Origin of the sequence: Haloarcula sediminis, from assembly GCF_035656455.1 — an archaeon.
GTDB lineage: Archaea > Halobacteriota > Halobacteria > Halobacteriales > Haloarculaceae > Haloarcula > Haloarcula sediminis.
Genome location: NZ_JAYMGA010000001.1, coordinates 928,237 through 981,479, shown reverse-complemented (window position 1 = coordinate 981,479; position 53,243 = coordinate 928,237). Strand labels below are relative to the sequence as shown.

The following is a 53,243-nucleotide window of genomic DNA, read 5'->3' as shown; positions in this document are numbered from 1 at the left end:
TGAGGCGGTACAGGCGGGATAGCCCGGTCGGCGCGGGACCGACTGACCAGCCACACAGGGGACCTCACCGCGGTCCGGACCGTACTGGCACTGCTCGACTAGCCGAGAAACCGGTCGCTGACGTCGTCGTCTGGCAGCATACACCGGTCCTTCCGGCCGAACACGTCGTAGCGGTTGGCGGCGACAACGTCGTACAGCCCGTCCCGAACCGACTGGGGAACGACACGCCCCACCGTCGCGGCCCGGTAGGGCCACCCCAGCAGTTTGGCGACCCGGATGACCGCTTCTGACTTCCGGTACACTTCGCCGTCATCGACGAGGACGACGCTGTCGAGGTCGCTCGGCGGCAGCCCGTGCCCCGCCAGCAGCGCCTTGCCCGCCGCCGACTGCAGCGGGGCGAACCGAATCCTCCCCTCGGGGTCCCGCGGGATGATGAACTGGACGACGCCGTTACAGAGGTTACAGACCCCGTCGAACAGCAAGACCGGGTGGTCACCGCCGGGCGCTTTACTGTCGCTCACGCCTTCCCCTCCGGGGCGCGTCTGCTTGGCTCGGCGACCACGTCGAGCCCGGGGCTGTAGAAGTAGACGGGCTCGCCGTCGGGTCGGTCGAACCCGTCCGCCGAACAGAGGGTGTCGGTCTCGACCTCGGCCGCCGCGGGGTACAGCGTCCACGGGTCGTGGGACACGTCGGTGTACCGGAGGGTCCCGTCGGGGGCCTCCGTGTAGAAGCGGTACCGCTCGACGAGGAACTCCCCGAGCGGGTCGTCGGGCGCGCTGAAGGGCTCGCTGGTCGGCCAGTAGGTCGCCTCGTAACGGGCTGGACGGGCCCCGGGATGTCTGCGTCGGCTGCTGAACTGGACCCGGCCGTCCGCCCACGAAAGCGAGATGCGGGCGTAGTAGTACGGCAGGTGATGGAAGATTCGGGCGCCGACGACGCTGCTTACGCCCTGTGCGTCAAGGCTGAAGAAGTAGACGCTGGGCTCGCCGTCGCGGGTGACGTAGGTGCGGACGTTGAGTTCGGGCAGCGGGACGCTGGCCCACCGCGGCAGTCCCTTCGGCCGGACCTCGACGTTGGTAAAGGGTATCACCGACAGCCACGCCGAGCCGTCGAACGTATCGGGGCTGAGCGACGCCGGCAGATGGGCGTCCATCAGGGCCGGGTCGACGGGCCAGTTCTCGAAGAGGAGATGTCGCCACCCCATCTCCAGTGGGAGGACCATACGTCCGGTTGGGGGCCGAGCGGAAAAAGTACTCCCGTCGGCTCACAGCGAAACGCTGAAACGACTGAGCACCCACTCGGTCGTATGGCGAGCCCCGATATGGACGCGGACGCCTGCGAGAGTGTCGCCCTCGCGGTCCAGCAAGCCCTCGCTCAGCACGGCTACGAACGGCTGACGACGGCCAAGATCGCCGAGAAGTACGAGAACAGCGAGGCGGGGCTCTACTACTACTTCGACAGCAAAGACGAGATGATCGCGGCCTTTCTGGATCTCGCTGCTGACTACATCCGGGAAGACCTGCTGCGCGTCGAGACTGATGACCCCGAAACGGCGATGCGAAACGCCTGTACCTTTCTCTTTCGCACGCCCGACCACGAGTACGCCGGCATCGCCGTCGCTATCATGGAGCTGCTCTCGCACGCGCCGTACAACGAGACGCTCCGGGCGCCGCTGTTGGAACTGGAGACCGCCTGTCTCGACGCGCTGACCGACATCGTCGCCGCGGGCGTCGAGCAGGGCGTGTTCCGGGAGGTAGAGCCCCGGGCTACCGCGGCGTTCCTCCTTGCGGCGGCCGACGGGTCTACGGGTATTGCCGTCGCCTTGGAGATGGACGTGACCGACGACCTCCGCCGGGGGTGGACGGACTACGTCGACAGTCTGCTCGCCGAGTCCGGGTAGCTCGGCGCCCGTCGCCGGCCCTGCATGGAAAGCGATTTAGCCGGGCGGAGGCCAGGCACACCTAATGAGCCTGTCCGACGCTGACCACGAGCTAGTGGTCGAAGAAATCGGTCGGGAGCCAACGCGAGCAGAGGCCGCACTCTTCGAGAACCTCTGGAGCGAGCACTGTGCCTACCGCTCCTCGCGTCCGCTCCTGACCGCCTTCGACAGTGAGGGCGACCAGGTCGTCATCGGTCCCGGTGACGACGCCGCCGTGGTCTCCCTGCCGACCTACGACGGCGACGAGATGTACATCACGCTTGGGGTCGAGTCACACAACCACCCCTCCTACGTCGACCCCTTCGACGGGGCGGCGACCGGTGTCGGCGGTATCGTCAGGGACACCCTCTCGATGGGTGCCTACCCCATCGCGCTCGCGGACTGTCTGTACTTCGGCGACTTCGAGCGCGAACACTCCCAGTATCTCTTCGAGGGCGTCGTCGAGGGCATCTCCCACTACGGCAACTGCATCGGCGTCCCCACTGTCGCGGGGTCGGTCGCCTTCCACGAGGACTACGAGGGGAACCCGCTGGTCAACGTCTCCTGTATCGGCCTGCTGGAGCCCGAACGCACGATTACCGCCGAGGCCCAGGAGCCGGGCAACAAGCTCGTCCTCGTCGGCAACTCGACGGGTCGGGACGGGCTGGGCGGCGCCTCGTTCGCCAGCGAGGACCTCGCCGAGGACGCCGAGACCGAGGACCGGCCGGCGGTCCAGGTCGGCGACCCCTACGCCGAGAAGCTGCTCATCGAGTGCAACGAGGCGCTGCTCGACGAGGAACTCATCGAGTCGGCCCGGGACCTCGGGGCCGCCGGACTCGGCGGCGCGTCCTCCGAACTGGTCGCGAAGGGTGGTCTGGGCGCACGCATCGAGCTCGACCGCGTCCACGAGCGCGAACCGAACATGAACGCGATGGAGTACCTGCTGGCCGAGAGCCAGGAGCGGATGGTCTACGAGGTCGCACCCGAGAACGTAGAGCGCGTCGCCGAGCTGGCCGAGCGGTTCGACCTCGGCTGTTCGGTCATCGGCGAGCTCACCGAACCCGGGACGAACTACGTCTGTACGTTCGAGGGCGAGACGGTCGTCGACGTCGAGGCCGAGTTCCTCGGCGACGGCGCGCCGATGAACGACCTGCCCAGCGAGGCCCCGCCGGTCCAGGAGCGGGACCTGCCGACGATGGACCTCGCGGCGGCGTTCGACCGAATCGTCGCCAGCCCGAACACGGCCTCAAAGCGGTGGGTCTACCGCCAGTACGACCACGAGGTCCAGGTCCGGACGAGCGTCCTGCCGGGCGACGACGCCGCCCTGCTTGCGATTCGTGAATCGGGCACTGGCCTCGCGTTCTCGGCCGGCGCCGACCCCAACTGGACCGACGCGGCGCCCTACGACGGGGCCCGCGCGGTCGCGCTGGAAAACGCCACGAACGTCGCGGCCAAGGGGGCGGTCCCCCACGCCGCCGTCGACTGTCTGAACGGCGGCAACCCCGAGAAGCCCGACGTCTACGGCGGCTTCAAAGGTATCGTCGACGGGCTCGCGGACATGTGCAGCGAGCTCGACGTGCCCGTCGTCGGCGGGAACGTCTCGCTGTACAACGACTCGGCGACCGGCCCCATCCCGCCGACGCCGACGCTCGCTCTCGTCGGCGTCAAGGAGGGGTACGACGCCCCGCCGATGTCGCTGTCGGGCGAGGGGACCCTGGTCGTCGTCGGCGACACCTCGCTGGAGGGGGAGACCGACCCCCGGCTGGGCGGGTCCGAGTACACCGCCCTCTTCGGCGGGACCGACGCGTTCCCCGAGCTGCCGGCGGACCCCACGGGACTCGTCGAGACCATCGCCGAGGTGGCCGACGAGGACCACGTGCTGGCCTCCCACGACGTGAGCCACGGCGGGCTCGCCGTGACGCTCGCGGAGATGGTCCACGACGACGCCGGTGCCAGCGTCGACCTGGAGACGGTCGACCGCGGGACCAGAAAGCGGCTGCTGTTCAACGAACAGCCCGGCCGCGTCGTCTTCGAGACGACCGACCCCGCCGCGGTGCGGGAGGCCTTCGACGGCGTCGCCCCGGTGACCGAGCTGGGCGAGGCCGACGGCTCGAACCACCTGGAGATCACGGTCAACGACGACCGGCTCCACTACGACGCCGCGGAGATAGCCGAGCTACGCGACACTATCGAGGACGAACTGGCCTGATTACCCCGACTCCGGCCGGACCGCGGCGCCCTCGACCTCGTCGGGGACGAGCCGCCAGCCCTGGACGCCCTCGACGCGTTCGTCGTCCTCGAAGGCCGTCGAGAACCAGGGGTTGTCGTCCAGCGCGTCGACGAGTCGCGCCCAGTCGCTGTCGGTCACACTGACCGGTTCGAGCGGGCCGGTGACCGCCACCGACTGCCAGTCGAATCGTGCTTTGATGTCCGTCACGAGCAGTCTGGCCGTCTTCCCGTTCTCGGCGAACGCGAACTTCTCGCTGTCGGGCCCACTCCGGACGAACGCGAAGAAGATGTCGCCGTCGTCGTAGCCAAAGGACACCGGAATCGTGTACGGTTTCTCGCCCGCGGCCAGTCCGAGTACGCCGTGGTCGGCGACGGTGAGCAGCGCCTCGATCTCGTCTTCGGCCATCGGTTCGCCCGTCCACTGCGCGTAGGGGTCGGTAGCCATGATTAACTAGTCAGACCCTTGTAACTTCAAACGGTACCACCGCTCCCAATGCCTGAGAACATCTAGTGGGAACGGTACCCTGCCATACGGGGCTATCGGTTACCCGGGGGTCGCGAGCAGTGCCCGCCGCCGACAGTCACACGAGCGCGAGCGCGACGCCGAACGTCAGCGCCAGCCCGACGAGCGCGACCGCGGCGCCCTGTCCGACCTGTCCCATGGTGAAGTCGCTCTGGGGGGCCGTCGACCGGAGCGGCGGCGCCGCCGCGGGCAGTTCGACGTGTTCGGGGTCGTAGTCGGGCCGGTCCTCGTCGTGGTGGTCGTCTGCCATACCCCAAGGTGAGAGAGCGACCACCTGTAACTGTCGGATTCGCTCCATCGCTGGGTCCTCCGTCGAAACTACCGAACCGGTAAGGGGCGGGGAGATACGATGCGTGCAGTGGAGAGTTGCGCGAGTCGAAACGATGAAACCACTCTCCCGCGAACTCACAGGCATTAATGACGCTCACTAAGCGCATCATCCCCTGTATCGACGTCGACGTCGACGAGAACGGGGACGCCGCGGTCTACACCGGCGTGAACTTCGAGGATCTTGAGTACACCGGCGACCCGGTCGAGATGGCCAAAGCCTACAACGAGTCGGGAGCCGACGAGTTCGTCTTCCTTGATATCACCGCCTCCGCTGAGGGACGCGAGACGATGCTCGACACCGTCTCCGCCGTGGCCGACGAGGTGTTCATCCCGCTTACGGTCGGTGGCGGTATCCGCACCCGCGAGGACATCAAGGAGACCCTGCGGGCCGGCGCGGACAAGGTCTCGATAAATTCGGGGGCCATCGAGAATCCGGACCTCATCGAGGCGGGCGCGGCGGCCTTCGGGAGCCAGTGTATTGTCATCTCGCTGGACGCCCGGCGGCGGTTCGACGAGCAGGGCGAGCAGTACGTCGAGGTCGACGGCGAGTCCTGCTGGTTCGAGTGTACGGTCAAGGGCGGCCGCGAGGGCACAGGGTTAGACGCCGTCGAGTGGGCCAAGGAGGCCGAACGGCGTGGCGCCGGCGAGATATTCGTCAACTCCATCGACGCCGACGGCACCAAGGACGGCTACGACATCCCGCTGATGAAGGCGGTCTGTGACGCCGTCTCGACGCCGGTCATCGCCTCCTCGGGCTGTGGCGGCCCGGAGGACATGGAGGAAGTCTTCGTCGACGCCGGCGCCGACGCCGGGCTGGCGGCCTCTATCTTCCACTTCGGCGAGTACTCCATTGAGGAAACGAAACAGTATCTCGACGAGCAGGGGATTCCGGTTCGGCTGTAGTCGGGTCGGCGTCACTCGGTGAGGGTCACCGTCAGGTCGGCGTCGACGGTGACGGTGTAGCCGTAGTAGCGAAACGTCACTTCGAGGGGCGCACGGTCCGCCCCGTCGAGTAAGGCGTTCAGTTCGCCCGGGTCGATAGCGTCGTACAGCGGTGTGTCAAGCTCCAGAGGGTCGACTCCAACCTGCCTCGCCACCGTCTCTATCACGGCCTCGCTGGCTGTGTACTGTGTTGACGTTGGGCCCATCTACTGTCTTAACGACCAGTGACACGATAAACGCACGGGAACATCTCCACAGTCGCCGTTCGGAACAAACGTCTGACGCGAACGCCCCGAGACACTCCGGCGGGGGCTGCCCACGCCGCGACGCCTTTGTAGCTCGACTACCTAGCAGGCGTGATGGAATGGCGGTGTGAGTGGTGCGAGAAACCACACGAGGAGAACGACCCGCCCTGTGACAACTGTGGGCACGGTAGCTTCGAGAAGGCGGTCCAGCAGGTCAACCACGAAGTCGTCCCCGGCGGGACCGTCTGGGTCTGTCAGGACTGTGGGCGCTCCCACCAGCGCAACTCGCCGCCCTGCAAGCGCTGTGGCGGCGCGGACCTCCAGTTGCGCGAGGGGCCCCCGGAGACGGACCCCCTAGACGAGATCGGGACCGGCTGGCGGGACGTTCTCGAACCGAAGTACGTCGCCGGCTACGCCGTGGTTGCGGTCCTGCTCGGCGTGCTCCTGCTGTCGGCGGTCGGCGTCGTCTCGCTGCCGACGGTCGGCGGGCCATCTGGGCCGCCGCCGGTCCCCGACGCCCCCGGGAGCGCCGACAGTGCCGGGGGGCTCTCGCTTGCCGGAGTCGAGGACGCTTACGTCGCCGGGCTGAACGAGCGCCGGGAGAACGAGGACGCCGGCGCGCTGGTCCGGAACGCCACCAGCGACGAGGCCGCCGCCTACTACAACAAGGCGACCGTGGCCGCCCTCGCCGGGGAGGGGGAACGCCCCGATCAAGAGGCGATAACCCGCTTTGGGCTCCCGTGTGACTCGCCGACGCGCGTCAGCTATCGGGTGGCGCCCGAACGGACCGGCCAGCCGGTAAGCGACTTCGAGAACGAGAGCCAGCTGGCGACGGCGCTGGTCGACAGCTACGTCGAGCGGGGCAACGCCTTCGAGCGCGGCGACACCGTCGGCGTCGATATCCACGTCGCGCCCGACGACACCGTCTTCGTCACCTACGTGGTCTGCTGAGAATTCAGGCCGCCGACTCGAACGCTTCGGTGAGGTCGTCGGTCTTCTCGATGACGCGGTCCGTGCCATCTTCGAGGGCGTCGAGCGCGTCGACGTCCGTCTCGGTCTTGATGGTCAGGACGGGGTCGGTCTGCCCACCGGACTGTTCCGGGTTGACGTCGTAGGTCGCCGCGGTGACGCCTTCGGTCTCCAGCAGCGCCCCCTTGATGACGTTCATGAACGTGTGGTCCTCGCCCGCAACCTCGATAGAGAGCTCCGTATCCGACTTGTCGATGACGCGCAGATCCATACGGATAGCTACCGGCGCTTGTACCCATCAACGTGTCGCTTCTCCGCAGGCTCGCGGCGGGGACGCTGCCGGGAGTACGCTTTTGTTCCGCCACGGCGATTGAGAGCGCATGAACATCGTCTCGGGTTCCGGACTGGCGCTCTCAGCCGGTGGGGTAGTCGGCTATCTCGTCGGCGTCGCGGCCCCGTTTCCCGGGCGCGCCTTTTCGCTGACGGCGGTGATGGTCGGGGTGACGCTGCTCGCGGTCGGCCGCTCGGACGCGGCGGAGGCCACAGCGTGATATCGGCGCTGGTCTACGCCGGAGAGGAAGCCGTCGCCCACGACGACCTCGCGGAAGCGCGACGGGCCGCCGGCACGACCTGGGTCCACGTCGCGGACGCGACCGACGAGGAGGTCGCGGCGGTCCAGTCGGCTTTCGACCTCCACCCGCTCGCTATCGAGGACATGCGCGACGACGTGCGGGCCAAGACCGAGGAGTTCCGGGAGTACACCTTCGTTCTGCTGAAAGCTATCAGCCTCACGGCCGGCGAGACCACCTTCGAGAAAGAAGTCGAGACCAAGCCCGTCGGCATCTTCATCGGCCGCGACTGGGTGGTCACGCTGGGTACCGGCCCACCCGGACCGATACAGCGCGTGATGGACGCGGCCGAACGCGGCGACGAGCGGCTGCTCCAGCGGGGACCGGACTTCACTGCCTGCCGCGCCATCGAGGTCATCGTCGACGCCTACTTCGACGCGTTAGACGAGATAGAGACCGACATCGAGGAGATAGAGGAGGAGGTGACGGTCTCGACCGACAGCGAGACCATCGAGAAGATAAACGACGTCCGCCGGGACCTGCTCTCCTTTCGCAAGCAGGTGTGGCCGGCCCGCGAGGCCGTCGGCCTGCTCGCCCGGGGGGACCCAAAGCAGGTCCGGCCCCAGACCGAGAAGTACTTCCGGGACATCTACGACCACCTCGTTCAGATCGCCGACCTGACCGAGACCTATCGGGACCTCGTCAGCGGCGCCCGGGACATCTATCTCAACACCGTCTCCCAGTCGACCAACGAGGTGATGAAGGGACTCACCGTCGTCGCGACCATCTTCATCCCACTTACCTTCGTCGCCGGCATCTACGGGATGAACTTCGCCGGCGGGCCCTACAACATGCCGGAGCTGGGCTGGCGGTACGGCTACCCGGCCGCGATGCTCGGTATGCTGTTGATGGGCGCCATCATGCTCTTGCACTTCCGACGGCGCGACTACCTATAGGGCAAGCGGGACCAGCAATACCCCCATGAGCGTCGCCCGCCGACACCCCGTCGTCGGTGGCAGGTGGCCCACCAGCGTCGCGACAGCGAAGATACCGACGCCAAGCGGCCCCGCGAAGACGGCCGACAGCCCCAGCAGGCCCACGAGGACACCGACCGAGAGCCTGGCCGGGTCCAGCCGCCCGACTGTCCGGAGATAGCGATCGCCGAGGTGGGGCACCAGGAGCGCGCCGGCAACCGCCGAGATGGCCACTGCCGCAAGCAGCGACGGGAGCGCAAGCGGGACGCCGGCCCGGTCTAGCGCTACCAGTACGCCGGTCCGGGGGTCGCCAAACACCATCAGCGCGAACAGTGCGAAGACCGCGGTGGCCGTGTTGACGCCGCTGGTCGTCACGACGAACGCCCGCGGGCCGCGCTGGCTTGTCAGCCCGAGCGCCAGCGTCGCGGCGACGGCGCTGGAGACGCCCGGGAGATAGCCGACCGCCGCCCCACACAGCGTCCCGACTGTCGCCAGTGTGGCGACGGTCCGGGGCGGCGTCGTGACCGTCGCGCCCGACTGCGGTGGGACGCCCGCGCCCTCGATGGCCGCCAGCAACACCGGTGCGCCAAACAGCCCCGAAAACACCGGGACCAGCACGTCCGTGACGGGGAGCGCCCCCGCGACCGGCGCATCGAGGACGGCGAGGCCGAGCCCGCCGCTCGCGCCCAGCGAAAGTGTCGCACCGCTCCGCCGACGCCACCCCGGTTCCGAGAGGACAAGCAGAGCGGCGATACCGCCGAGCACGAGCGGAAGGTGTGTGGTGACGAGCGGATACACACGGACCATCAGCCACGTCACGGGGACGGCAAGCGGGACCGCCAGCACGACGGCCCCGCCGCTTCCCAGCGCCGAGAGCCGGAGTGCCTCCCGGCCCCGCCCCTCGATGACCAGCCGGTGGGAGGGCAACGCGCCGGCGGCCATCGCCGGGTCCGGCACGCCCAGGGCCAGCGCCGGCACCACGTCGAGAAAGGTGTGGGTCACCCCCGCGGCCAGCATCGCCGCGCCGACGTACACTCGCGGGCCCGGGACCGACCCGGCCGCCCCCGCCAGCAGGAGCGCGAGCGTGTTGGCGTGCAGGCCGGGGACCAGCCCACTTACCGTCCCGAGTCCGATGCCCCCGACGATGGCCGCGAGCAGGGCGACGACGCCGACGGGGTCGGCCGCGAACCTGACCGGGAGCATGGCGGGGGGTGGACGCCCGCAGGTATTTGAACTTCAGTGAGGACGGGGTCGCCGAGCGGTCCCACAGTGTGGGCGGCGCTGTCGCTGGGCGGTGGCGTCGAAAAAATCGCTGGTTGGAGTCGACCGGATTAGCCGAAGAGTTCGCCGAGGCCCTCGCCGTCTGCCTCGTCGTCGTCGTCATCGTCGTCTTCTTCCTCTGCTTCGGCGACCTCTTCCTCGGACGGCTCGTCGTGGTCGGCTTCGTCGTCGCCACCCTCGGCGGGTGCGGCGCCGCCACTGGCGGGCACCGGTGCGGCGGCGGCCTGCTCGACGGCCTCCTCGATGTCGACGTCCTCGAGGGCGGCCACGAGGGCCTTGACGCGGGACTCCTCGACGGAGACGCCGGCGGCCTCGAGCACGTTCGTGAGGTTCTCTTCGTTGATTTCGTCGCCCGATTCGTTCAGGATGAGTGCAGCGTAAACGTATTCCATTGTTCTGTGTTGGTGTGGTTAGAACATCTCTCCGAGCGCGTCGCCGGCGTCCTCGTCATCGTCGTCCTCGGCCTCGTCCGTCTCAGCCTCGGCGTCGTCGGCGTCGTCCTCGGAGTCGGTGTCCTCGGTCTGGTCGTCTGTCTGTTCGTCTGCTGCCGGCGCGGGCTCCACGTCCTGGAGCTCCTCGGGCAGCGCGTCAGGGTCGTCGATGGCACCAGCCAGCGCACGCAGCTGTGCGTCGGCCTTGCTGATGAGGTCGGGGACGACCTCGGGGTCCTCGATGGCGGCCGAGAGCGCGAGGCTCTTGGCGTCGCCGGTCGCGGTCTGGAGCATCGTCGGGAGCGTGGTCGCGGTCGGGTACTCGGCGTTGACCGAGAGGTTGAACGCCCGGCTCGCGGCCGCGGCGATGTCTTGCTCGTACTCCTCGACGTCGATCTCCAGCTCCTCGGGGGCAAAGAGTACGCCGTCGGAGAAGACCCCACGGAGGTCGAGGCCGACCTCCTTGGGTTCGATGCCGAGCTCGTTGAGGACGTTCGCGAGGTCCTGTGAGACCTCCTCGCCCGCTTCGAGCACGGTGGAGTCCGAGAGGACCTGAATCGACCCTTCCTGGATGCGAGCGTCCGCGCCGATGGACTGGAGCTCGCCGACGAAGGGCCCGGGGTCGACGCCGGTGTCGCCCTCGGGAACGACGATGTCGTTCGGGGCGATCTCGCCGGCACCGATGGGTGCGGGCGTCTTCGACGCTTCGAGTTCCTGGTACAGCGAGAAGGGGTTGCTGTCGGTACCGATGAGCCCGACCTGGCCGGCGATGTGTTCGGTCAGCCCTTCGAGGCCGTCGTTGACCGCTTCGAGGGCGCGGACCAGCAGCGTGTTCCGGGAGACGCGAAGCTCCGCGGTGCCGTGGAGGTCACGGCGCATGTCCTGGAGCTGTCGGGACGGAATCCCGGCGATGTTGACGACGCCGACCGAGTCGTAGGACTCGATCATCTCGACGATGTCGTCGACTTCCTCTTGCTTCCACTGTGGGATGGTCTCCGTCTTGCGCTCGCCTTCGGCGCTCATATCAGGCCACCTCCACAGCGGGGCCCATCGTCGTCTTCACGTAGATGGTGTCGACGTTGAGCGGCCCCTTCTCTAGGTCTGCGTGCAGGCGGCGGACGATGACGTCGATGTTGTCCGAGATGTCCTCGGCGGACATGTCCTCGGCACCCACGCGGGTGTGGAAGGTCCGACGCTCGCCGCTGCGAAGCTGCACGGTATTTTTCATTCGGTTGACGACCTCGACGACGTCGTCGTCGGGGTCGAGCGGTTCCGGCATCTTCCCGCGCGGACCGAGGACGGTCCCCAGATAGCGACCGATGTCCTGCATCATGCCTTTCTCCGCGATGAAGAAGTCAGTGTCATCGGCCAGATCCTTGGCGGCATCGTCGTCGTCGCCAAGCTCTGCGAGTTCGTCCTCGTCGAGTACGTCGTCTGCGGCTTCCTCGGCACGAAGGGCTGTCTCGCCCTCGGCGAAGACCACAATGGTGGTCTCCTGTCCGGTGCCAGCGGGAAGAACGACGGACTCGTCGACGCGGTTCGACGGGTCGTTAAGGTCTAAGTCGCGCAGGTTCACGGCGAGGTCGACCGTTTCGCGGAAGTTCCGCTCAGGTGCCTCTTCGAGTGCGCGAGAGACTGCGTTCTCAATTTCCTGGTCTGCCATTGTTCACCTCCGTAGTACGCCAAACGGCTTCTACGGGTCAGTGAAACAGGCGGATGCCTGTCTCGTCGGAGAAGAAGCCTATCGGAAACTTAAACCCGTCGAACCGCCCTCCGAAGGGAGTGGCGACCGGACAGCGGCGCCGCTCACGGGCGGCGAATCCGGAAAAGACCGCAGATATGGGCCGACTTACGCCGACGCCTGCGCGGCGAACTGATCGTCGTACTCGCCGCCGTCGATGCGCTCTTTGAACTCTCGGGGGTCGTTGCCCTCGATGGTGACGCCCAGGGAGGCACAGGTGCCGACGACCTCCTTGGCGGCGTTTTTGAGGTCGTAGGCGAGCAGGTCGGACTGCTTTTGCTCGGCTATCTGCATGACCTGGTCGACGGTGAGATTCGCCACGAACTCCTCGTGGGGCTCGCCGCTGCCGGTGTCGAAGCCGGCCTCGTCCTTGACGAGTTCGGCCGTCGGCGGGACACCGACCTCGATGGTGAAGCTCCCGTCGTCGTCGTAGTTGACGGTGACCGGGACTTCCGTCCCGTCGAACGCTTCCGTCTGGTCGTTGATATCCTGCACGACTGCCTGCACGTCCACGGGGGTCGGACCCAGCTCGGGACCGAGGGGCGGGCCAGGGTTGGCCTGCCCGCCGGGAACGAGCACTTCGATAGTTCCAGCCATGTACGAGCAATCCCGCTAGGCGGTTTAAAGGATTGCGTTTCGGGGGACGCCGCGTGAGGGCGACACACGGTTGAAGCAGTGTGGATGCGGTGCTGTCCCAGTAGCGTACCGCTCGCCTGTGGCGAGCGGTTTCCCCGGACGCTCGCTCCGCTCGCGTCCGGGCTTTTTCATGAACGTTTTTCAAGGAGCGGTCGCCGGAGGCGACCCGACGCCGAAAAAGGTTCAGGCGAAGGTAACGCCGTTCATCGCGAGGAAATCGCCGGCGTCTTTGATTTCGACGGGGGAGCCGATGATACGGACCTGTTCGTCCTCGGTGCGGACGGTGACGGTAAAGCGGGATTCCAGCTCCCCGCGAATCCCGTTGAGCGCACCCGCAGGTAACAGAATCTGCGTGCTGTCACGGAATCGGTCCGCGTTCATCATTACCGGATGCTGGTACCGGACTTCCTATAGGTGTGTCGAAATCTTTGCTCGCACCCGACTTTGGTCCGGCGCTGCCGGGGCCGGCGTCGGCGAGGGAAGAAAGCCTTATTCGGCGTGCGCGGCCGACGTACACACGATGGGGCTCGAAGAGGAGATTCAGGAACTCGAAGACGAAATCGCCAGTACGCCCTACAACAAGTCGACAGAGGCGCATATCGGTCGGTTGAAATCGAAGCTCGCGGAGAAAAAGGAGAAGCTAGAACAACAGTCCGGGTCGGGCGGAGGCGGCGGCTACGGCGTCGAGAAACACGGCGACGCCACGGTCGCCTTGGTTGGGTTCCCCAGCGTGGGGAAGTCGACGCTGTTGAACGCGCTGACAAACGCCGAGTCCGAGACCGGCGCCTACGAGTTCACGACGCTTGACGTCTATCCGGGGATGCTCAAACACAAGGGAGCGAACATCCAGATTCTCGACGTTCCCGGGCTCATCGAGGGGGCGGCAGGAGGTCGCGGCGGCGGGCAGGAGGTGCTGTCGGTCGTCCGGACCGCGGACCTCATCGTCTTCATGGTGTCGGTGTTCGACATCGACCAGTACGACCGCCTGAGCGAGGAGCTGTACCAGAACAAGATCCGCCTCGACGAAGAGCCCCCGCGGGTCAACATCCGGAAGAAGGGGAAAGACGGGCTCTCTATCAACAAGGCCGCCGATCTCGAACTGGAAGAGGAGACCATCAAGGGCGTCCTGCGCGAGCACGGCTACGTCAACGCCGACGTCACCATCGGCGAGTCCGTCGACATCGACCGGCTCGTCGACGGCGTGATGGACAACCGCGTCTACCTCCCCTCTATCGTCGCGGTCAACAAGGCAGACCTCATCGAGCCCGACTACGTGTCGACCGTGGAGGCCGAACTGGAGGAGCGCGATATCGACCCCGACGAGGCCATCTTCATCAGCGCAGAGAAGGAGAAAGGCCTGGACGGGCTTGTCGAGCGGATCTGGGACGAGCTCGGACTCATCCGGATCTACATGGACAAGCCGGGTCGGGGCGTCGACCGCGAGGAGCCACTGATTCTCCGGGAGGGAGCTACCGTCGACGACGCCTGTGAGAAGCTGGGCGGGAGCTTCGACGAGCGATTCCGCTTTGCCCGGGTGACCGGACCGAGCGCCAAACACGACGAACAGCAGGTCGGCCGGGACCACGAACTGGCCGACGAGGACGTGTTGCGAATCATCGCCCGCCGGTGACGAGTCCGCGGCATAATCTTTCCCGTTTCGGCGCTCGCGCACGTACGAGCGTACGCTTATCCGTTCGTAGTCCTCCTGTCCGGTATGGTCGCTGCTACGCGGCGTCGTCTCGCCGTCGTCGCCCTGCTGGGGCTGTCCCCGTGGACGGTCCTCGTCATCGGGAGCGAGCTGACGCTGCTGTTCCCGGCCGGGCTGGTGAACACGAACCCGCTCCAGTTCGTCTCGATCTATGACTTCTTCGTCCGCTTTACCGCCGGTCTCCCATCGTTCATCGTGGCCTGGCGGACCGGTGTGTTGCTGTATCTCATCGCGCTCGCGAGCGCCGTCTCGGGGGTCGTCTGGCGGGAAGACCCCCGCATCACGGCGCTGTCGCTGGTCGGTGCGGTGCTCTCACAGGTCGGGGTCCTCGTCGGCTTCAACCGCCGACTGGGGTACGTTGCACTGCCCGTCGGGACGGTGGCGATGCTGGCGGCGGTCTGGTGGTACTACTGGCCGCTGTTTGGCGCCGGCGAGAGCAGCGCGTGACAGAGGCCGTCGATACGCTTTTCGCCGTTCGGGACGACGGTTCGACCATGCTGACACTCGACCATACGATGATGCGTGTCGAAGATCTCGAAGCGTCGCTCGACTGGTACCAGGAGTATCTGGACTACGAGGAAAAGAGCCGCTGGGAGGCCGACACGTTCACGAACGTCTTCCTCGGTCCCGAGGATGTCCACGACGAGGGGGCGCTCCTCGAACTGACGTACAACCACGATGACCGCACGTACACGCACGGGGACGCGTGGGGTCACATCGCCGTTCGGGTCGAGGACGTCTACGATGCCTACGAGGAGCTGATGGACGCCGGCGTCGAGGACCACCGCGACCCCGACTCCTGTGGCGGGTCGTACGCCTTCGTCAAGGACCCCGACGGCCACGAGGTCGAAATCGTCGAGCGGGACCACGGCGCGAAGTGGAGCCTCGACCACACGATGTTGCGGGTTGAGAACGCCGACGAGGCCATCGGCTGGTTCACCCGGAAACTCGACTACGAGATGTTCCGCCGCTCCGAACACTCCTCCTTTGCCCTGTACTTCCTCAAGCCCCGCGATGCCGCCGACGAGGCGATGTCGGTCGAGCTGACCTACAACTACGACGGCCGCAGTTACGAACTGGGCGACGCCTGGGGCCACGTCGCGGTCAGCACCGACGACCTCCACGACACCTGGGAGTCGCTCATGCAGCGCAACGCCGAGGACTACCGCGACCCCGAGAGCTGTGACGACCGCTATGCCTTCACCAAGTCCCCCGACGGACACGAAGTCGAGATCGTTCGGGAGTAGCGAGACTTCGAGCATCGCGAGAAGTCTCGTATCGGAGCGGTGACCGTAGGGAACCGCGGAGGAGTAGCGAGGAATCGAACGCAGTGAGATTCCTCGACGGAACGGGGAGCGAAGCGACCCGTGGAGTAGCGATACACCGTATCTGAACTCAATGTCTGTTTGACACCGACACTGGTCTGTCGATGGTGCCCAGGCGTGTGACCAAAACGCCTACGGGATTTCGTACACTGTGTATACATATGAGCACGATTCGCGTCTCCGATGAGGTGAAAGAACGGCTTCGGGACCTGAAACGGGACGACGAGACGTTTAACGACCTGCTGGATCGGCTCAGCCGGAGCGAGAAAGACGTGGAGGCGATCGCCGAGTCACTCAGTGAAATCGGTGGTGACGACTTCGGCGAGCGGACGCGGGAGGCCCACGAAGAACTGAACGAATCGCTGGAGCGCCGCACTGAATGATCGTTCTCGACCGGGATATACTCGTCAAGCTTGTCGAATCGAATCCGGAGGTAATCGACCACCTCAAACGGTACCGGGGCGAGGAGTGGACCGTTCCCTCGATTGTCGCATGGGAGTCGTACAAAGCACAGGACTCCCGACAGGAGATGTTACGGGTACAGCGGCGCTTACGGTCCGATTTTGACCGGATACTGGATTTTTCCGACGACGCGGCGCTTGAAGCCGCGTATCTACAGGACCGGCTTCAGTCCCAAGGGTTATCTCTCGACGCTATCGATCTGTTAAACCTCGCAACCGCGCACAACGAAGGGGCGACGTTCGTCACGCACAACAGCAACGACTTCGATACAGAGCCGGTACACGCCCTCACCGATGTCGACGTTGTCGTGACCGAGTAACCGTTGTGCCGCTAACCGTCGCCTCGCGTGTGTGCGATGGGAAGACGAACTGTACCGGAACTACCAGCGGAACAGTTCTGTTCTATCGTGGTACTTGAACCCATGCCGTCAGACGCGCGAATGACACTAATCCGTAAATTACCACAAAGCCCTTATACTGCCACAGGAGGCGCTGTCGGACCCGATTTCGGGTGTGGTAAAATCTGACATCCCACACTGCTGACCACAAAGCATTTATAACATCCGACTTAGGTTACATGCGTACCCCTACCCATGGCGCCAGAAGTGAGTACACCGGTTCGGTCTATGCGCGGTCGCGGCGACCGCGTTCCGACCACGTGGAAAACGGCTGACGCCGCCCGATAGCAACCAACAAAACTATGACAAGCAATTCAGACAAGTTTCGCAGCTTAATCCTGGCTGCGCTGATGGTCTTCTCGGTGTTCGCCGGGACCGTCGCGCTCTCCGGGAGTGCCGCTGCACAATCCGCAGGAAACGTAGGCACTGAGACGTACTACGGCGGCCAAGAAGTAGTACTCTCAACTAGTATAGCCGGTGTTTCGTCAGGAAATGATTATGAGGTTCGAACGGTCGACACCAGTGGAGACTCCGACAGAGTTGGCCAGCTCCGCCGGACGGTTACGGCCGGAGAATCGTTCGACCTTGACGGACGACTGAGTGAAGGTACGTTCGTCATCGTCCCGGCTACCAGTACGAACAACCCAATTGACCTCGACGGTGACGGCAACAACTCCGTTACCAACGACCAGTTCGAGGTCGTCACGCAGGACCTGACCGCCGAATTCGAGGACGATTCGGTCGGTAACGACGGCGGCGACGCCACCGTGGAATACGAGATTGCATCCGATGTCCGAAACGACTACAAGGTCAACGTCTCGGCAGAAGGCCTAGACGCGGAGGACCTCGTGGACATCTTCGAAGACGATGCTGATGTCCAGATTGTTGATGAGGACGACGACATCGTCGAAATCAACGAATCTGGTCCGTCCGATACCGCCGAAACTACCTACGACCTCAACTTCACCGATGTCGACGCTGACACCTACACGTTCGAAGCGAACGTGACGGACGCCGACGCGTCTGACTCGGACGAGATAGAGGTCACCGACACCGGTGATTCGGAAGCCAACTTCGGTGACAACGTCTACGCCGACCAGCGCGGTGACGTTGTCAACATCTCGGTCGAGATGTCCAACACCGACGAGGCGACCCTGCAGGTCGGTGAGGTCGACGAGAGCGGTTACTCCATCATCGCTGATGTCACCGACGACGACGAAGACGGCGTCGCGTACGTCGAGTTCAACAGCTTCACCGCTGGGAACCAGAGCCTCCAGGAGACGACGCTGACCGCCGGTGACGACGATACGGAACTCGACGACCGCCGTAACGACTCGGGCTCATTCAACGGTAACGAGCCGACTGGTAGCGACATCCTCGACTCGGGCGACTACAACCTGTTCGTCGAAGCAGGCTTCCCAGGCGGCAACATCACCGAGTCGTCCGACTCGCGAGCGACGCTTGACCTGACGGACGCATCCATCGACAACCTGCAGACCTGGACTGCACCCGAAGACAGCGAGCTCTTCGACGCGGACGCCGAGGATGTCTCCGCCTACTCACAGGCAGGTAACCTGACCCAGGCCGACACCGTCGCGGAAGGCGACACGGTTGTCGTGCAGGTCGAAGCCTCCGGTCTCGAGGGCGCCCTCCAGGGCGAGACGACCGACATGTACACCCAGGCGTCCGCTTCGGGAGACATCTTCAACCTGACGTTCGAGGGTGACTCCGTCCCGAACCAGGAGGACCAGAGCGCTAACATCGCCAATCTCAGTTCCGGTTCGTACTCGGTCCTGTACGACGGCGAGAACGATGCCCACTACGTGGTCATCGATAGCGCTGTGCTGAAGGACGCCGGTGTGCTCGAATACGAAGACGGTGACGAGTACACCGCGAACTTCACGGTCTCCGACGAAAACACTGACCTCGTCGACGACTCTGTCTCCGTCACTGGTAGCTTCGACATCGAAGACCCCGAGGCAGAACTCGACACCAACGCGGACGACGAGATCGTTCTCGAAGCCGCGGCTGGTCAGGAAGTGACCGGTGACACCAACCTCGCACCCGGCACTGACGTCGAGCTCACGCTCGACAGCGACACGAGCGGTGACCCGTTCGTCAAGCGGCCCGAGGGGACCGTCCAGCAGGACGGCACCTTCACCGCTGTCGCTGACTTCAGTCAGAACAACGCCGGCTCCGAGTTCACCGCGACCATCGAGGACGTCAGCAGTGCTGACGAATACGACGGTCGACTCGTCGAAGCCACTGGCACGCCCGTGACGGACACGCCGGACACGGACACGGACACGCCGGACATGGACACGGACACGCCGGACACGGACACGCCGGACATGGACACGGACACGGCAACGGCGACGGACACCGAAACGGCTGATGGCGGCGACGACACCGCAACCGCAACCGGCGGTAGCGGTCCCGGCTTCACGGCCGCGCTCGCTCTCATCGCCCTCGTCGCTGCTGCCCTGCTCGCAGTCCGACGCAACAACTAACGGGACCGCCCCGTCCTTGACTTTCGAACTTTTTTCGTGCTCGCCCGGTAGCGACAGCGCCGAGAGGCCGGCACACACGTACGCTCAGTACGGGTGAAAACAGCGTGCTGAAGTCTCTCCTGCCGGCTGGTCAGCAGCAACAGACGTAGCGTTCTAGCTCTCATCACCAACTGCCGCTACACTAAACACCACCGCGTGGCTAACGACAAAGCATTTAGGCCGGATTGGCAAAGATAGGGCAATGAATCTCCCCGTGATCCAGTCGACTGTTTCCCTGGGCGGGGTCACCTTCGACCCGCTCGTGTGGTCGGAACCCCTGATGTGGGTGGTCCTCGCGGCGTTTCTGGGCAGTGCCGTGGTGGGTCGGTACGACACGGAGTGGGCTCGTCGGATCGCCGTGGCTGGCTGGGTCGCCTTCGGCGCGTTCTGGCTGGTGTTGCTCCCGCATTTCACGCTGACACAGAAGAGTCTCATCGAGGGGGTCGGTAGCTTCGCCGCGGTGCCGCTGTCGGTGTGGGCGGGCTACCAGCTATGGCGGGGCCGGGACTCGCTGTTCGTCCTCACGCGAGCGATTGGCGTGATGGGTCTGGTGTACGTCCCTTTCCTCACTATCGGGCCGTTGCGACAGGTCATCGTGGAATCGGTCGCCGACCAGACGGCGTTCCTGCTGTCGCTTCTGGGACTCGATCCGCTGGTCGTCGGCGGGCTGTCGCACAATGGCATCCCGATAGCCGACAAGCCGTACCCCTACGAGAGCACGTTCTGGTTCGAGGGCAACTCACAGCCGATAACGTATACGATCATACTGGCCTGTACCGGCATCGGGAGCATCGCTATCTTCGCGGGCGGCGTCCTGGCAGTGTCGGCGCCCTGGCGGCGCAAACTCCGCGCGCTGGCGATGGCGGTGTCGGTCATCTACGTGTTGAACCTGTTTCGGAACGTGTTCATCGCGGTCTCCTTTGGCGAACAGCGGATGCAAATACTCCCGGGGCTGGTGATGGCGCTGTTCAGCATCGAAGACCCCCAGATGGTGTCGTATTACGTGGCGGACCGCATCCTCGCACAGACGGGTTCAGTCGTCGCTCTCGTGGCGATTACGTACTTCCTGGTGCGGGAACTCCCGGAGATAACGGTGCTGGTCGATGACCTCCTCTTCCTGGTGACCGGCAACGAGTACGACCTTGCGGCGGCGTTCGACGCGAGCGCTGACACGGACGACGCCGCGACACCGAGCGACGACTAGGCGTCGGTGATAGCGGACAGTGCCTCGTCCTCGACTGGGTGTAGTTCGCCGGGTATCACGAGCAGATGGAGCGGGTCGCCGAAGTCACGGGCGGCGAGATTCGCCAGCGTGTCGGCGACGACGAGGGGGTCGGGACTCCCGGCCCGGGCGACGACGACGGCGAGTTGGTCGGGGAACTCGACGCTGAGTAGCTGAGCCGCCTGGTCGGCAGTCATGTACGTGTCGTCGCTCTCGGCCCAGTGGGGGTCGTCGACCTTGATGTCGAGGTAGACGAGCGTGTGGAGGTCGCGCTCGCGGTTGTCCTCTATTGTCGCGACGACGCTGTCCGGGACGCCGTCGCCGCCGTGGGCCTTCTCGAAGGGCAGCGTCGTCGCCTTCCCGAAGCGGTAGTTCTGGAGGCCGGTGAGCGAGCCGGCGGCCGTCTGTGCGGTCGTCCCGTGGACGATGCGGGTCTCGATACCGCGCTCTTCGGCCCGGACGCGGAGGTCGGTGTGGGTCGTCGAGACCATGGTATCGCCCGCCGTGAGGAAGACGACGTCGGCCGTCTCGGCGGCGTCGAGAACCGGTTCAGGGTCCCGTTCGACGCCGGCCCGGTCACGGACCTCGATGGTGGTGTCGTGGAACCGCTCCAGCGAGTCGAGGTCCGTTCCGACGAGGCGGCTGGTGTAAAACTCCGCGAAGACGCGGTCGGCCCCGCGGATAGCGTCCCGGCCGTCGATAGTGACCGAACGCTCGTCGTAGAGGCCGAGACCGACGAAGGTGAGCATACCCGGAGTGGGTCGGCGCGGGCCATAAAGGACGCGAAGCGTCAGGCTTACCGCTGGCGGCGGGAGAGAGGAGGTATGGGCGTTCCCTGCGTTCGTGTGGCCGTCACAGAGGGCGAGGCGACCCGAGAGCGCCTCGCCGAGGCGGATGCCATCGACGACGGCTACGATATCACCGTCGAAGAGGGCGCGCTGTACATCCCGGTGACCGAGCCCGCTGCGGTGCCGGACGCTTTCGATGTCGTCGAGTTCGACGCGCCCGTCCGGGAGGGCCAGACCATGCCCGCCGACGAGCTGGGATTTGACCCGAGCTACGAGCGACTGGGCGATCTGGTCATCATCGACGAGGACGACCCCGACCGGGCCCAGCGGATAGCCGACGCCATCGTCGCCTCCGATTTGCCCGTCGAGGGGGTGTTGAACCGCGCCTCGAAGGTAAAGGGCACCGAGCGGGTCCGCGACTGGGAGGTCCTGGCCGGGGACACGACCGAGGTCCTCCACCGGGAGTACGGCTGTGCGTTCGAACTCGACCTCGCCGAGGTGTATTTCTCCCCGCGGCTGGCGACCGAGCGCCACCGGGTGGTCGAACAGGTCCGGGAGGGCGAGCACGCCTTCGACATGTTCGCCGGCGTCGGTCCCTTCGTCGTCCCGTTCGCAAAGCGGGGCGCGACCTGTGTCGGGACGGACATCAACGAGAGTGCTATCGAGTCTCTCCGCCGGAACGCAAAGCGCAACGGCGTCACAGACCGCATCACGGCCAGGGCCGGCGATGTCCGAGCAGTCGCGCCGGAGTACGAGGGATGGGCCGACCGCGTCGTGATGAACCTCCCACACAGCGCCGATGACTTTCTGGCGACGGCGGTCGCGCTGGCCGGCGACGACTGCACGATACACTACTACGACATCCAGCCCGACACGGACCCGTTCGGCCCGGGCGAGCGGGCGATACGCGCGGCGGCCGAACCAGAGTACAACGTCAGTGTCGAGACCCGCCGGACCGTGCGGTCGTACGCGCCCGGCGAGCACAATGTCGTTATCGACGCTCGGATACACCGCTGAACCCGCCGGAGTGACAAAAGTTACGGGGACAGCAGTTGAATTTCCGTGTAACGGGACCCGACGGTCCCTCGGATATCATGTACCGGATACTCCTTCCCGTCGACACAGACCCGGATCGCGCCCGCGGGCAGGCCGCCTTCGTCGAGGACCTGCCGACCGATGCGACGAACATCGAGGTCGTCGTCACCCATGCGATGCCGCCGGACGACGTCGAGGACCCGGAGGAACTCGACAGTCTGACCGACATCGAGACGGTCACGCTCGCGCGTGACTACCTCGAAGAGCGTGACTACGACGTGACACTCGCCGCGGGGCGGCTCCCGCCGGCCGACGGCATCCTCGATATGGCCGAGGAACACGATGTCGACCACATCGCCATGGGGTCGCGAAAGCGCTCCCCGACGGGCAAGGTCATATTCGGGAGCGTCTCCCAGCAGGTGCTACTGGAGTCGCCAGTTCCCGTCACTATCGTCGGTACGAAACTGGCGTGAGGACGGTGCCGATTCGCAATCCTTATTGCGGTTATCGGCACTACCCTGTAATGCCGAGTGGCACACTGTAGACGTGCTGTCGGAACGTGTGCTTGGTCGAGTGTGCCAACGCGCCGGTGTAGCTCAGACTGGCAGAGCGAATCCTTCGTAAGGATTAGGCCGAGGGTTCAAATCCCTCCACCGGCTTGTTTTCCGGCGAGCGGACTCGCGAGTAGATGGACGTTCTGTCGGGGTTTCCAGGGTGGAGCTTCGCTCCGACCGTGGTTCAATATCTTCACCGGCTATCTGCCGTGAACGAGAGACGCGGAAGCCACGAGTGGGGTCTAAACCAGTCACACTTGGGGACTGAGAAGCCCTCGCGTAGTCTACAACGTCTCACCCCAGATAGTCCCGCAGGACGGCACCGAAGCCGGCCGCGCCGATGGCGAGGGTCAGGATACCGCCGATACCGGTCAGCGTCAGCGCGCCGTTGATACCGGCCCCGACGAGCAGGGGCTTCGCCCAGCCGTCCTCGCGCCCGACGAGTCGCTCACCGATAGCGAGAAAGGCGATGGACACGCCGACGGCCCAGACGATGTACAACACCAGCACGAGCGGAATCGCGATGAAGATACCGAAGATGGTGATGACGAGCACGAAAACCACGAGGGCGAAGAAAATCAGCGAGACGAGGCCGTAGATGAACGAACCGACCGGCTCGTCGAGCAGCGTCTGCATCTTGCGTTCGGTGTACTCCGGGACGACGGCGACCAAGATTCCGCCGACGACGAGCGTGGTGAGGAAGGCGCCGACGGCGCTTCCGGCCAGATTGAGGAAGGGACTTGCGACCGGGTCCATCTGTGGGCCCGAGGCAGGTCCCATCTGTAGTACCGCTGTAAGTAGCTGCGGTGCGGAGGCCATACAGACCCTGGGTCGGGTGACGACAAAAAGCGTGGGTCGGGGATTCTCCGATGGCGTCTCAGGGGATGATGACCGCGCGGCCGTCTATCTCCCGGTGTTCTAGCTTCACTGCCACGTCGTTTATCTCTTCGAGGTCGTACTGCGTCGTGTGGAGGTCGACGGCGCCGCGTTCGACCAGCGCGACCAGCTCCTGCAGTTCGGCGTAGCGGCCGACGATGTTGCCCTGGAAGGCGAACTCGCCGTTGACCAGCGCCTGTGCGGGCTCGTGGATGTGGCCGCCGTAGCCGATGATGTGGTGGTCCCCGCCGGCCGCGGTGATGTCGGGGGCGAGCTGGGTCGTCTCGTCGGCACCGACGAAGTCGAGTACCTGTGCGGCGCCGACGCCGTCGGTTATCCCCTCGATTTCGCTCGCCACGTCCTCGCTCGTCGGGTCGATGGTGTAGTGAGCGCCCAGTTCGTCCGCGAGGTCGCGGGCGGACTGTTTGATGTCGACACCGACGATGTCGGCGGCGCTCATCGCGTCGAGACACTGCAGCCCGATGTGGCCAAGGCCGCCGACGCCGATGACGACCGCGGCGTCACCGGGGTTTAGCTCACGGACGGCCTTCTTCGCGGCGTGGTAGGCCGTGATGCCCGCGTCGGCGTGGGGCGCGATGTCGGCGGGGTCGACGCCGTCGGGCAGCGGGATGACCGCTCGCTCGCTCGTGTGGAGCCTGTCGGCGAAGCCGCCGTCCGTCGTCAGCCCGTTGAACGCGTCGTTCTCGCAGTACATCGTCTCGCCCTGCCGGCAGGGCCGGCATGTACCGCAGGTCTGGACCGGGTGACAGATGACCTGGTCGCCCGGTTCGACAAGCTGGACCTCCTCGCCGACGGCGGCGACGGTGCCGGTGTTCTCGTGTCCCAGGGTCATCGGCAGCGGCTGTGGGACGTACTGTTCCCACATCCCTTCGATGATGTGGTTGTCCGTCTGACACCAGCCCGCTCCCTCGACCTCCACGATCACGTCGTCGCTGCTTGTCACCTGTGGCTCGTCTACCTCGTCGATAGAGAGGCCCTCAGCCATCTCGTCCGTGTACTCGTGTAATCTGGCGGCGCGCATCCCCTCAACGTAGGTTATAGTTCGTTATAAATGTCCGCTATTAATTTCCCCGTCTGCGTCCCGAAAACGGTGTATGAACCACTAGCAGTCGGTTCGCCCGCCCCAGTGTTGATAAACGGGCCTCTCCGTTGGGGCACAAGAGCGAGTGCGCGGCCGGGTGTACGCACGGACGTGATGTCCACCGACGTCGTACCCGATACGGAGGGCGGTGTGTAGCGATGGGATTTCGAAACGCCTGGCACCGCGACACCGCGACCGTCACGTGCATCGCCTGCGGGGAGTCGGTCGACCGGTCGGCGGCCCGCGAGTACGACAAGCACGGCGACCGCTGGGACCGCGAGGGGAAGTCCTTCGAGTACCTCTGTAAGCCCTGTGACCGTACGCGCTGTCACAGCCCGCGTGACGGCCTGGAAGCCCGGCTCGTCGAGGCGGCGGACGACACAGACTGTCCCGAGGCGTTCGTCGCTCGCTATCTCGCGCTCGCTCGTGCGGACGGTTCACCGGTCACTGAGGAGTGACCCCGGCGTCAGTGCGTGAAAACCAGTAGTTCGTCCTCGGTCCGCGCGAGACAGAACGGGGTCCCGGGGTCCCCGAAGCTCGCCGTCCGCCGCTCGGTGACAAACAGCCGCTGGAAGGGCTTCTCACAGGACGGACACGTGAACGGCGCCCGGTTTTCGAGTGTCATCGTCCCGCGGTCCTGTTTCAGTAGCTTCAGCCCGTGGCGGTAGTCGTGGACGTCGAAGCCGTCGCTGACGTCTAGCTGTTCCATACACGCTCGACGACCCCGCGGTGCTTAAGAGTTGTACGGAGTGGCGCCCCACCGCGGGACGGGGCTACGATACGCCATCTCAGACCAGGTTCGCGCCGACGTAGAGGACGACGACGAGGAACACCCAGACCACGTCGACGAAGTGCCAGTACATCGAGGCCGTCGAGACCGACGTGTGGCGCTCGGCGGAGTACTGGCCGTACCAGCCACGGACGAAGACGATACCGAGCAGGACCGCCCCCATCGTGACGTGGAGCCCGTGGAGCCCGGTCAGCCCGTAGAAGGCCGAGCCGTAGATGCCTTCCGAGAGGGTAAAGCCCTCGTGGACGATGAACTCGTAGTACTCGTAGACCTGTCCGGCGATGAAGACGACCCCAAGCAGGAGGGTCGCGCCGAGCAGTTTGATGAACCGGGAGCGGTCGCCGTTCCGGAGCGCCACGTGACTGTAGTGTAGCGTCACGGAGCTGACGATGAGGATGAGGGTGTTGACGACCACCAGCGACCCCCAGACGCTCGGGATGTCGGCCGCGAGCCAGACGTCGGACCCGCGGACGAAGAAGTAGTAGACGAAGCCGGCCCCGAAGGTGGCCACCTCCGTGCCCAGGAACAGCAACATCGCGAACTTCAGCGACCGCCCGGAGTGGTGGTCGGTGCCGCGCTCCCAGAAGTCGACGACGAAGGCGTGATACAGCCAGCCGTAGATGCCGATCAGGAACAGGCCGATGCTGCCGACGGTGGCGCCGGCGCCGATGGTCGAACTCACGAGCGCGTTCTCGCCCATCGAGAGGACGAAAAGCGCCGCCCCGACGTATATCCCCGACCCGCCGATAGCCGTGATGAAGGGCCACCAGCTCGCCTCGCCGAAGCCGTGTGGCCAGTCTTCCGTCGCGGGGAGGTGGTGCTCGTGGCCTCCCTCGTGTTCGTCGGTCGTGCTCATACCGGCCTCTTACGAGCGGATTACTAAAAGCCCATCCCATTGGTTGCGAGATGCCGACAGTAGGGCGACACCTCGGGGGAGGGAGAACGAAGTGACCCCGGAGAAGCGCGGTGTCGAGTACTGCGATTTCGGCGGAACGGCAAGCGAGGTATCGAGCGGGACCGAGCCGATGTCGGAAGCTACAGGGGCCCGAAGGACCAAGCGTCGCTGATGAACACGCGTCGACGCCGCGTCGGCGGCTGGCTGGCGGGGACACTCTGTCTGTTGCTGGCGGCCGGGACCGTCTCGGCCCACGGCGGCAGTCTCTCCGGGGGCGGCCGGGAGTCTATCACGGTGCCGACCTGGCTGTTCCTCTCGACGGGCGGTGCCGCCGTCGGCGCCTCGTTCCTGCTGGCCTCCTTCGTTACCGATCGCTCGTTTATCGACCGCATCCACGGCTGGGGGGCCCCGATTTCGGTGAGCGACGCCCGGCTACCCGGGCTGTTTGCCCGCGCCGTCGGACTCGCGGGCTACGTGGCCGTGCTCGTCATCGGCTTTCTCGGCCCGACGACTCCACAGACGAACCTCGCCATCCTGCTGGTGTGGGTCGGCTGGTGGGCCGGTCTCGCCATGACGACGTATCTCGTCGGCAACACCTGGCGGGCGCTCAACCCGCTCGATACCATCGCGCTGGCGCTCCCGTCGCTGAACCGCGCGTACCCCGACCGCGCCGGGGCCTGGCCCAGCGTCGTCGGCCTGCTGGCGCTCATCTGGCTCGAAGTCGTGAGCCCGCTGGCAGACGACCCGCGCCTGCTGGCGACCGCCGTGCTCGGATACAGCGTCTTCACGCTCGCCGGCGCCGTCATCTTCGGCCGCGAGACGTGGTTCGCCGAGGCGGACCCGGTCGAGCGGGTCTTCCGATACTACGGCCGGGTCGCCCCCATCGGCCGGGACGAGAGCGGCCTCCGCTTGCGCTTGCCCGGGATGGCCCTCTCGACGCCGCGGCTGGTCGACGGGCGAGACGAGGTGGCTTTCGTCGTCGCCCTGCTGTGGGGGACCACGTTCGACGGCCTCGTCGTGACGCCTGCCTGGCGGGACCTGACGCGACCGCTAGTCGGGGCCGGTCTCCCGGCGCAGTTGCTCTACCCGCTGGCGCTCGCCGCCGGGTTCGGGCTCTTCCTCGGCGCGTACTGGCTCGCGGTCCGGCTGAGCCGGCGTACCGCCGAAACGTATCTCGAGTCCGACGCGCTCGCCCAGCGGTTCGCCCCGCCGCTGCTGGCTATCGCCGCGGGGTACCACCTCGCTCACTACCTCGGCTACTTCCTCGTGCTCGCGCCGGCGCTGTGGGTGGCGCTGCTGTCGCCGCTGTCGGACCCCGGTGCGGTCCCCGTCTACGAGCCACCGGGCTGGTTCGGCGGCGTCGGCATCGCCGCCGTCGTCGTCGGGCACCTGGTCGCGATCTGGGTGGCCCACGCCGCCGCCTACGACGTGTTCCCGTCCCGGCTCCAGGCCGTCCGCTCGCAGTACCCCTTCATCGCCGTGATGGTGTTTTACACGATGACCAGCCTGTGGGTCATCACCCGACCGGAGGTGCCACTGCCCTACCTATGACAGACGACTACGCCGTCCCCGAAAGCGCCGTGACCTACGAGTGTCGCTACTGCGGGCGCCCCTTCGCCCGCGAGGAGTGGCTCGCCTTGCACCGCGGGCTGGACCATCCCGCACAGCTGGACGACGGGGAGATAGCGGCGTTTCGGGCGGCCCACGAGAGGGAGGAGTCCGAACTGGGGCACTTCCGCCTGCGGGCGCTGGGCGCGCTCGTTCTCATCTACTTCTGTCTGCTGATGATTTACGCGCTCGTCTGACGCCGTAACGCGTCGCCGGAACGTACCGGCCCCGAATCGGGGCCACCCGGAAACCGCCTACAGTACCACTGGGGGTCGAAAAACGGCGCGACCGGCGTCAGTTCCCGCTGTGTTCGAGGCCGCCGACCAGCTCGTCGACGTTGTCGGACTCGTCGAACTGGTCGGGGTGGACGGCGACGGCGATGATGACGTCGCCATCGTGCTCGAAGCTGACGACGTGGGCCTGTACGTCGACCTCCCGGCCCTCTATCTGAGTCGTCGCGCTGAACTCGGTGACGTTGCGCTCCTCGCCGAGTGACGCCACCGTCCGGGTGTCCTGCTGTTCGATATCGCTTAGCTGTCCGGTCTGTTCGGCCACCTGTTCGAGGATGCGGTCGTTGGACCAGCTCGCGGCGGGGTTGAGCGTCCGCCCGGCCACCGATGCCCCCGGCGAGGAGACCACGACGAACCGCTTGAGACCCGCAATCTCGGTGTCACCGCCCGTCTCCTCGGCCACGGCGTCCTGTAGGGTCTGGTTGCTGGCCAGGGTTTCGTTCCCCGCAGCGTCCTGTAGCGTCTCGTTTTCCGCGAGCGTCTCGTTGCCCGCGGCGTCCGCGAGCGAGCCGCTGCTGGTGTACCTGTTGACCCGGTTCACGATGCGGATGGTCCGCTCCTGCCCGAAGAAGCTCACGTTTCGGGTTATCGCTCGCTCGCTCGAGTTGTTCAGGTCGTAGCCGGTCGAGTCCAGCGCGCTGTCGCTTACCGCACCCTCGCTGGCCTCGAACTCCACTGTGTCGCCCGTAACCAGGCCGACACAGCCCGAAGAAACCACCAGTAGCGCCACAACGGCTGTCAGAATAACGCGTCGCATACCAACACAACCCCGTTCTTGATTCATAAGTTTCGTGGCTGTCCACGCGAGCGAAAACTCCACTCGCTACCCGCGCCGGTCAGCCGCCGTCGCCGAGCCGGTAGGTCGGTCCCTCGTCGGTGTCCTGGACCTCGACGCCAAGCGCTTCGAGTTCGTCGCGAAGCTCGTCGGCCCGCTCGTAGTTGCCCGCCGCCCGTTCGTCTTCGCGGGCCCGGAGGACGAGTTCGACCAGGTCGTCGGCCAGCGACACGTCCCCGCCCGCCCCGGCGTCGCCGAAGGCGAGTCCGAGTATCCCGCCGCCGAACTCCTCGAACGTCTCGACCACCTGCCGGAGCGCCACGTAGTCGTACGCCTCGCGGTCGTCGATGTACGCGTTGACCGTCCCCGTCAGGTCAAGCAGCGCCGTCGTCGCCTCGCGGGTGTTGAAGTCGTCGTTCATCGCCGCCTCGAATGTCTCGCGGGCCTCGTCGACCGCGTCCCGGAGCTCCTCGTGGGTCACGGTGGCGTAGGCGTCGACGTCGTCGCAGGCCTCGACCGCGCGCTCGTAGCCCCGTCGCAGGCGGTCCCACCGCTCCTTGGCCTCGCCGATGGTCTCCTCGCTGTAGGTGGCCCGCGAGGTGTAGGCCGTCGACAGCAGGAAGGTCCGGAGTACGTCCGGCCCGAACTCCGCGACGGCGTCGGAGACGGTGAAGAAGTTCCCCAGCGAGGAGGACATCTTCTCGCCTTTCGTCTCCAGCAGGCGGACGTGGAGCCAGTGGTCGGCGAACTGCTTGCCGGTGGCGGCCTCGCTCTGGGCGACCTCGTTTTCGTGGTGGGGGAAGACGAGGTCCTGCCCGCCGACGTGGATGTCGATGGTCTCGTCGAGATGGGCCATCGACATCGCCGAGCACTCGATGTGCCAGCCGGGCCGGCCCTCGCCCCACGGCGACTCCCAGGTCTGGGCAGTCTCACAGGCTTCCTCGGCGGGCGCGGCCTCGGGGTGCTGGTGCTCTTCGATGTCTTCGGGGGCGACGCCACCGGCCTTCCAGAGTGCGAAGTCCGCGGGGTTCCGTTTCTCGCCCGTGTCCTGCCCCTGGGATTCGAGGTCCTCGACGAACTGGCCCGACAGCTTGCCGTAGTCTTCGAAACTGGTGACGTCGAAATAGACGGAGCCGTCGACCTCGTAGGCGTGGCCGCTCTCGACGAGGCGCTCGACGAGTGAGATAATCTCCGGGACGTGCTCGGAGACCCGCGGGTAGACCTCCGCGCGGGCGAGGTTCAACGAGCGCATGTCCTCGATGACCTGCCGGACGTAGTGGCGCGCGACGTCGGCCTCGCTCGCCCCGTCCTCGCCGACGCGGGCGACGATCTTCTCGTTGACGTCGGTGAAGTTCTCGACGTGGCGGACGTCGTAGCCGAGCCACTCCAGCCAGCGACACATGACGTCGACGTGGGCCCACCCGCGGGCGTGGCCCAGGTGGGGCGGGTCCGACGTGGTCAGCCCGCAGTAGTACAGCAACACCGAGTCGGGGTCGCGTGGCTCGAACGGCTCTGTCTCGCCGGTCAGCGTGTTCGTCACGCGCAGCGTCATTGTCCCAGTTCAGTAAACCGGGCCGCTTCAAGGCGTCGGAACGCGTCGTCTGCCCTCCGGTTACCGACCGACGGCACCCTCGACGACGCGCAGGGCGTCGGGCCCGTCGCGCCGCTCGACCACGACCACGAGCGTCTCATCGCCCACGCCGGCGGCCGCGACAGCTACGTCGACCGCGCGCAGCCGACCCAGTACGTCTCCGAGCGCCGCGGGTTCGAGGTCGCCGCTGGCGACGATGCCCGTCAGCGAGCCCGTCCCCTCGCCAAAGCGGGTGGCGCCGACCGAAAGCAACGCGTCGCCGTCTTCGACACGGCCCAGGCCGCTTCGCATCGAGACGCGGGCCTCGCTCTCGTGGACGGGGTCGTCGGGCAGTTCCTCGGCGAACCGTCGCAGGGCCGTGGCGACGGCGTCGGTGTCCCCCTCGACGTCGAGCGTTCTGGCGGCGGCGGTGTAGTTGACCACGCCGGCCCGCAGGGCGTCATAGAGGAAGGGGCGCTCGCGGACGGCGTCGCGGGTGGCGGCGGCGAGTGACATACGGTATCCCCGGAGGGGAGCGCACAAAAGTGTAGCCGCCCCGGTCGAATCTACGCGCTCGTCCCAGTGAAACCTGACCAGAGCTCCCCGAAGGTCGTGGTTCGTTAGGCGAGTTGGACCGCGAACAGCCGGAACGCCCACCCGTGCCGGCTGGGCAACCGGCTACGGACGGGATTTATTACTCTCAAACCAAATCGCTGCTAAACGAAACACCACCGCCCCCCAACCAGCGAAACTTTTTGTTTGTGAACGTCAAATATATAGAGTAACACGTCACCTGGAGGGGGTGTCTCGTGTGTGGGTGTCTCATCCGTGGGCCAAATTAGCAACGTCACGAGGGGGGACAGCGAACTGCCGGCGGCGCTCACCAGGACCGTAAAGCGCGGGTTCGGCTCCGGCGAGTACCTTGCGGACCGGCCGGCGATAGACGCCGTCGCGGACGACGAGACGGTACAGTACGTTCTGACGAACCGGGAGCGGGGCATCGAGATAGAGCGTGAGACGACGACACGCGTGGTTCCGGACAGCCGGTACGAGACCGTCGTCGTCGTCACCGGTCGTCGGGTAATCGCGCTGGTGGGCAAGGTCGGCGGTGACCGGCAGCTCACCCTCGCCATCCCGGAGATATCCGACGTGACCACGACGGCCGACCGACGGACGGGAGAGCTGATACTGGGCTGTGCCGACGGGTCGACGTGGCGTATCCACACTGTGGCCGACGGCCTCGCCGGGGTGGCCGACTATCTCCGGAGCAGATGTGAAACCTGCGAGCGTGCCAGTCGGATGGGGGTCGCTACCCGGTCGATACGGGGGCTGTTCGAGACCACGATCGGGTCGGCGAAGTCGTTCGAGCGCGACCAGGTAGCCGAGCTGATACCGTCGCTCGACGACTCACAGCGCAACCGGGACGAGCGAGCTGACACCGCCGGCAGCGAAGCCGAGCCGGCGTCGACTGCGACCGATAGTCGGAACTCCGAGACGGGGATGACGGGGGAGTCGGACAGACCGGACGAGGAGACGGCGATAGACGAAATCCTGCAGGCGCTGGCGAAGACGGACTGGCGGGCCCGGGGCGCACAGCCCGAGAGCCCGTTCGACTTGCTGGCCGAGCGCGAGGACGAACTCGTGGGCGTCGTCGTCCACTGCCCCGACGACGGCCGCGTCGGCCGGCAAGCGATAGAGCGGTGTGACGCGATTACGGGGGCCGGCGGCACCGACACGGTGATGCTGGCGACGACCGGCACGATTAGCGACACCGACGCGCGACTGGCCGCGGACCTCGGCGTGCGTCTCCGGAACGTAGCGACGATGCGCGACACCGCCGACCCGCCGACGGTCGAGGCGGTGACGGAGATGGTCAGCAAGGTCCTCGGAACGGCCGGCTGGGAGGTCCGCTCGGCAGCCCCGGGACCGTTCGACCTCCTCGCGGAGTGCGGTGGGGACCTGATGGGCGTCGTCGTTCACAGCCCCGAAGACGGGACCGTCAGGGACAGCATCGAACACTGCGATGGCGTCACCGGCGCCGCCGGCACCGACGCGGTGATGCTGGCGACGACGGGGACGGTACGGGACGACGACGAGCGACTGGCCGACGAACTGGGGGTCCGGCTGGTCAAGTCGGATTCGCTCGCCCCGCGTCACGTGACCGAGATAGCGGACGAGTGACCGGGTCGCGTCGTCTCGGCTCAGGGCGAAGCCCCTAAGGCCGATTCTCCCCAACGGGCCAGTATGGACCAAGCGCTCGTCATCGCCGCCCACGGCTCGCATCTCAACGCCGAGTCGAGCACGCCGACGTTCTCGCACGCGGACACCATCCGCGCGACAGGCGCGTTCAGCGAAGTCAGGGAGTCCTTCTGGAAGGAAGAACCACACTTCCGGGAGGCCCTCCGGACCGTCGACGCCGAGGAAGTGTATCTGGTGCCGCTTTTCATCTCCGAGGGCTACTTCACCGAGCAGGTCATCCCGCGGGAGTTCCGCCTGGAGGAGTGGGACCCCGAGCTGTGGGACTCCGATGGCACAAGCGCGAACTCAGCCACGCTGACCGCCGGGGACACCGACCAGACCGTCCACTACTGCGGTCCCGTCGGCACCCACGACTCGATGAGCGACGTCATCGTCCAGCGCGCGAAGTCGGTGACCGACGACCCCGAGGTCGGCGACGGGTTCGGCCTGGCCGTGGTCGGCCACGGCACCGAGCGCAACGAAAACTCCGCGAAGGCCATCGAGTACCACGCCGACCGCATCGCCGAGATGGACCGCTTCGACGAGGTGAAGGCGCTGTTCATGGACGAGGACCCCGAGGTCGACGACGTGACCGACTTCTTCGAGAGCGAGGACATCGTCGTCGTTCCGCTGTTTATCGCCGATGGCTACCACACCCAGGAGGACATCCCCGAGGACATGGGACTGTGTGAAGACTACCGGGACGGCTGGAGCGTGCCCGAAACCGTCGACGGACACCGGATCTGGTACGCCGGCGCGGTCGGGACCGAGCCGCTGATGGCCGACGTGGTGCTAGAGCGGGCGGCCGACGCCGGCGCCGACGTGAGCGCGGCCATCGAGCAGGTCCGCGGGGAGAGCGGCGCGGGGTCGGCGGCCGGCGACTGACCCGTCGGCAACTCCCCCGGGAACCGACTCGCTTTTTTCGCCCGAGTCCCGTGGTCCAGTATGAACGAGGACCCGGTGGACGCGCTGGTGGCTACCGCGCCGGACGGCATCGATTTCGACGGGCTTCGCGTCGAGGAACGCGCCGACGGCTACGCGTTCGAGACGCCCGAGTCGACGGCGGATGGGCTCGACGAGGGGGCGCTCCGCGAGACCGCGTCCGAGGACCCACACGTGGGGAACTGGTACTTCTGGCACGCTGTCGCGCCACAGACGGACGCCCGCTGGGCGTTTCTCCGCTGGCTGGAAGGGGCCGAGGACCGCGCCGTTACCGAGCGTTACGACGCGCTCGCGGACGGACTGGCGACCGAATGGGGCCAGCTCCGGGTCACCGTCTCGCTCGACGGGACGGGCGGCCGAACGTACGACCTGCGACACGTCGACGACGCCGCGACGCCGGCGGCGGACCTAGACGCCTACGAGGCGCCCCTGGACGCGCGCGAACTCGCCAAACACGACGACGACGGGGCCTACCGGCCGCTGAAGACCGCCCCCTCGCTCCAGACCGGCTGGCAGTTCCCCGACCTCGGCGCCGGCGACGTCGTCGAGGCCGTCCACGCCTTTTACCCGGCGACGGTCCAGAACTGGCACCGCGAGCGCGAGGGAACGCTCGATATCGACCACTGGCACGAGACCGTAGAGCGCCAGACCGGTATCTACGGCGTCGTCCGAACCTGGGACCGCGGCGAGGGGTACGAACACGTCAACTGGGTCGCCGAGGCCTGCTGTGACGACTCCCAGTGTCTGAAACGCCGGGAGTGGCAGTACGACGGGGAGACGGACCTCGACGTCGACGGCGGCGACGGCGTCTTCCCCTGCCGGGAGCCCTGTTCGCTGGTCATCGCCGGGGCCCGCCAGTGGACCAAACTGGAGGGCGAACAGGCCCAGACCTACGAGTTCGAGCTGACCCCGAGCGAGAAAGAGCAGGTCGAGGAGATAATCGACGCCGTCGCCGACGGCCGGGCCGACGACATCCGCGAGGCCGACGTCTACGACGGGGCGAACCGCTACCGGACTCGGTTCCTGCGGGCGAAGCTGTTCGACGACGACGGCAATCTCGCCGGCGTCGAGACCGACGAGTGACGGAGAAGACGGTGACTACGCCGGGGCCTCTTCCCGCATGTCCGGCGGGAGGAGGTTCGGGATGCCGTCCTCGATGGGGAACTGCTCGCCACACTCCGTACAGGTGAGCGTCCCGTCGAGAATCTCCTCGTCGTCGCGCTCGGCGACGTCGAGGTCGAGGTCGTGTTTGTCCAGCGGACAGCAGATGATGTCCATCAGGTCCTCTTTCATACCCGCTGGTCGGGTCGGTGGGAATAAAAGGATACTGTCTGGCGACCCCCGGCGCCGTCAGAACGGGCGCTGGCGGACGATAGTCTCGCTACGACCGGGTCCGACGCCGAGTGCGTAGGCCGGCGTGTCGAGCTCGTCCTCGATGTACTCGACGTAGGCCCGCGCGTTCTCGGGCAGCGCCTCGTATCCCTCGCTTGCGACCGTCGACGGCTCGAACTCCGGCCAGCCGTCGAAGCTCCGGTAGCTCGCTTCACACCGGCCCCACTCCTCGGTGGTGGCCGGGAGCGTCCGCAGTTCCTCGCCGTCGAGCGTGTACGCGTGACCGACCTTGACCTCGTCGAGGCCGGCGAGCACGTCGAGATGGTTGATGGCGAGACCGGTGAACCCGGACACTCGCGCCGCGTGGCGAAGCATTGGCATGTCGAGCCAGGCGACCCGCCGGGGGCGACCCGTGACGGTGCCGTACTCGCCGCCCTCCTCGCGGATCTGCGTGGCGAGTTCCTCGTTTTCCCCTTCGCCCTGCTCCTCGTAGCCGGGCGTGTCGCCGACGACGCCGCCAAGCTCCGTTGGCAGGGGCCCGCTGCCGACGCGGGTCAGATAGGCCTTGACGATGCCGATGACCTCCCCGCCGCCGACGACGCCGGGGCTGAGCCCAGTCCCCGTGGTCGCGCCGCCCGCGGTCGGGTTCGAGGACGTGACGTAGGGGTAGTTCCCGTGGTCGATGTCGATTGTGGTCCCCTGTGCGCCCTCCAGCATGACGTTCTGGCCGTCGGCCATCCGCTCGGTGAGAAAGACGCTGGCGTTGACCGTCATGTCCTCGGCCTCAAAGCGCTTGCCGTACTCGCGGTACTCCTCGTAGAGGGCGTCCACGTCGAACGCGTCGGGGTCCTCGAGGTCGTCGACGGCCATCCCGTAGACGTCCTCGAGGACGGCCCGTTTCTGCGGGACGACGTACTCCAGGCGCTCCCTGAGTACGTCGGGGTTGCGCAGGTCGCCGGCGCGAATCCCGCGCCGGCCGGCCTTGTCCTCGTAGGTCGGGCCGATACCGCGGCCCGTGGTGCCGACCTCGCTGTCGGATTCGCTCTTTACTGTCTCCTCGATACCGTCGAGCACGCGGTGGAACGGGAAGATGATGTGTGCGCGCTCGGCGATACGCACGTCCGGGTCCAGGCCCCGCTCCTGTAGTGTGTCTAGCTCGTCGAACAGCGTTCGCGGGTTGACGACGCAGCCGTTGCCCAGCACGCCGACCTTGCCGCGGATGGCTCCGCTCGGCACGAGAGAGAGCTTGTATGTCTCGCCCTCGTGGACGACGGTGTGGCCGGCGTTGTCGCCGCCCTGGTAGCGCGCGACGACGTCTACGTCGTCGCCGTACAGGTCGACGATGCCGCCCTTGCCCTCGTCGCCGAGCTGCGAGCCGACGATGGTTACGGTCATGACCGGACCTTCCGGCCACCGTGATAAACAGATTACGGTCTCACAGCACGACCGGGCCCTGTCACTGGTCACGGTCGCTACGTCCGGAGACGGCCGACAGAGATGCTGTCACCGACGAAGTTCTCGTGCGCCAACATGCCCCATGTGAAGCGTTACGACGGTTTTAACAATTACCTCCCCGTAGCCCGAAACCGGCAAGGGCAACGGGTCGAGGGTAACTTTTAAACCCACCCAACACAAGTTAACAATTGCCATGATAGACAGGCTTGAGAAGGAAGTCGACATGCTGGAGCGCCACCTACAGGTGCTTCGCATGGTAATAGAGAACGAGCCTATCGGTATCGTGAAGATGTCCAACGAGACGGGCTATCCTCACCACAAGGTTCGGTACTCCCTCCGGGTCCTCGAAGAGGAGAACCTCATCGAGCCCTCCAGTCAGGGCGCTATTACCACGGAACAGACCGGCGAGTTCGTCGACGATCTCGACGAGAAGATCGACGAGATCATCGACAAGCTCAACGGAATGAAAATCGACGACGCTGCAGAGATAGAGAGCTAAGCGGTCTCTTTCTACAGTTCCGGCACCGCTAGGTGGAACTCCTTGTTTCGCGCTTCGAGCAGGCACAGGTGGTAACCGCTCTTGCGCGAGAGGTTGACGAAACTCTTTCGCTTGTCTCGGCTGAACAGGCCACTTGAGGTGGCTTCCTTGGCCGTCTCCAGGGCCTCCGGCTCGAAGAAACTGCTCGTGACCAGGAAGGCCCCGGCCAGCGAGTTCGAGGCGTTCCCGACCCGCTCGGCGTTGCGCACGATGTCGGTCATCTGCCCGTCGGTCGCCGGCTGCCGGGAGTCGTTGATGTTGGCGACCACCAGCGGGTTGCCCATCCGGTCGCGCACGACCACGTCGAAGGTCTCCTGTGAGCGGTGCTCTTGCCCGTCTTCGGTGTAGGTCACCGACACCTGCCCGTTGAGTTCGGCCCGGTCGATGTCCGGGAGGGCGTCGTAGAGCACGCCCATCTCGCTCTCGTGGCCGGTGTCTCTGATCTCGTAGATGAGGTTCCGGACGAGCCAGTCGGCAAAGCGGTAGTGGATGCTGTCATGGAGAAAGTCCTCGAACGGCTCGCCGTCGACGGCGGCGTCCGCGGCGTCGAACTGGGTGTGATACTCCAGCCGGAGGTTCTCCTCGACCGACGCTCTGTCGGCGCTGCCCTCCTGTGCTTTCGCCAGGGTCGCCTCCCCCTTCGAGTGGTAGCGGACAAAGAGGTTCGTCCCGTCGATGGCCTCCGCCGCCGACAGCGCCCGCCCGCTCGGAGCGGGGCCGCCGGCCGCCGCCAGCTCTTCCTCCAGTCGCTGTATCTCGGCGCGGGCCTCCTCCAGCTCGTCGCGCAGGCGGTCGCGTTCGGCGGCCAGTTCCTCGTTCTCGGTGGAGAGGTCGCGTATCTCGCCTTCCAGTTTCGCTATCTCTTCGACTCGCTCTTCCAGTTTCACCTCTAGCTCCGGGCTCGGTTCGGACTGGCCTTCATCGGCCGGGACCGACCGGGATTGTTCCGGTTCGGCGACCGCCGACGCCTGGCTCTCGGACCCGTCGGTCTGTGTGGTCGACGGCTGTGTCGACTCCGAGGAGCCGGACGCGGTCGGCTGTTGTTGTTCCGCGGTCTGTGTGGCCGTCGTCGGCTCCGGCGTGGAACTCGACCGCTCGGGGTCAAGCGACGGAATCGAGCGGGTTTCGAGAGTGCCCACGGCGTCGCTGTCGGCCGCTGCGGCCGCGGCCTGGCTGTCTGCGCTCCCCTCGGTGGTCGCTGCCGGTCCGGCGCTCCGGTCTGTCCGGGATTCTGTCGTCCCGCTGTTCGCCCGGGGTTCGGTCGACTTGCTCTGTGCAGCCGTGCGTTCGGCCGGCTCCGCGGGCTCGGTCTCTCCTGCTACCGTCGTGTCTTCCGTCGTCGGTTCGTCGGTCCCGGGTTCGCTCGTCGTCGGTTCGGTCGATTCCGTCGCTGGTATCGCCGTCCCGTCGGTGCCGGCGGCCGCCGCCTCGCTCGTCGACCCGCTCTCGCCCTCCCGGGCAGCCGTCTCGTCGCGTTGCTGTCTGTCGACGGCTGTCCCCTGACTCGCACCGGCCGCTTTCGACCCGGGCGGACCGGCCGCGCTCCTCCCTCGCTCGGAGGTCTCACCGGGTTCGCTCCCGACCGGCTCGTCCGGTGTCGCCCGGTCGCCCGCGACGTCCTCGGTCCCGTCGCTCCGTGGCGTCGAATCGACCCGTGACTCCGCCGTTTCGTCGCTTGTCACAGACTGGCTCGTTTCCGCACCGACACCGTCGTCAGCTGGTTCGTCGTCGGCAGCCGCGGTCCCGGCTGCTGTTTCAGCTGTTGTATCCGCCGCGTCGTCCGCCGGCGAGCTCGGCTCGGGTATCTCGATGGGCTCGACGCTGGCCGGCATGACCTTGTAGATCCCCACCTCGCCGTCGGCCTGCTCGAAGGCCTCCTCATCGGTCACGAGCCGCTGGGAGTTGCCGACCCACGCCACGCTCATCGAGCGGCCCTGATGGTAGACAAGATAGTAGTCCCCGGAGAGGACGTTCTCCGATAGCTCGACGTACCCGGTGAAGTTGCCGTCTTCGAGCGTCCGGTCGACATCAGAGATGGGCGTGTCCTCGGTGTAGTACTGTGCCCGCGGCTCGCCGGCCTGGTCCTGCATCACGACAAGCAGCGGCAAGGCGTCGTGTGGCGCGGTCCGCGCGGTGCCGTCGGCGCCGTCGAACGCCTCGATGTCCCCATCGAGGATGCCCACCACAGTGCCGTTCAGCATGAACAGCTGTGTGGGGCCGGCGGTGACGGCGCCGGAGAAACCCCGGTCTGAGAGGGACCGGAGCCCGGCGTAGCCGCCGTCGAAGGGCACCGTGTCCCACTCGGATACTAGCTCTACCGTGCGCATACTCATTACCTTCACCAAGCCGTATCGCAGACAAATAGTTTGTGCCCCGTCAGACGCGAACGCCCCGGCCACAATCACGTGACGGTCCAGCCGGCAGCCGAGTCCGATGGGCCTAAGACGTGCGACGACCAACGGCTGGTATGGAAGAGCAACCCGGATTGAGCGACCAGTACCGGACTGCGAGTCCGTGGCCGGTGTTCGTCGCGCTGGGGCTTGTCCTCTCGGAGATCGGCGTCTTCATCGGCCTGTTCCCAATCGCCGTCTTCGGTCTCATCCTCTTCGGTGGCTCCATCGCCGGCATCCTCACCGAGTCGGGCTATGTCACGCGCCCGTGGCCGACGCTCGTAGGCGTCGGCGTCGTCCTCGCGCTCGTTGCCGTGGGGCTGGCCGTCGCCTATCTCCCGATGTCGTCGATAACCATCGCCAACGTCGGTAACGGCCCGGTGCTTACCCGGCTCGTCGCCGTCGTCGTCGCCGGCGTCGTGATGGTGGCGATGGGTGGCGTCGGCTCCGTCATGGAGCAGTCGAAGGTCTGAGACAAACCAACAGCCTATTTACCGCCCGGCTTCCAATCCCCTGCTATATGGCACTGTTCGGGTTCGAAAAGGACACGCTGCTCGACCTCACCGTCAACGTCATCCCGCTTGGTATCATCCTCTTTTTCATCGCAGCCTTCGCGGTCGTGAGCCCGTTCGGCCTCGACCCGGTCTTCAGCGGGCTGCAGTTCTCGCTGATGGGCTCGATGTTCCTGTTGCTTGCCGTGCTCACGTACTACGCCGGCCGGGCCGTCGAGAACGCCGAAGAAGCGACCGACCACGCCGCGATGGAAGAACCAAACGCCACGAGCGGGACCCTGGACGACGAGGCGGCCGACGAGGACGCGCAACTGGACGCCGAAGACGACGAACTGCCCGAGGCGTAAGCGGCAACGGGGCGGCGGAACCACCCCTTTCATTATCACTCAGTCCTGACGTGCGTCTATGGCTGTAGGAGATCTAGTGCTGACGGGGTTGATGGCCGTCCTCCTCGTCGGCATCATCGCGTTACTCACGCGCATCGAGAACTGGCGGTCGTACACACCGCTGGCCGGAGGTGGAACCGCGACCGGTGAGGACGCTGCCGTCCTCAACCGCGAGAAACCCGCGGGTATCATCCGCTGGCTGACGACCGTCGACCACAAGGACATCGGACTGCTGTACGGGCTGTACGCCATCATCGCCTTCGCCGTCGGGGGCGTCATGGCGATGCTCATCCGCGTTCAACTCGCCGTCCCGGGCGGAGCGATACTGGGGGCGAACGCGTACAACTCCATCCTGACGAGCCACGGCATCACGATGCTGTTCCTCTTCGGGACGCCCATCATCGCGGCGTTTGCGAACTACTTCATCCCGCTGCTCATCGGGGCCGACGACATGGCGTTCCCGCGTATCAACGCCATCGCGTTCTGGCTCCTTCCCCCCGCCGCCCTCCTCATCTGGGCCGGCTTCTTCCTCGCGCCGGTCACGGAGAACATGATCGAGCCGGCACAGACCGCGTGGACGATGTACACGCCGCTGTCAGTCGAGCAGGCCAACCCCGGCGTCGACCTGATGCTGCTCGGGCTGCACCTCTCGGGGGTCGCGGCGACGATGGGTGCCATCAACTTCATCGCGACAATCTTCACCGAGCGCGGTGAGGACGTCAACTGGGCGAACCTCGACATCTTCTCGTGGACCATCCTCACCCAGTCGGCGCTCATCCTCTTTGCCTTCCCGCTGCTTGGCAGCGCCCTCGTCATGCTGCTGATGGACCGCAACCTCGCGACGACGTTCTTCGCCGTGGAGGGCGGTGGCCCGCTGCTGTGGCAACACCTGTTCTGGTTCTTCGGCCACCCCGAGGTGTACATCCTCGTGTTGCCGCCGATGGGACTTGTGAGCCTCATCCTCCCGAAGTTCTCGGGTCGCAAGCTCTTCGGGTTCAAGTTCGTCGTCTACTCCACGCTCGCTATCGGGGTGCTCTCTTTCGGCGTGTGGGCCCACCACATGTTCTCGACGGGGATGGACCCGCGGCTGCGGGCCTCCTTTATGGCGGTCTCGCTCGCTATCGCGATACCCAGCGCCGTCAAGACGTTCAACTGGATCACGACGATGTGGAACGGTCGGCTGCGCCTGACGAGCCCGATGCTGTTCTGTATCGGCTTCGTCTCGAACTTCATCATCGGCGGCGTCACCGGCGTCTTCCTCGCCTCCATCCCCGTCGACCTGGTGCTGCACGACACCTACTACGTCGTGGGTCACTTCCACTACGTCGTCATGGGCGCTATCGGCTTCGCCGTCTTCGCGGGCATCTACTACTGGTTCCCCGTCTTCACCGGCCGGATGTACCAGCGCACGCTCGGGAAGGCCCACTTCTGGCTCTCGATGATCGGGACCAACCTCACCTTCTTCGCGATGCTGGCGCTTGGCTACCTCGGGATGCCGCGCCGCTATGCCACCTACCAGTTCGACGGCGCCATCGCGCCGCTCGCACAGGTCAGCACCTTCCACATACTGGCGACCGTGGGCGCGTTCGTCCTGCTTGTCGGCCAGCTCATCTTCGTCTGGAACATCGTCCAGTCCTGGCTCGAAGGGCCGAAAGTCGAGGACGGCGACCCGTGGGACCTCGAACGCGACGGGCTCCTCGACAAGGAGTGGGAGTGGTACGACCGCAAGCTGGAGACGGCGGTCACCGACGGCGGCGAGGACGAGGAAAAGTCCGCGCTGACGGACGGCGGTGAGGTGAGCGACGACTGAGGCGATCCTCGTCAGAACAGCGTTCTGACGGCGGTGAGGTGAGCGAGGCGAACCGAGCCTCCTCGGACCCACAGGACGACTGACGGACCCGTCCTGATAACCCGCCGTTGTTTTTTGCGGTTCGTACTATCAGGTCGCGCCCGAGACCAGCACGATAGCGGTGATGAACATCATGATGGCGATGCCCGAAAGCACGATAAACAGAAGCTCCTTCTGTGACATGGGCACCCTTCGGACCGGAAGTGAAAAAGGCTAATCGTCTCCCGCCCCAACCCGATGTATGAGCGAGCAGGTGGCCGAGACGCCCGGCGAGAAAGTCGTTGTCCAGATGTACGTCATCATCGTCGCGCTGGCCGGCGTGATGGGCTTCGTTCTGGGGGCGATTCGGCCCGCCGACCTCGAACCGGCGCTGTTTGGCGTCGTCGCGCTCCCGCCGACCCCCTTCGGCGTGGCCCTGTACGGGATGATCACGGTCGGCATCGGGCTGGGGGTCCTCCTCGGGCTGGTCGTCTACGTCTCGCGTCGAACTGACGATACGGGCGGACGCCGGAACCCGGAGTAGCCGCGTCGGCCGGTCGTGCTGGCGCTCCTTGGCTCTCCTCCCGGCGGTCGGACTCTCGCTACTCCTCCGCGGTTCCCCTCGGTCACCGCGTCCGTATTGGAGGGTTTTCACTGCGCTCAGACCCGCCTGCTCGCGGCTCCGCCGCTGCGCTTCTCCGGACCTCCCTCTGGTCGGCCCTCCACGGGTCGCCGCGCTCCCCGTTCCGGTTCGAGATTCCTCCCGGCGGTCGGACTCTCGTTACTCCTGTAACTGCTCGGTCTGCTGGACGAGCGGGTGGCGGGCGTAGTCGACGACCTCGATATCGCTGATATCTTCTAGGTCGGCCTCGGCGGCCGTCTCGGCCATTCCCAGTTCCACCGTCTCGTCGAGGACGATGATGTTGGCTTCCATCGCCTTGATATCGAGGTGCTCGGCGGCTTTCACACGGTGGTGTCCGTCGGCCAGGTAGAGGTGGCCGTCGTTGTCGATGACGACGAGGGGCTCGGCCAGGCCGTGTTCGAGCTCGTACACCCGCCCTTCCAGTTCGTCGGCGTACACCGTCGGCTGGGTCGGCGTGAGCGCGTCGAGGTCGACTGTCCGCCGCTCGTCGTGGGTGGTGATGTCGTGGATGTTCGCCAGCGTCCGCCCCAGCTTCTCGACCTTGTCGGGGGTCGCCCGTTCGATCTGGGAGCGGATGACGTCGGCGTTGGAGATGATGCCCACGAGGTTCCCGGCGTCGTCGACGACCGGGAGCTTCTGGATGCCCGACCGGAGGATGACCCGGGCGGCGTCCTGTACTGCCATCTCCGGTGCGGCGACGATGATGTCCTCGGTCATCACGCGGAACATCGGCTCGTGGTCCGCCGCCAGCAGCAGGTCGCGGGCGCTGACAAAGCCCTCGACGCGTCGCCCGTCGGTGACGGGGAAGCCGCTGAACTCGTCGCTCGTGGCGATGCGCTCGGCCACCTCGGCGACGGTGTCGTCGAGTGCAACCGTCGCGACGTCCCGCGTCATGTACTCCCCGACCGTCGGTTGACCCGAATCTGACATCACCGGCCCTTGCCCAGCGAGCGGCAAAAAGACTCGGCTACGCGGTGTCGTGTTCGTCAAGCGGTGGCCGGCTCAGCTCGGGGTACTCGGCGGACGCGAACTCGGTCCGACCGTCCACGCGGCCCAGCAGTCGATGCGAGCGGGAGTCGACGGCGTCGAGGAAGCGGTCGTTGACGACCGACCTGACGATGGTGTGGAGCGACTCCTCGCGGTCGTCGACGCTGTCGAGGACGCCCAGCGCTATCTGTGCGCCGGCCATATCGGCGTGGCCGCCAGCCGAGCCGATCTGGCCGAACGCGTCCCGGAGTGCCTCGCCCAGGTCGATATCCGCACCGCGGGCCCGCGCGGAGGCGTATATCGTCCCGTCCAGAACGCCATAGACCAGCGTCGCGTGGATGTCCTCGAGGTCGAGCAGCCGGTCGGCGGCCTGGGCCAGCGCGTCCCGGTCCGAGAGCTCGCCGACACAGGAGAGCAACACGGACCCCTCCTTCTCGCGGTTGTCGATAGCGCGGCCGATGACCGCGAGGGTCTCGCCGCTGACGCTTGGGTCCTCGATGCGCTGGAGCGCTTCCATGTCGGCCCGACCGACGAGCTTCGCGGCGGCTTCGAAGTCCTCGGCCGACACCTCCCGGCGGAAGTCCCTCGTGTCGACGCGGATCCCAAAGAGCAGCCCGGTGGCGATGGGTTCCGAGAGCTCGACTTCGAGCCGCTCGAAGTAGTCCACGAGCAGCGTGCTCGTCGCCCCGACGCCGCTTCGCAGGTCGACATAGCGGGCCTCGACCGGCATCCGTGGCGGGTGGTGGTCGATAACGATATCTATTGGCAGGTCCGCCGGCAACTGGTCGTTGACGCCGGGGCGGGAGTGGTCGACCAGCGCGAACCCGTCGTACGGGTCAAGCGCCGCGTCGTCCTCGGGGTCCAGATTGACGAGGTCGTACTCCAGTAGGTTCACGAACGCGCGGTTCTCCTGGTGGGAGATGTCGCCGTAGTAACACAGCGACACCTCACAGTCGGCCCGGGCCGCGAGCTCGCCCAGCGCGACGGCGCTTGCGATCGCGTCCGGGTCGGGGTTGTCGTGTGTGACGACCGCCAGGTGGCCGTCGATGTCCCGCAACACCTCCTGAAGCTTGCGGGTGCGAGCCCCCGCGTCGCCAACGCTCCGTTGTATCCGGTCAGCCAGCACGGCTTCGGGGTCGACCACCCGGTCGGCCACGCTGTCGAGCCGACGGCGCTGGGAGGCCGTCGAGCCGTATCCGGTGTAACAGAGCCGGAAGGTGTCGGGAAACAGCTCGGCGGCCGTCTCCCCGGCGGCGACGTTGACGGCCGGGTCGTCGCTGGCGACGACCACTGTCTCCGGGGTCATGTCCAGTTCGGCCATCGCCGCGCGGTCGAAGTCGTCCGTGACAGTGACTGAGACGCCGCTCTCGCGGAGCGTCTCGGCACGGTGTTTGTCGCCTGTCAGGACCCACAGGCTCTCGTGGTCGCCACTCACCGCGTCGATTACGGCTCTCGCTGTCGACCCGGCGCCGATAACCAACCGAGACGGCATAGTTGCCCTCTGCTCCGGAGCGTCTAAAAACCCGTTACTTCAGCCGTTCCTGCAGGAAGGAGGGGTGGGCGGCCGTCACGCCGTCGAGTTCGAGTATCTCGTTCTCTATGACGGAAGCCAGGGAGTTCCCGTCGGTCGCGCGCACCTCCGCCATCAGCATGTGGTCGCCACTGGAGGTGTACAGCGACTCGACGGCGTCGATATCGGAGAGCTTCCGGGTCGCCTCGACGTAGCGCTCGCTGGCGACGTCGATACCGACCATGGCGATAGACTGGCCCGACAGCTTCTTGGGGTCGACGTCGGCGGAGTAGCCGACGATGACGCCTTCCTCTTCTAGTTTCTCGATGTACTTGCGGACTGTCGGCTTCGAGACCTCGGCCCGGTCCGCTATCTCCGCGTACGATGCCTGTGCGTCCTCTTCCAAGACAGACAGTATCCGACGCTCCGTAGACTCGACACTCATGTAGGGATATTTATGATGGGTGAAAAAATATCTTCCGAATCAGTAACCCCAGTTCGAGTCCGTCGGCACGGCCGACGGACCCGGAATTTAAGCGTTATTTGTGGTGTTCGAGGAGGTTGTCGTAGGTCCGCTCCCACTCGGCGTCCTCGTCGAAGTACCGCTGGGCGAGCGGTTCCTCGGGCATCTCGCCGATGGCCCGCTTCTCGGCCCCGTAGGAGGGGCGCTCGTCCTCGATGTACATCCGACCGGTGAGCACTTCGCCCTCGTAGAGGCGCTCTTCGGTCTTTCGCATCATCTCGGCGGCTTCCTTGCGGTCCGAGACGTCGAAGTCGAACTCGTCGGACTGTTGGACGTCCGTGTACGGGACGTAGTGTTTCGCGTCCTTGTTCCAGGTCGGACACTGGGTCAGGAAGTCGATGTGTGCGAAGCCGTCGTGCTCGATGGCCTCGGCGATGATCTCCTTTGCCTGGTTGGGGTTGACCGCAGCCGTGCGGGCGATGTAGGTCGCGCCGGCGTTTAGCTGCTGGCTGAGCGGTCGAATCGGCGACTTCGCCGAGCCGTGGGGCTGGGTCTTTGACTTGTGGCCCTTCGGCGAGGTCGGCGAGGTCTGGCCCTTGGTGAGCCCGAAGATCTCGTTGTTGAACACGATGTAGGTCATATCGTGGTTCTCACGGGCGGTGTGGATGGTGTGGTTGCCACCGATACCGTAGCCGTCCCCGTCACCGCCGGCAGCGATGACCTCTAGCTCGGGGTTGGCGAGCTTCGCGGCCCGGGCGACGGGCAGCGAGCGGCCGTGGATGGTGTGGAAGCCGTAGCTGTTGAAGTAGCTGTTGAGCTTCCCGGAACAGCCGATACCCGTAAAGAGGGCGACCTCGTCGGGGTTCTTGCCGACCTCGGGCATTGCCTGTTTCAGTGCCTTCAGGACACCGAAGTCCCCACAGCCGGGACACCAGGTGGCCTGTGGCTCGATGCCGGGCGTGAACTCGTCTCGGTCTATCTCTCGGTCGTCGCCGATTGCGCTGAATGCACTCATAGGTTAGTCACCTGCCGCTGGCAGGTACTTCATGTTGGTCGCGGCGAGGTCCTCGCCGTTGATGCTGGATTCGAACCCGTCGACGATCTCGGCGGGCTCGAAGGGGTTGCCGTTGTACTTCAGGAGGCTCGACAGCTTGTCGCCGTACTTGCCGATCTCCTTCTGGGTCAGCCCGCGGAACTGGGCCGTGGCGTTCATCTCGACGACCAGCGCCTGGTCGACGGATTCGAGCCACTCGGAGACTTCCTCGACCGGATACGGGGCCATATCGGAGACGCCCAGGGCCTTCACGCTGTGGCCCTCCTCGTTGAGCCGGTCGACGGCCTCGAAGACCGTGTCCTGCTGGCTCCCCCACACGAGGATACCGTGTTCGGCGTCCTCGGGCCCGTAGTAGGTCTGGTGGGAGGCGTTCTCGTCGAGGTCGGCGCGGATGTCGTCGAGCTTGTTCAGACGGCGCTCCATCTGGGCGATGCGGTTGTTCGGGTCCTCGCTGATGTGACCCTCAGGGGTGTGCTCGTTCCCGGTCGCCAGGTAGCGCCCGTCCTTCTGGCCGGGGACCGAGCGCGGGCTCACGTTCGAGCCGTCCTCGGGTTCGTGGAGGAACCGCTGGAACTTGCCCGACGCGTGGTGGGCGGCGTCCTGAATCTCCTCCTCGGTGAGGACGGAGCCGGGGTCGGCGTTTGGCTCTTCGTCGAAGTGACTTGCCGGCAGGTTCCGGAGCTCGCCCTGGATCTTCTGGTCGTAGATGACGATGGCCGGAATCTGGTACTCGTAGGCGATCCGGAACGCGGCGCGGGTCTGCGTGTAACACTCGCGGATGTTCGCTGGCGCGAACACGACACGTGCCGAGTCGCCCTGTGAGGTGTACAGGACGTGTTCGAGGTCGGCCTGTTCGGGCTTGGTCGGCATCCCGGTCGAGGGCCCGGCACGCATCGCTTCGACCAGCACGATCGGCGTCTCGGTCATCTCGGCCAGGCCCAGCGGCTCGGACATCAGGGCGAATCCACCACCCGACGAGCCCGACATCGCCTTGACGCCCGTGTGGGACGCACCGAGAGCGAGCGCCGCGGCGGCGATCTCGTCTTCGACCTGCTCGGAGATACCGCCGAACTCGGGCAGATGCTGGGACATGATAGTGAAGACGTCTGTCCACGGTGTCATCGGATAGCCCGAGATGAACCGACAGCCCTCGTCGAGGGCGCCATAGGAGATAGCGTTAGAGCCCGAGAGAATGACCTGCTCCTCGTCGTGGGAGCCTTCGGGGACCTCGATGTCGTGGTCGATATCGAGTTCGGAGGCGGCCTCGTAGGCGTCCTGGAGAACGTTGAGGTTCGCCTCCTGCATGTCGCCGGCCATGTTCTGCCTGATGAGCTCCTCGAACTCCTCGGTGCCGATGTCGAGGATGGCTGCGGTCGCGCCGATACCGGCCGTGTTGCGCATGATCTCGCGGCCGTGTTCTTTCGCGATGCCGCGCAGGTCCATCGGGACGACGTGCCAGCCGTTCTCCTCGGCGGCCTCTTCGAGTTCGATCTCCTCGACGTCTTCCTCGTCGAGCAGCCCCTCGTCGTAGAGGAGGACGCCGCCCTCGCGGAGGTCGTCGAAGTTCTCGTACAGCGGTTTCAGCTCTTCCTTGCCGTAGTAGGCCTCGTCCTGTGGGTTCCGGGCGAAGGAGTCACCCAGGGCAAGCAGGAAGTTGTAACCGTCACCGCGTGACTGTACATTTTCGTCCTTCGCGCGTACCTCGACGTACGTGTGGCCACCGCGGATACGCGACGGGTAATGTCGGTGTGTGAAAACGTGAAGTCCCGAACGCATCAGGGCCTTCGCGAAGTTCTGACTGGTCGAGTCGATTCCGTCCCCGGAACCGCCAGCGATCCGCCAGATTAGTTCGTTGTCTGTCATTGTGAAATCCTCGGCCCCAGCTGTGGTGCCGTAAGGGAAGGTTGGGGGGCCACGACTAAAGATTTTCCACTACATCAAGGTCCATTAATCGTTATTAATCGGGCGAGGGCACCCAATCCGCGGAAACGATGATGACCAATGTGCCGGCCTCGGCGCGGTGAACTGTCGGCTCCGATACGGATCCCCGATAGGTAGATGTCGGACGGAACGCGGACCGCCCCGCCGTCTCCCCCGCCTGCCGGAAGGCCTAATGCCGTTCCAGACTTCTCTCGGTTCGAATGTCGCTCAGCGAGCTCATCGCCGGCGTTGAATCCCACGAGGGGACACTGACAGTATTCAACGCGGACGCCTCAGTCGTCGAGGACCTCCGGGACCGGTTTGCGGACCGGAACGTCAGCGTCGTCCGGGAGACGACCGGTAGCGGCCGTCCAGGCGAGTTCCTGACGCTCTCGGACGCCGACGGCGTCTACACGGCGACCGACATCGAATCGTTCTACGACTCCCTCGAGGACCGCGACCGCGTCCTGGGCGAGGACGGTGCGGCCAGTCTCCTCGACCACCTAGACGAGACGCTGTTTACCTCCTGGTCTATCGAGCGGATGGTCGCGGCCTCCCGCGAGATCGAGGACCGCGCGTGGCGGGTCGGTCGGGGGTCGCTGCATGCCGGCTTCCAGACGCTGTCGACGCTACAGGGCGAGCGTGACCTGTACGAGCGACTCGGCGACTCGGCGGTCGACGTCCACGCCTACGCGGTGCCTGACATCGACCCGCCGGACCACAGTTCGTTCCGGTTGCATCTGGACCGCAGCGAGGAGATCGCGAAGTCGTGGTTCGTCGTCTTCGACGACGGACGCGACGGGGCGACCAGCCAGAAGTGCGCGCTCCTGGCGGAGGAGCGCGACCCGCGTGAGTTCTATGGCTTCTGGACCTACGACCCCGCGACCGTCGACTACATCGTCGACCACCTGGAGAGCCGTTACGGGATAGTCGAGCAGTGAGCTGGGACGAGGCGACGGCCTACCGCATCACAGAGACCGGACAGCGGGTCAACGCCGTCGAGGTCGAACTGCACTTCCAGCTTGGCCTCTGGGCCGTCGTCGGCCGCGACGACGACCGCCGGACCGTCCGCACCCGCGACGGGGAGACGCTGACGCTACGGCCCCTCGCTCACTGATTCGAACACCGAGAGGTCATGGCCCAGCAGAACCTCGGCGCCCGTCTCGCGCTGGATGTCATTACAGCGGGCCAGGCTCTCGCGCCAGGCGGCGTTGCTCCACAGCAGGCTCGTCGCCATCGACTGGCCCGCGTAGTTGGCTTCGACGTAGGCCTCATCGCCCACCACGAGCAGCGGGTCGCCGGCCCGCTCGACGAGCGCCCCCATGAGGCCGGGCGTGTGACCGGGCAGGTGCAGCAGTTCGACGCCGTCGGCCAGGTGGTAGCTGTCGCCGTGGACGACCTCCCAGTTGAGGTCGTGGTCGAAGTCACTGGCCAGGTAGGCGATAGCGCCCTCGTCGGTCTTGGCGCTGTAGTAGGCGTAGGGCAGCTCCTCCCGGTGGACGTAGATAGGCACGTCCGTCCCGGCGAAGTTCGCCAGGCCGCCGGCGTGGTCCAGATGGAGGTGACTCATCACCACGGCGTCGATGTCGCCGAGGTCGTAGCCCGCATCGGCCAGGTCGCCGTCGAGGGTATGATCGGCCGCGTCGACGTGGGCGAAGGCCTCGTACAGCGGGTCGGGCCAGTAGCCGTCACCCGCGTCGGGGTGTGAGCCGGTGTCCCACAGTATCGTCCGCTCGGTCGTCTCGATGACGAGGTTCCAGACGACATACTCCTCGTAGGCGTGGTCGGGTTCGCGGTTCGAGGCCGTCGCGACGCTCGCCCCGTCGACGACGAAGCTCCGGTCGGCCATCACGCGCCCGCGGTCAAGGACGGTGACTGCTGGCGTCTCCATACCGGGCGTACGGACGGTGAAAACAAAAGGGTGGGTCCGAACTAGTTATGGAGTCTGTAGAATGACTACAATTGAAAGTAGCAAGGCCGCTCAACCGGTAGCACTTGGGAATATCGCCGTGGAAGCTTCTGTAGCAACTCGCCAGCCTCGTCTGCCCAGATCACCGGTAAACGGATTCCCGGGGAAAGATACACTATCGAACTAGTTGGCTATTCATCTTCAGTGTCTTCGCCGCCACCACCTTTCTGCAGTGCTTCCATCCGCACACGGGGTTTGCCGTCTTCACCCTCTCTCACAGCATCGCTGTTGGAGAGGTCCCCTTCTGGTTTCTCTGACTCACTCATTATCTGTGTCTCGCCGTTCCAGCGTTAAATATTCTTCCCGGAGAATATACCGAACCAGCCATCCAGCACCACCCACAAACAGAAGCGCGACGAGTATCTCAGCCATCAGCGGAAATATCAAAATAAGTATAATACTAGCACCGAAAAGGAACAACAGACCAGCGAGGAACGCGGCTAAACAGCGTTGAAATCGGCGCGCATTTGTCACCACGACGCGCCGATTCTGTTTTATGGCGTCACTGTACCCGCGAAGAAGAACATCTTTGTACTGCTGTTCTTTTACCTTGTAGTTCGACATATACTCCCCCATCTCGGCTGATGGTCCATACTCGAACTTACTGCTAAGATACGTTATAATAGCATATACGAGAGAGACAAAGAGAGCGGCGACAGATAACCCAAGCAGGATAAAAACGGCGCTCGTTTTTATCGAGACGGTTATTTCCTCCGTACTGACAGCAAGAGAGGTAGCGCTTAATATGAGCCCTGCTAGGATACCAACTAAACGTGCAACATATGCTGCCTTATCGTCAATACCGTTTAGCGTCGATATTTGAGTTTGTACCATCTTCTCATATCGCCGAAGGAGATCCTGCTCCGGATCAAAGTCGAAAGGGAGAGACTGGTCAGAGGGGTCGTCTTTCGAAGACATCGGCTGTTTTTAGCCTTATCTCTCTCGAAAATTATCAAACCGATGGTCGCTACTAACCAACTACAACTTCTGAAAATCGATTACCGGTTAGATAACTTTCCCCAACTATCTCACTGATGTCCAGTTGTACTACTGCGGCGTCTGCCGGTAAATCAGGTTGCGCTGGATGTCGTTGGCCCCCTCGTAGATGACCGGAACGCGGGCGTCCCGAAACACCCTGGAGATGCGGTTTTCAAGCAGCACTGACCGGCCGCCGTGCAGTTGCATCCCCATCTGTGAACACTCCGTGGCGGCCTCGGTCCCAGCTGTCTTGGCCAGCGCAGCCCAGTAGCCGGCGTTGTCCTGGTTTGCGACGCGCTCGGCAGCGTCCCAGGTGAGCGAGCGGGCCGACTGGAACTGCAGTTGCATGTCCGCGAGCTTGTGCTGGACGGACTGGAACTCGTCGACGGTCCGGCCGAAGGCCTCGCGGTCGTGGACGAACTCCCACGCCTCCTCGATGGCCGCGGCGGCGAGGCCGAGCCCGTGGCCGCCGACGATGACCCGTCCGTGGTTGAAAAACTCCGCGAGCATGTAGAAGCCGGCGCCCTCGACGCCGACAAGGTGGTCCTCCGGGATGCGGCAGTCGTCGAGGACGATGTGGGCCTGTTTAGAGGCCGGGAACGCCATCTTCTCCGGGATGTGCTCGGCGTGATACCCCTCGGCGTCAGTGGGGACGATGAACATCGAGTAGTTGCCGTAGCGGTTGTCCGGGTCGTCGCCGGTCTTGGCATAGAGGGTGACCCAGTCGGCCTCGACGCCGTTGCCGATCCAGTACTTCTCGCCGTTGATGACCCACTCGTCGCCCTCTTTCTCGGCGCTGGTGGTCATCCCCGCGAGGTCGCTGCCGGTCTCGGGCTCGGAGACGGCGAGCCCGGTGAGCTGTTCGTTCTCCGCGACGGGGCGAAGATACTCCTCTTTCTGGGCCTCGCTGCCGTGCTCCTCGACGATTTCGGCGCCGAAGCTCGCGAGCTGTAGCGTCAGCGCGATGCCGGCGTCGGCCCGGTAGAACTCCTCGGCGATGGCAAGCACCTGCTGGAGGTCGTACCCCTTCCCGCCGACCTCCTCGCCGAGGTCCTGGCCGACGAGGCCGGCGTCCATCCCGGCTTCGAGGACCTCCCTGGGGTACTCCCCCGACTCGTAGTAGTCGGCGGCGACGGGCGCGATGTGTTCCTGGGCGAACTCGCGGGCCTCGGCCTTGACCTCACGGGCGTGTTCGGGCACCGGATACTCCGAAAGTAACTCCATGGTCGTGTTCATGTGTGGTGTCACCATATACCTCGTGGAACCGCGAGAAACTCCGCTGAAGTTGTTCTCGGCGTTCCGGCGTACAGGCCCGCGTGGTTACCGGCGTTCGTCACGCCCTATGAGAGTCGATGACACAGGCG

62 protein-coding genes and 1 tRNA gene (2 of these 63 only partly in view) are annotated in these 53,243 nt (G+C 65.6%); 30 read left to right on the top strand and 33 right to left on the bottom strand.

Annotated features, from left to right (window positions below):
• A protein-coding gene (locus tag VJ162_RS05305) for a DUF7521 family protein (RefSeq protein ID WP_324662874.1) crosses the window boundary here: on the top strand, nucleotides 1-3 show its 3' portion. The gene continues 291 nt to the left of window position 1, outside the view; only the last 3 of its 294 coding nucleotides appear in the window; its start codon lies off the left edge, out of view; its stop codon occupies nucleotides 1-3.
• Between the two features lie 95 nt (nucleotides 4-98).
• On the opposite strand, the gene VJ162_RS05300 is transcribed toward VJ162_RS05305, so the two are convergent.
• Nucleotides 99-521 (bottom strand): thiol-disulfide oxidoreductase DCC family protein, encoded by a 423-nt coding sequence (locus tag VJ162_RS05300; RefSeq protein WP_324662873.1) that lies wholly within the window; start codon nucleotides 519-521, stop codon nucleotides 99-101.
• On the bottom strand, nucleotides 518-1,222 hold the full coding sequence (locus VJ162_RS05295) for a YqjF family protein (protein ID WP_324662872.1): 705 nt from the start codon (nucleotides 1,220-1,222) through the stop codon (nucleotides 518-520). Before VJ162_RS05295 ends, VJ162_RS05300 begins: the two co-directional genes overlap by 4 nt.
• An 84-nt stretch (nucleotides 1,223-1,306) precedes the next feature.
• Between VJ162_RS05295 and VJ162_RS05290 the strand changes: the two genes are divergently transcribed.
• Together VJ162_RS05290 and purL are read left to right on the top strand one after the other, a co-directional pair.
• The gene (locus tag VJ162_RS05290; protein ID WP_324662871.1) at nucleotides 1,307-1,900 is read left to right on the top strand and encodes a TetR/AcrR family transcriptional regulator; all 594 of its coding nucleotides are present in this window, start codon (nucleotides 1,307-1,309) and stop codon (nucleotides 1,898-1,900) included.
• Between the two features lie 64 nt (nucleotides 1,901-1,964).
• Complete coding sequence (gene purL / locus VJ162_RS05285) at nucleotides 1,965-4,127, top strand: phosphoribosylformylglycinamidine synthase subunit PurL (protein WP_324662869.1); 2,163 nt, start codon at nucleotides 1,965-1,967, stop codon at nucleotides 4,125-4,127.
• Here purL and VJ162_RS05280 read toward each other — a convergent pair whose 3' ends face one another.
• Complete coding sequence (locus tag VJ162_RS05280; RefSeq protein WP_324662868.1) at nucleotides 4,128-4,592, bottom strand: pyridoxamine 5'-phosphate oxidase family protein; 465 nt, start codon at nucleotides 4,590-4,592, stop codon at nucleotides 4,128-4,130. It lies immediately after the preceding gene.
• A 136-nt stretch (nucleotides 4,593-4,728) separates the two neighbouring features.
• Complete coding sequence (locus VJ162_RS05275) at nucleotides 4,729-4,920, bottom strand: DUF7550 family protein (RefSeq protein ID WP_262178583.1); 192 nt, start codon at nucleotides 4,918-4,920, stop codon at nucleotides 4,729-4,731.
• A gap of 167 nt (nucleotides 4,921-5,087) precedes the next feature.
• On the opposite strand from VJ162_RS05275, the gene hisF reads away from it, so the two are divergent.
• Complete coding sequence (hisF, locus tag VJ162_RS05270) at nucleotides 5,088-5,903, top strand: imidazole glycerol phosphate synthase subunit HisF (protein WP_324662867.1); 816 nt, start codon at nucleotides 5,088-5,090, stop codon at nucleotides 5,901-5,903.
• A gap of 11 nt (nucleotides 5,904-5,914) precedes the next feature.
• Here the strand turns inward: hisF and VJ162_RS05265 are convergent, their stop codons facing one another.
• Nucleotides 5,915-6,148: a HalOD1 output domain-containing protein gene (locus VJ162_RS05265; RefSeq protein WP_324662866.1), complete on the bottom strand. Its 234-nt coding sequence runs from the start codon at nucleotides 6,146-6,148 to the stop codon at nucleotides 5,915-5,917.
• Between the two features lie 153 nt (nucleotides 6,149-6,301).
• Between VJ162_RS05265 and VJ162_RS05260 the strand changes: the two genes are divergently transcribed.
• Nucleotides 6,302-7,138 (top strand): hypothetical protein, encoded by an 837-nt coding sequence (locus VJ162_RS05260; RefSeq protein ID WP_324662865.1) that lies wholly within the window; start codon nucleotides 6,302-6,304, stop codon nucleotides 7,136-7,138.
• 4 nt (nucleotides 7,139-7,142) lie between these two features.
• Here the strand turns inward: VJ162_RS05260 and VJ162_RS05255 are convergent, their stop codons facing one another.
• Nucleotides 7,143-7,427: a DNA-directed RNA polymerase subunit L gene (locus VJ162_RS05255; RefSeq protein ID WP_324662864.1), complete on the bottom strand. Its 285-nt coding sequence runs from the start codon at nucleotides 7,425-7,427 to the stop codon at nucleotides 7,143-7,145.
• Nucleotides 7,428-7,536: 109 nt separating this feature from the next.
• Here VJ162_RS05255 and VJ162_RS05250 point away from each other — a divergent pair, with 109 nt between their 5' ends.
• A complete protein-coding gene (locus VJ162_RS05250) occupies nucleotides 7,537-7,707 on the top strand; it encodes a hypothetical protein (protein WP_324662863.1) in 171 nt (56 codons plus the stop codon).
• Nucleotides 7,704-8,681, top strand: a complete 978-nt coding sequence (gene corA / locus VJ162_RS05245) for a magnesium/cobalt transporter CorA (protein ID WP_324662862.1) — start codon at nucleotides 7,704-7,706, stop codon at nucleotides 8,679-8,681. Before VJ162_RS05250 ends, corA begins: the two co-directional genes overlap by 4 nt.
• Here the strand turns inward: corA and VJ162_RS05240 are convergent.
• From VJ162_RS05240 to VJ162_RS05215, 6 genes are all read right to left on the bottom strand, one after another.
• Entirely contained in the window at nucleotides 8,676-9,902 is a 1,227-nt protein-coding gene (locus tag VJ162_RS05240) for a tripartite tricarboxylate transporter permease (RefSeq protein ID WP_324662861.1), read from the bottom strand. The two genes, corA and VJ162_RS05240, sit on opposite strands and share 6 nt — an antisense overlap.
• Nucleotides 9,903-10,030: 128 nt before the next feature.
• On the bottom strand, nucleotides 10,031-10,372 hold the full coding sequence (gene rpl12p, locus VJ162_RS05235; protein WP_324662860.1) for a 50S ribosomal protein P1: 342 nt from the start codon (nucleotides 10,370-10,372) through the stop codon (nucleotides 10,031-10,033).
• Nucleotides 10,373-10,390: 18 nt separating this feature from the next.
• Nucleotides 10,391-11,434 (bottom strand): 50S ribosomal protein L10, encoded by a 1,044-nt coding sequence (locus tag VJ162_RS05230; protein WP_324662859.1) that lies wholly within the window; start codon nucleotides 11,432-11,434, stop codon nucleotides 10,391-10,393.
• A gap of 1 nt (nucleotide 11,435) precedes the next feature.
• Nucleotides 11,436-12,074 carry a 50S ribosomal protein L1 gene (locus VJ162_RS05225; protein ID WP_324662858.1) on the bottom strand — a complete coding sequence of 213 codons (639 nt, stop codon included), beginning with the start codon at nucleotides 12,072-12,074 and terminating at the stop codon, nucleotides 11,436-11,438.
• Between the two features lie 186 nt (nucleotides 12,075-12,260).
• Nucleotides 12,261-12,749, bottom strand: a complete 489-nt coding sequence (locus VJ162_RS05220; RefSeq protein ID WP_324662857.1) for a 50S ribosomal protein L11 — start codon at nucleotides 12,747-12,749, stop codon at nucleotides 12,261-12,263.
• 222 nt (nucleotides 12,750-12,971) lie between these two features.
• The gene (locus VJ162_RS05215) at nucleotides 12,972-13,172 is read right to left on the bottom strand and encodes a VNG_1110C family protein (RefSeq protein WP_324662855.1); all 201 of its coding nucleotides are present in this window, start codon (nucleotides 13,170-13,172) and stop codon (nucleotides 12,972-12,974) included.
• Between the two features lie 136 nt (nucleotides 13,173-13,308).
• Here VJ162_RS05215 and VJ162_RS05210 point away from each other — a divergent pair, with 136 nt between their 5' ends.
• The 7 genes from VJ162_RS05210 to artA all read left to right on the top strand — a co-directional run bounded on the left by VJ162_RS05210 (nucleotide 13,309) and on the right by artA (nucleotide 20,433).
• Complete coding sequence (locus VJ162_RS05210; RefSeq protein WP_324662853.1) at nucleotides 13,309-14,418, top strand: OBG GTPase family GTP-binding protein; 1,110 nt, start codon at nucleotides 13,309-13,311, stop codon at nucleotides 14,416-14,418.
• 84 nt (nucleotides 14,419-14,502) lie between these two features.
• Nucleotides 14,503-14,943: a TIGR04206 family protein gene (locus VJ162_RS05205; protein ID WP_324662852.1), complete on the top strand. Its 441-nt coding sequence runs from the start codon at nucleotides 14,503-14,505 to the stop codon at nucleotides 14,941-14,943.
• 47 nt (nucleotides 14,944-14,990) lie between these two features.
• Nucleotides 14,991-15,743 carry a VOC family protein gene (locus VJ162_RS05200; RefSeq protein WP_324662971.1) on the top strand — a complete coding sequence of 251 codons (753 nt, stop codon included), beginning with the start codon at nucleotides 14,991-14,993 and terminating at the stop codon, nucleotides 15,741-15,743.
• 239 nt (nucleotides 15,744-15,982) lie between these two features.
• Nucleotides 15,983-16,204 carry a DUF7557 family protein gene (locus tag VJ162_RS05195; RefSeq protein WP_324662850.1) on the top strand — a complete coding sequence of 74 codons (222 nt, stop codon included), beginning with the start codon at nucleotides 15,983-15,985 and terminating at the stop codon, nucleotides 16,202-16,204.
• Nucleotides 16,201-16,602 carry a type II toxin-antitoxin system VapC family toxin gene (locus VJ162_RS05190; RefSeq protein WP_324662848.1) on the top strand — a complete coding sequence of 134 codons (402 nt, stop codon included), beginning with the start codon at nucleotides 16,201-16,203 and terminating at the stop codon, nucleotides 16,600-16,602. Before VJ162_RS05195 ends, VJ162_RS05190 begins: the two co-directional genes overlap by 4 nt.
• Nucleotides 16,603-16,982: 380 nt before the next feature.
• Complete coding sequence (locus VJ162_RS05185; protein ID WP_324662847.1) at nucleotides 16,983-19,190, top strand: DUF7827 domain-containing protein; 2,208 nt, start codon at nucleotides 16,983-16,985, stop codon at nucleotides 19,188-19,190.
• A 241-nt stretch (nucleotides 19,191-19,431) separates the two neighbouring features.
• Complete coding sequence (artA, locus tag VJ162_RS05180; RefSeq protein WP_324662846.1) at nucleotides 19,432-20,433, top strand: archaeosortase A; 1,002 nt, start codon at nucleotides 19,432-19,434, stop codon at nucleotides 20,431-20,433.
• Here artA and dph5 read toward each other — a convergent pair.
• A complete protein-coding gene (gene dph5 / locus VJ162_RS05175) occupies nucleotides 20,430-21,200 on the bottom strand; it encodes a diphthine synthase (RefSeq protein WP_324662844.1) in 771 nt (256 codons plus the stop codon). The genes artA and dph5 overlap by 4 nt on opposite strands.
• Before the next feature lie 75 nt (nucleotides 21,201-21,275).
• On the opposite strand from dph5, the gene VJ162_RS05170 reads away from it, so the two are divergent.
• The 3 genes from VJ162_RS05170 to VJ162_RS05160 all read left to right on the top strand — a co-directional run bounded on the left by VJ162_RS05170 (nucleotide 21,276) and on the right by VJ162_RS05160 (nucleotide 22,933).
• Nucleotides 21,276-22,256 carry a class I SAM-dependent methyltransferase gene (locus tag VJ162_RS05170; protein ID WP_324662843.1) on the top strand — a complete coding sequence of 327 codons (981 nt, stop codon included), beginning with the start codon at nucleotides 21,276-21,278 and terminating at the stop codon, nucleotides 22,254-22,256.
• 77 nt (nucleotides 22,257-22,333) lie between these two features.
• Nucleotides 22,334-22,747, top strand: coding sequence for a universal stress protein (locus VJ162_RS05165; protein WP_324662842.1), 414 nt, complete (start codon nucleotides 22,334-22,336; stop codon nucleotides 22,745-22,747).
• Nucleotides 22,748-22,859: 112 nt separating this feature from the next.
• Nucleotides 22,860-22,933 (top strand) — tRNA-Thr (locus VJ162_RS05160).
• A 189-nt stretch (nucleotides 22,934-23,122) separates the two neighbouring features.
• Here the strand turns inward: VJ162_RS05160 and VJ162_RS05155 are convergent.
• Nucleotides 23,123-23,647 (bottom strand): hypothetical protein, encoded by a 525-nt coding sequence (locus VJ162_RS05155; RefSeq protein WP_324662840.1) that lies wholly within the window; start codon nucleotides 23,645-23,647, stop codon nucleotides 23,123-23,125.
• A gap of 58 nt (nucleotides 23,648-23,705) precedes the next feature.
• Nucleotides 23,706-24,746 (bottom strand): NAD(P)-dependent alcohol dehydrogenase, encoded by a 1,041-nt coding sequence (locus VJ162_RS05150; protein ID WP_324662838.1) that lies wholly within the window; start codon nucleotides 24,744-24,746, stop codon nucleotides 23,706-23,708.
• A gap of 218 nt (nucleotides 24,747-24,964) precedes the next feature.
• Between VJ162_RS05150 and VJ162_RS05145 the strand changes: the two genes are divergently transcribed.
• Nucleotides 24,965-25,264: a DUF7562 family protein gene (locus tag VJ162_RS05145; RefSeq protein ID WP_324662837.1), complete on the top strand. Its 300-nt coding sequence runs from the start codon at nucleotides 24,965-24,967 to the stop codon at nucleotides 25,262-25,264.
• 8 nt (nucleotides 25,265-25,272) lie between these two features.
• Here the strand turns inward: VJ162_RS05145 and VJ162_RS05140 are convergent, their stop codons facing one another.
• Together VJ162_RS05140 and VJ162_RS05135 are read right to left on the bottom strand one after the other, a co-directional pair.
• Nucleotides 25,273-25,515, bottom strand: coding sequence for a DUF7385 family protein (locus VJ162_RS05140; protein WP_324662836.1), 243 nt, complete (start codon nucleotides 25,513-25,515; stop codon nucleotides 25,273-25,275).
• A gap of 79 nt (nucleotides 25,516-25,594) precedes the next feature.
• The gene (locus VJ162_RS05135; RefSeq protein WP_324662835.1) at nucleotides 25,595-26,452 is read right to left on the bottom strand and encodes a cytochrome c oxidase subunit 3; all 858 of its coding nucleotides are present in this window, start codon (nucleotides 26,450-26,452) and stop codon (nucleotides 25,595-25,597) included.
• A gap of 210 nt (nucleotides 26,453-26,662) precedes the next feature.
• Here VJ162_RS05135 and VJ162_RS05130 point away from each other — a divergent pair, with 210 nt between their 5' ends.
• Complete coding sequence (locus VJ162_RS05130) at nucleotides 26,663-28,042, top strand: hypothetical protein (RefSeq protein WP_324662834.1); 1,380 nt, start codon at nucleotides 26,663-26,665, stop codon at nucleotides 28,040-28,042.
• Nucleotides 28,039-28,296, top strand: a complete 258-nt coding sequence (locus tag VJ162_RS05125) for a DUF7410 domain-containing protein (RefSeq protein WP_324662833.1) — start codon at nucleotides 28,039-28,041, stop codon at nucleotides 28,294-28,296. The genes VJ162_RS05130 and VJ162_RS05125 overlap by 4 nt, the downstream gene beginning before the upstream one ends.
• A gap of 97 nt (nucleotides 28,297-28,393) precedes the next feature.
• Here VJ162_RS05125 and VJ162_RS05120 read toward each other — a convergent pair whose 3' ends face one another.
• The 3 genes from VJ162_RS05120 to VJ162_RS05110 form a co-directional block, all read right to left on the bottom strand.
• A complete protein-coding gene (locus tag VJ162_RS05120; protein ID WP_324662832.1) occupies nucleotides 28,394-29,146 on the bottom strand; it encodes a DUF6517 family protein in 753 nt (250 codons plus the stop codon).
• 79 nt (nucleotides 29,147-29,225) lie between these two features.
• Nucleotides 29,226-30,716: a cysteine--tRNA ligase gene (cysS, locus tag VJ162_RS05115; protein ID WP_324662831.1), complete on the bottom strand. Its 1,491-nt coding sequence runs from the start codon at nucleotides 30,714-30,716 to the stop codon at nucleotides 29,226-29,228.
• Between the two features lie 60 nt (nucleotides 30,717-30,776).
• Entirely contained in the window at nucleotides 30,777-31,250 is a 474-nt protein-coding gene (locus VJ162_RS05110) for a DUF7523 family protein (protein ID WP_324662830.1), read from the bottom strand.
• Between the two features lie 297 nt (nucleotides 31,251-31,547).
• On the opposite strand from VJ162_RS05110, the gene VJ162_RS05105 reads away from it, so the two are divergent.
• The 3 genes from VJ162_RS05105 (at nucleotide 31,548) to VJ162_RS05095 (ending at nucleotide 34,997) form a co-directional block, all read left to right on the top strand.
• A complete protein-coding gene (locus VJ162_RS05105; RefSeq protein ID WP_324662827.1) occupies nucleotides 31,548-32,915 on the top strand; it encodes a hypothetical protein in 1,368 nt (455 codons plus the stop codon).
• Nucleotides 32,916-32,978: 63 nt separating this feature from the next.
• Nucleotides 32,979-33,857 (top strand): CbiX/SirB N-terminal domain-containing protein, encoded by an 879-nt coding sequence (locus VJ162_RS05100; RefSeq protein WP_324662826.1) that lies wholly within the window; start codon nucleotides 32,979-32,981, stop codon nucleotides 33,855-33,857.
• Between the two features lie 60 nt (nucleotides 33,858-33,917).
• Entirely contained in the window at nucleotides 33,918-34,997 is a 1,080-nt protein-coding gene (locus tag VJ162_RS05095; RefSeq protein WP_324662825.1) for a DR2241 family protein, read from the top strand.
• 15 nt (nucleotides 34,998-35,012) lie between these two features.
• Here the strand turns inward: VJ162_RS05095 and VJ162_RS05090 are convergent, their stop codons facing one another.
• Entirely contained in the window at nucleotides 35,013-35,207 is a 195-nt protein-coding gene (locus tag VJ162_RS05090) for a methytransferase partner Trm112 (RefSeq protein WP_324662824.1), read from the bottom strand.
• Nucleotides 35,208-35,264: 57 nt separating this feature from the next.
• On the bottom strand, nucleotides 35,265-36,641 hold the full coding sequence (locus VJ162_RS05085) for an adenylosuccinate synthase (RefSeq protein WP_324662823.1): 1,377 nt from the start codon (nucleotides 36,639-36,641) through the stop codon (nucleotides 35,265-35,267).
• A 253-nt stretch (nucleotides 36,642-36,894) separates the two neighbouring features.
• Here VJ162_RS05085 and VJ162_RS05080 point away from each other — a divergent pair, with 253 nt between their 5' ends.
• Nucleotides 36,895-37,200, top strand: coding sequence for a hypothetical protein (locus VJ162_RS05080; protein WP_262178511.1), 306 nt, complete (start codon nucleotides 36,895-36,897; stop codon nucleotides 37,198-37,200).
• Between the two features lie 11 nt (nucleotides 37,201-37,211).
• Here VJ162_RS05080 and VJ162_RS05075 read toward each other — a convergent pair whose 3' ends face one another.
• On the bottom strand, nucleotides 37,212-39,572 hold the full coding sequence (locus tag VJ162_RS05075) for a DUF7527 domain-containing protein (protein WP_324662822.1): 2,361 nt from the start codon (nucleotides 39,570-39,572) through the stop codon (nucleotides 37,212-37,214).
• Nucleotides 39,573-39,706: 134 nt separating this feature from the next.
• Between VJ162_RS05075 and VJ162_RS05070 the strand changes: the two genes are divergently transcribed.
• From VJ162_RS05070 to VJ162_RS05055, 4 genes are all read left to right on the top strand, one after another.
• Complete coding sequence (locus VJ162_RS05070; protein WP_324662821.1) at nucleotides 39,707-40,102, top strand: DUF7541 family protein; 396 nt, start codon at nucleotides 39,707-39,709, stop codon at nucleotides 40,100-40,102.
• Between the two features lie 47 nt (nucleotides 40,103-40,149).
• The gene (locus VJ162_RS05065) at nucleotides 40,150-40,488 is read left to right on the top strand and encodes a DUF6684 family protein (protein ID WP_407066827.1); all 339 of its coding nucleotides are present in this window, start codon (nucleotides 40,150-40,152) and stop codon (nucleotides 40,486-40,488) included.
• Nucleotides 40,489-40,546: 58 nt separating this feature from the next.
• Nucleotides 40,547-42,337, top strand: coding sequence for a cytochrome c oxidase subunit I (ctaD, locus tag VJ162_RS05060; RefSeq protein WP_324662820.1), 1,791 nt, complete (start codon nucleotides 40,547-40,549; stop codon nucleotides 42,335-42,337).
• 280 nt (nucleotides 42,338-42,617) lie between these two features.
• Nucleotides 42,618-42,899, top strand: a complete 282-nt coding sequence (locus VJ162_RS05055) for a DUF7520 family protein (protein ID WP_324662819.1) — start codon at nucleotides 42,618-42,620, stop codon at nucleotides 42,897-42,899.
• 237 nt (nucleotides 42,900-43,136) lie between these two features.
• Here the strand turns inward: VJ162_RS05055 and VJ162_RS05050 are convergent, their stop codons facing one another.
• The 5 genes from VJ162_RS05050 to VJ162_RS05030 all read right to left on the bottom strand — a co-directional run bounded on the left by VJ162_RS05050 (nucleotide 43,137) and on the right by VJ162_RS05030 (nucleotide 48,875).
• The gene (locus tag VJ162_RS05050; RefSeq protein WP_324662818.1) at nucleotides 43,137-43,928 is read right to left on the bottom strand and encodes a CBS domain-containing protein; all 792 of its coding nucleotides are present in this window, start codon (nucleotides 43,926-43,928) and stop codon (nucleotides 43,137-43,139) included.
• A 37-nt stretch (nucleotides 43,929-43,965) separates the two neighbouring features.
• A complete protein-coding gene (locus VJ162_RS05045; protein WP_324662816.1) occupies nucleotides 43,966-45,477 on the bottom strand; it encodes a DHH family phosphoesterase in 1,512 nt (503 codons plus the stop codon).
• Between the two features lie 34 nt (nucleotides 45,478-45,511).
• Nucleotides 45,512-45,940, bottom strand: coding sequence for an HTH-type transcriptional regulator LrpA1 (gene lrpA1 / locus VJ162_RS05040; protein ID WP_324662814.1), 429 nt, complete (start codon nucleotides 45,938-45,940; stop codon nucleotides 45,512-45,514).
• 94 nt (nucleotides 45,941-46,034) lie between these two features.
• On the bottom strand, nucleotides 46,035-46,973 hold the full coding sequence (locus VJ162_RS05035) for a thiamine pyrophosphate-dependent enzyme (RefSeq protein ID WP_324662813.1): 939 nt from the start codon (nucleotides 46,971-46,973) through the stop codon (nucleotides 46,035-46,037).
• A 3-nt stretch (nucleotides 46,974-46,976) separates the two neighbouring features.
• Complete coding sequence (locus VJ162_RS05030) at nucleotides 46,977-48,875, bottom strand: 2-oxoacid:acceptor oxidoreductase subunit alpha (RefSeq protein WP_324662812.1); 1,899 nt, start codon at nucleotides 48,873-48,875, stop codon at nucleotides 46,977-46,979.
• 278 nt (nucleotides 48,876-49,153) lie between these two features.
• On the opposite strand from VJ162_RS05030, the gene VJ162_RS05025 reads away from it, so the two are divergent.
• Together VJ162_RS05025 and VJ162_RS05020 are read left to right on the top strand one after the other, a co-directional pair.
• Nucleotides 49,154-49,873: a DICT sensory domain-containing protein gene (locus VJ162_RS05025; RefSeq protein ID WP_324662810.1), complete on the top strand. Its 720-nt coding sequence runs from the start codon at nucleotides 49,154-49,156 to the stop codon at nucleotides 49,871-49,873.
• Nucleotides 49,870-50,049 carry a hypothetical protein gene (locus VJ162_RS05020; RefSeq protein WP_324662809.1) on the top strand — a complete coding sequence of 60 codons (180 nt, stop codon included), beginning with the start codon at nucleotides 49,870-49,872 and terminating at the stop codon, nucleotides 50,047-50,049. Before VJ162_RS05025 ends, VJ162_RS05020 begins: the two co-directional genes overlap by 4 nt.
• On the opposite strand, the gene VJ162_RS05015 is transcribed toward VJ162_RS05020, so the two are convergent.
• From VJ162_RS05015 to VJ162_RS04995, 5 genes are all read right to left on the bottom strand, one after another.
• Nucleotides 50,029-50,823 carry an N-acyl homoserine lactonase family protein gene (locus tag VJ162_RS05015; RefSeq protein ID WP_324662808.1) on the bottom strand — a complete coding sequence of 265 codons (795 nt, stop codon included), beginning with the start codon at nucleotides 50,821-50,823 and terminating at the stop codon, nucleotides 50,029-50,031. The two genes, VJ162_RS05020 and VJ162_RS05015, sit on opposite strands and share 21 nt — an antisense overlap.
• A 209-nt stretch (nucleotides 50,824-51,032) precedes the next feature.
• Nucleotides 51,033-51,167 carry a hypothetical protein gene (locus VJ162_RS05010; protein WP_324662807.1) on the bottom strand — a complete coding sequence of 45 codons (135 nt, stop codon included), beginning with the start codon at nucleotides 51,165-51,167 and terminating at the stop codon, nucleotides 51,033-51,035.
• The gene (locus VJ162_RS05005) at nucleotides 51,160-51,819 is read right to left on the bottom strand and encodes a hypothetical protein (protein ID WP_324662805.1); all 660 of its coding nucleotides are present in this window, start codon (nucleotides 51,817-51,819) and stop codon (nucleotides 51,160-51,162) included. The genes VJ162_RS05010 and VJ162_RS05005 overlap by 8 nt, the downstream gene beginning before the upstream one ends.
• Nucleotides 51,820-51,948: 129 nt before the next feature.
• Nucleotides 51,949-53,103, bottom strand: coding sequence for an acyl-CoA dehydrogenase family protein (locus VJ162_RS05000; RefSeq protein ID WP_324662803.1), 1,155 nt, complete (start codon nucleotides 53,101-53,103; stop codon nucleotides 51,949-51,951).
• A gap of 96 nt (nucleotides 53,104-53,199) precedes the next feature.
• Nucleotides 53,200-53,243: the 3' end of a hypothetical protein gene (locus tag VJ162_RS04995; protein WP_324662802.1), read on the bottom strand. 178 nt of this gene lie beyond the right edge of the window; the window shows 44 of its 222 coding nt (coding positions 179-222); the start codon falls outside the window, past its right edge; it ends in the stop codon at nucleotides 53,200-53,202.

Bases quoted from the DNA above. Each gene is read 5' to 3' on its own strand.
- purL (WP_324662869.1), top strand. From the start codon at position 1,965: ATGAGCCTGTCCGACGCTGACCACGAGCTAGTGGTCGAAGAAATCGGT.
- VJ162_RS05215 (WP_324662855.1), bottom strand. From the start codon at position 13,172: ATGATGAACGCGGACCGATTCCGTGACAGCACGCAGATTCTGTTACCT.
- VJ162_RS05090 (WP_324662824.1), bottom strand. From the start codon at position 35,207: ATGAAAGAGGACCTGATGGACATCATCTGCTGTCCGCTGGACAAACAC.
- dph5 (WP_324662844.1), bottom strand. From the start codon at position 21,200: ATGCTCACCTTCGTCGGTCTCGGCCTCTACGACGAGCGTTCGGTCACT.
- VJ162_RS05045 (WP_324662816.1), bottom strand. From the start codon at position 45,477: ATGCCGTCTCGGTTGGTTATCGGCGCCGGGTCGACAGCGAGAGCCGTA.
- VJ162_RS05150 (WP_324662838.1), bottom strand. From the start codon at position 24,746: ATGCGCGCCGCCAGATTACACGAGTACACGGACGAGATGGCTGAGGGC.
- VJ162_RS05075 (WP_324662822.1), bottom strand. From the start codon at position 39,572: ATGAGTATGCGCACGGTAGAGCTAGTATCCGAGTGGGACACGGTGCCC.
- rpl12p (WP_324662860.1), bottom strand. From the start codon at position 10,372: ATGGAATACGTTTACGCTGCACTCATCCTGAACGAATCGGGCGACGAA.
- VJ162_RS05000 (WP_324662803.1), bottom strand. From the start codon at position 53,103: ATGGAGTTACTTTCGGAGTATCCGGTGCCCGAACACGCCCGTGAGGTC.
- VJ162_RS05195 (WP_324662850.1), top strand. From the start codon at position 15,983: ATGAGCACGATTCGCGTCTCCGATGAGGTGAAAGAACGGCTTCGGGAC.
- VJ162_RS05260 (WP_324662865.1), top strand. From the start codon at position 6,302: ATGGAATGGCGGTGTGAGTGGTGCGAGAAACCACACGAGGAGAACGAC.
- VJ162_RS05275 (WP_262178583.1), bottom strand. From the start codon at position 4,920: ATGGCAGACGACCACCACGACGAGGACCGGCCCGACTACGACCCCGAA.
- VJ162_RS05240 (WP_324662861.1), bottom strand. From the start codon at position 9,902: ATGCTCCCGGTCAGGTTCGCGGCCGACCCCGTCGGCGTCGTCGCCCTG.
- VJ162_RS05125 (WP_324662833.1), top strand. From the start codon at position 28,039: ATGACAGACGACTACGCCGTCCCCGAAAGCGCCGTGACCTACGAGTGT.
- VJ162_RS05205 (WP_324662852.1), top strand. From the start codon at position 14,503: ATGGTCGCTGCTACGCGGCGTCGTCTCGCCGTCGTCGCCCTGCTGGGG.
- VJ162_RS05165 (WP_324662842.1), top strand. From the start codon at position 22,334: ATGTACCGGATACTCCTTCCCGTCGACACAGACCCGGATCGCGCCCGC.
- VJ162_RS05110 (WP_324662830.1), bottom strand. From the start codon at position 31,250: ATGTCACTCGCCGCCGCCACCCGCGACGCCGTCCGCGAGCGCCCCTTC.
- VJ162_RS05095 (WP_324662825.1), top strand. From the start codon at position 33,918: ATGAACGAGGACCCGGTGGACGCGCTGGTGGCTACCGCGCCGGACGGC.
- VJ162_RS05255 (WP_324662864.1), bottom strand. From the start codon at position 7,427: ATGGATCTGCGCGTCATCGACAAGTCGGATACGGAGCTCTCTATCGAG.
- ctaD (WP_324662820.1), top strand. From the start codon at position 40,547: ATGGCTGTAGGAGATCTAGTGCTGACGGGGTTGATGGCCGTCCTCCTC.
- VJ162_RS05220 (WP_324662857.1), bottom strand. From the start codon at position 12,749: ATGGCTGGAACTATCGAAGTGCTCGTTCCCGGCGGGCAGGCCAACCCT.
- VJ162_RS05015 (WP_324662808.1), bottom strand. From the start codon at position 50,823: ATGGAGACGCCAGCAGTCACCGTCCTTGACCGCGGGCGCGTGATGGCC.
- VJ162_RS05280 (WP_324662868.1), bottom strand. From the start codon at position 4,592: ATGGCTACCGACCCCTACGCGCAGTGGACGGGCGAACCGATGGCCGAA.
- VJ162_RS05120 (WP_324662832.1), bottom strand. From the start codon at position 29,146: ATGCGACGCGTTATTCTGACAGCCGTTGTGGCGCTACTGGTGGTTTCT.
- VJ162_RS05155 (WP_324662840.1), bottom strand. From the start codon at position 23,647: ATGGCCTCCGCACCGCAGCTACTTACAGCGGTACTACAGATGGGACCT.
- lrpA1 (WP_324662814.1), bottom strand. From the start codon at position 45,940: ATGAGTGTCGAGTCTACGGAGCGTCGGATACTGTCTGTCTTGGAAGAG.
- VJ162_RS05185 (WP_324662847.1), top strand. From the start codon at position 16,983: ATGACAAGCAATTCAGACAAGTTTCGCAGCTTAATCCTGGCTGCGCTG.
- VJ162_RS05130 (WP_324662834.1), top strand. From the start codon at position 26,663: ATGAACACGCGTCGACGCCGCGTCGGCGGCTGGCTGGCGGGGACACTC.
- VJ162_RS05080 (WP_262178511.1), top strand. From the start codon at position 36,895: ATGATAGACAGGCTTGAGAAGGAAGTCGACATGCTGGAGCGCCACCTA.
- VJ162_RS05265 (WP_324662866.1), bottom strand. From the start codon at position 6,148: ATGGGCCCAACGTCAACACAGTACACAGCCAGCGAGGCCGTGATAGAG.
- VJ162_RS05065 (WP_407066827.1), top strand. From the start codon at position 40,150: ATGGCACTGTTCGGGTTCGAAAAGGACACGCTGCTCGACCTCACCGTC.
- VJ162_RS05290 (WP_324662871.1), top strand. From the start codon at position 1,307: ATGGCGAGCCCCGATATGGACGCGGACGCCTGCGAGAGTGTCGCCCTC.
- hisF (WP_324662867.1), top strand. From the start codon at position 5,088: ATGACGCTCACTAAGCGCATCATCCCCTGTATCGACGTCGACGTCGAC.
- VJ162_RS05250 (WP_324662863.1), top strand. From the start codon at position 7,537: ATGAACATCGTCTCGGGTTCCGGACTGGCGCTCTCAGCCGGTGGGGTA.
- VJ162_RS05230 (WP_324662859.1), bottom strand. From the start codon at position 11,434: ATGAGCGCCGAAGGCGAGCGCAAGACGGAGACCATCCCACAGTGGAAG.
- VJ162_RS05145 (WP_324662837.1), top strand. From the start codon at position 24,965: ATGGGATTTCGAAACGCCTGGCACCGCGACACCGCGACCGTCACGTGC.
- VJ162_RS05055 (WP_324662819.1), top strand. From the start codon at position 42,618: ATGAGCGAGCAGGTGGCCGAGACGCCCGGCGAGAAAGTCGTTGTCCAG.
- VJ162_RS05200 (WP_324662971.1), top strand. From the start codon at position 14,991: ATGCTGACACTCGACCATACGATGATGCGTGTCGAAGATCTCGAAGCG.
- VJ162_RS05190 (WP_324662848.1), top strand. From the start codon at position 16,201: ATGATCGTTCTCGACCGGGATATACTCGTCAAGCTTGTCGAATCGAAT.
- VJ162_RS05030 (WP_324662812.1), bottom strand. From the start codon at position 48,875: ATGACAGACAACGAACTAATCTGGCGGATCGCTGGCGGTTCCGGGGAC.
- VJ162_RS05140 (WP_324662836.1), bottom strand. From the start codon at position 25,515: ATGGAACAGCTAGACGTCAGCGACGGCTTCGACGTCCACGACTACCGC.
- VJ162_RS05210 (WP_324662853.1), top strand. From the start codon at position 13,309: ATGGGGCTCGAAGAGGAGATTCAGGAACTCGAAGACGAAATCGCCAGT.
- VJ162_RS05035 (WP_324662813.1), bottom strand. From the start codon at position 46,973: ATGAGTGCATTCAGCGCAATCGGCGACGACCGAGAGATAGACCGAGAC.
- VJ162_RS05050 (WP_324662818.1), bottom strand. From the start codon at position 43,928: ATGTCAGATTCGGGTCAACCGACGGTCGGGGAGTACATGACGCGGGAC.
- artA (WP_324662846.1), top strand. From the start codon at position 19,432: ATGAATCTCCCCGTGATCCAGTCGACTGTTTCCCTGGGCGGGGTCACC.
- VJ162_RS05085 (WP_324662823.1), bottom strand. From the start codon at position 36,641: ATGACCGTAACCATCGTCGGCTCGCAGCTCGGCGACGAGGGCAAGGGC.
- VJ162_RS05025 (WP_324662810.1), top strand. From the start codon at position 49,154: ATGTCGCTCAGCGAGCTCATCGCCGGCGTTGAATCCCACGAGGGGACA.
- VJ162_RS05170 (WP_324662843.1), top strand. From the start codon at position 21,276: ATGGGCGTTCCCTGCGTTCGTGTGGCCGTCACAGAGGGCGAGGCGACC.
- VJ162_RS05010 (WP_324662807.1), bottom strand. From the start codon at position 51,167: ATGAGTGAGTCAGAGAAACCAGAAGGGGACCTCTCCAACAGCGATGCT.
- VJ162_RS05225 (WP_324662858.1), bottom strand. From the start codon at position 12,074: ATGGCAGACCAGGAAATTGAGAACGCAGTCTCTCGCGCACTCGAAGAG.
- VJ162_RS05070 (WP_324662821.1), top strand. From the start codon at position 39,707: ATGGAAGAGCAACCCGGATTGAGCGACCAGTACCGGACTGCGAGTCCG.
- cysS (WP_324662831.1), bottom strand. From the start codon at position 30,716: ATGACGCTGCGCGTGACGAACACGCTGACCGGCGAGACAGAGCCGTTC.
- VJ162_RS05100 (WP_324662826.1), top strand. From the start codon at position 32,979: ATGGACCAAGCGCTCGTCATCGCCGCCCACGGCTCGCATCTCAACGCC.
- VJ162_RS05135 (WP_324662835.1), bottom strand. From the start codon at position 26,452: ATGAGCACGACCGACGAACACGAGGGAGGCCACGAGCACCACCTCCCC.
- VJ162_RS05005 (WP_324662805.1), bottom strand. From the start codon at position 51,819: ATGTCTTCGAAAGACGACCCCTCTGACCAGTCTCTCCCTTTCGACTTT.
- VJ162_RS05295 (WP_324662872.1), bottom strand. From the start codon at position 1,222: ATGGTCCTCCCACTGGAGATGGGGTGGCGACATCTCCTCTTCGAGAAC.